The sequence below is a fragment of the Methanosarcina mazei S-6 genome (genome assembly GCF_000970205.1).
Classification (GTDB): domain Archaea; phylum Halobacteriota; class Methanosarcinia; order Methanosarcinales; family Methanosarcinaceae; genus Methanosarcina; species Methanosarcina mazei.
This window is the reverse complement of sequence record NZ_CP009512.1, coordinates 2,477,407-2,535,077: the sequence shown is the minus strand read 5'-3', so window position 1 is coordinate 2,535,077 and position 57,671 is coordinate 2,477,407. Positions and strand designations below refer to the sequence as shown.

Sequence of the window (57,671 nt, the reverse complement as noted above, 5' to 3'; positions counted from 1 at the left end):
GCCTTAATAAGAATCCATTTATCGACAAAGAATATTTCGAACAATGGAAATTCATGGAGTACCACCGGAAGAAACGCATCACTAACCCCAATTCTGTTCTAAACTGACACCCGAAAGGGTAGTAGTGGCTCGAGCCGGATGAATTGAAAAATTCTTGTCCGGTTCCTAGAAGACGGGGCAGGGAGAAATCCCACCCTGTTATTCGACAAACAGGTTGTTATCAAAAGAGCCTTAAAATCATCTGATTCTGAATGGAACTCACAGTTTGAGGATTTTTTCAAATGCTTTGGTTTTATTCCCAGGTTATGCAGGCCTTACAGGCCTCAGACAAAAGGCAAGATTGAAAATACGGTAGGGTATGTCAAGAGGGACTTCTTCCTTGGAAGACAATTTACCTCTCTCGAAGATCTGAACGGCCAAGTTAACAGGTGGTTAGAAAGGGTAAATTCAACTGTCCACGGAACAACCTATCAAATCCCTCTTGAACGCTTTAAGGAGGAGAACCTGAGCCCTCTGGGCCAGGTTCCTCCTTACAAAGTTGCCCATAAGGAGGCCAGAAAGGTCTCCAGAGACTGTTATATTTCATTTCTTGGAAATAAGTATTCTGTTCCTTACAGGTTTGCAGGAAGAACTACAGAACTTCGAATCTTTGAAGGAAAATTCGAAGTCCACGTTGATTGTGAGAAAATCTGTGAACATGAAATTCTTCCAGGTAACTGCAGAGTTTCAAGGAAAAAGGAACATTTCCAGGGTCTTCTGAGCGAGATTCTTAAAGAGAATTCAAAATGCAAGAAAGCTTCACAGATTCCGTTGAAATTCTCAGATCCTGAAGTTGAAAAAAGGTCTCTTGACGTCTATGAAACATTCATTGAGGGTGGTTTTGAATGAACAACTTCACTTATGAGAAGCTTCACAATAACCTTCAGTACCTGAAACTGAATACAATTGAAGAGCTCCTTGATAACTGCCTTGAAATTGCTGCAAGAGACAACAAGACAACAATGGAAGTTCTTGATTACTTGTTTGAACAGGAAAAAAACACAAGGAAGCTGCTGCAATTGAGAGACGGATGAAAAATGAAGGTTTTCCTGTGAAAAAGACGCTTGAAGAATTCGATTTTGAGTTTCAGTTATCTATTGATAAAAAAGTCATAGAAGACCTTGCAACCTTGAGATTTGTTCATAATGCAGAAAACGTTGTTTTGCTCGGTCCTCCTGGCGTTGGAAAGTCGCATCTTGCAATTGCTCTTGGAATTGAAGCGGTAAAAGCAGGAATTTCGGTTTACTTTACCAATACAGGAAACCTTATTGAAAGATTGAAATTAGCAAATAGAGAAGGAATGCTTGAAAAGAAACTCAGAGACTTGATGAAGTATAAAGTGCTGATGATCGATGAAATAGGATATCTCCCATTTGACGAAGAAGGAGCTCACTGCTTATTTCAGCTAATCTCCAGACGTTATGAAAAGTGTTCAACAATCCTGACATCGAATAAGTCATATGGAGAATGGGGAGAGATATTCAAGGACCATGTAATAGCGGCTGCCTTGCTTGATCGGATACTCCATCATTGTACTACTATTAACATCAAAGGGGAAAGTTACAGGCTGAAAGAAAGGAAAAAACAGGGTATAAAAACGGTAAATATCTATCAGTAATTTTGAGTGAGTTTATGATAAATTGAGTAAAATTTATATCTGAAGGTGGGGAAATTTAAACCGACCAAAGTGGAGAAAATTAAACCGCCATTGACAATCCAGAATATCAGAGAGAATTTCCTCTCTGTTACGTCCTAAAAGTTCAAGAGTTCTGTAAAGAACTCTTTCATGAAACCTTTCAAGATTTAAGATATCAAGAACCTCTTCCTGATTTAACCATTTGCCAGCTTCTTTGATACTGAAATTCTCAGTCAATTTGTAGCTTAACAAACCAATTAGTAAACTATTGAGATCAAGACCTTTGCTTTTATATTTGCCAAAAATGTCACAGAAGTTAAGCTTTTCATAAAAAAGTTGGACAGCAAGGATCGAGCCAATAGGAACACTTATATTCTTGTTAGGAATTGTAGGAAATGCTCTCTGCTTTGTGATGTTCATTTGACCAAAGAACATAAAACAGAGAGCACTTATTTTTATCTAACTGTCAAAGTCAGGTTAAATCAGGTTTTGAGAGGAGCACAATATCTAAAAATGAACTATATAAAAATATGATATAGTCAGACAAAGCTAAACATTATCTTAAACTTCTTATTACTGTCTTTTTTGGACTTTTTCCGTGATTTAAAGCGATGATCTTTTGTATTGTGATAGAAAATAGATAGGTAGCTAGTGTCAAGAACGTTTAGTTATTGATCACCTATTAAGCTCAGAATCCTTATGCACTGATGGTGTGCTGCCAAAGACTATGTGCAAGAATTAAATTTCCATGACACTAGTCCTATTTTATAGGACTTTCTGTAAACTTCCAAATAGATAGATTTATATTTAAGTTAGTTTCACTTTCCTCCCATGGATATGGTTTTAAAATTTGTTTTCTTAGATTTTTATCCCTTGATAATTCATAGGTATATTTCTTGAAGATACTTAGCGCTTCAATCTCTGCTCTAGCTAAATATGTCAAATACATCGCTAGATGGCCATTTTGTTCATTAGCTATTTTCATAGCATCCTTACCATAACTCATTGCAATATTAGTAATAGTATCTATGTCATAGACATCGCTTTTAACTATATTCTGAAGAGGATTATAAGATTTTGACTCATAATCATCCTCAAAATCAACGATACTATCAATTAACATGTCCATTAGAGAATAATATTTGAAAAAAGATGCTATATACTCTCGTTTATCCATTCTTATCAATTGCAATGTTAAATCAATATACAGCAAAAAGTCGCTATTTGTTAACTTTAAATAATTAGGCATATCATAATTTACATAAAATTTATTAAAATCTCTTTTTAATGCCAATTCTTTTCCAAGTAAATTAAATAAATTATTGACATCTTGTAATAGTTTTGATATTTCTATATTCAATTCTAGATTATCAAGATATTTAATAGTATTGAGAAACTTTTCCATGAAAATGCAAATATCGGAAATTAGAATTAATTCGTCTACACAATCTTCTTTTTTATCAATTGAATTATCTATTATCGATATTGAATACACTAATTCTGCTATTTTTTTAGGAAATTCAGTTATTATATTTTCATTCTGTTTCAAATCTTCGATAATTAAGTTATCACGATAAGCATTATCTAAAATATCTTGGACAAGAACACTAAACTTAGGTATTTGCGTTTCTCCAATGTGTCTTTTAAGCTTTTCATCGGAATCTTTTTTATTACAATAAGTGTTGAAAAATGAATGAAACATATAGTTGTTCACCTCCTTTATTTTGTTTTGAGTTTGTTATAGTTTTAAGTCAGTTTTGTTAGCATTGTATATTTTTTTGGTTTTCTGATTTGGAATTTTTATCCACTAGCTTTTTTAGATTTGTTTTTTTCAGAATTTTTGGTATAATGCTCCTTAGTCAAAAGTTCCCATCAAATAATCAGTTAATTTATGCCACATCTCAAAACTTAAGTTTGAATTCGTAAATGATGGATTTAGGGACAGCTTTTTCTCTAATGAATTTGCTCGAGAGTAGAGATTCTCTTTATAAAATTCTTCTACATTTTGTTCCCATTCTTCAGTAGTCCATTTTTTATGCTTTATGACTGCATGATTAAAATCATAATTTGCCCAATCGTAATCAATGATTTTTTTGTTCAAATCTAGATTTTCAAAAAGGGGAGTACCTGGAAAAGGAGTTAAAAAATCGTAGTGAAATATGTCAACTTCTGCTTTATTTAGGAAAATGGATAATTCTTTTAAAGTTGCTTCATCGTCATTTGGAAATGATATAAAACCAGGATAAGCTAAGATTCCATAGTCGTTCAAGGTTTTTATGCAATTAGTATATTCTTCAATATGATTTTTTTTCTGAACTGAACTTAATTTATTAGAATCCAATGTCTCAAAACCAACATTTATACAAATGCAGCCTGTTTCAGAAAAAAGTTTCAATAACTTTTCATCTTTATAAACACCTAAACTAGCTACGCCTCCCCAATTTTTATAACCAATATCATCCTTTATTTTTGTGAATATTTTTTTAGAATAACTGGGATTGCCATATAAATTATCATCTAAGAAAATAATTGTTTTTGAAGCTTTTTGAATTTCGCTGAGTGTAAGGTCTATGTTCTTAATTTTAAATTCTCCATATGTTTTATTTACTGCACAAAAACTACAGTTAAATGGACATCCTACAGAAGATTGAACAGGATAAGTGAAATACTTATCATTATTTACATCCCAAATAGGTTCAGGAGATTTCAATTCATCAACAAAAGAACCAACATAGTATTTCTGTAAGTTTGAAGAATTCATATCCTGAATTAGCTGATCAATTATATTCTCAAGAGGTCCAAAAATAACACTAGTAGAAGCTCCATTCAATTCTTCCTTAAATCGAGTGTTTATTATAGAGGTTGCATGCACACCTCCAATAATTGTTTGTATTCCTTTGTCTAGATAAGTTTTCGATATACTGTACGCTCTTGTTATAGTTGATGTCGTCCCAGTTATCATTGCGTAATCACATTTGTATTCGGGCACAGCTCCTATTTGTTCATCTATTATCTTTACTTCTATGCCCCTTTCCATGAGAAGAGTTCCAATATAAGCTAAACCGTATGGTGGGCTATATTGTCCAAACTTGTTCAATAACTTTGGTGCCGGGTTGATTAACTCTATTTTCAAGGTATAGACTTCCTTTTACCTCAATTATTCATACCTAATATTGCCTAAAAATCATTCGTTAGATAAAGATTTTAGAAAAATTCATTAAATATATAAACATATTATGCAATTATTTCTTAATATAGAACTAATATGCAATATTCTTTTTATTTACAATCTCTATATAATCTTTGTTAATTTCTTCGTTTTTATATATTATAGTTATATAGCAAAAATTATCAAAAACTCTTAGTAGAGGAATTATGATCTAAATATACAAAACAAGTGCTGAATATTCGAAATTATTTGATTTTTAGATATATATAGTAATAAATCTTTGTTAATTTTTCTAATTAATAGCTACAACTATTGATTATTGTTAAATCCACATAACGAACTATGAATTCTTACTGCCAAATAAGAATTTTCTCAAAAAAACAGAGAAGTAATTAAAGTTTAAAAATAAACAAAAAAAGTTGAAGTCTATACCATATTGGATTTTTTTAGTGATATCTGATTATTGACTTCGATGACTATCTCAGAAAAATAAGACGCTTAGTTTTTGATCGATGGCACTATCTTCGTTTGTTTTTATACAAAGAAATGTTTTACTGAATATTATATACAAAAATTATATGTAGTTACTTAAGTATAATCTTTACGAAAGATTAATAAACATGTATTTTTTCTTACTTTGTATTATCTTAATTTATTTGTTTAACTGTTATTAATAACAATATATTCTTACCCAACGCCTGTTAAATAATGAATAATGTCTCTAAGAAAGTATTCTACATTCGAAACAATATTGATTAATATAGATCAAACTAAAAGATCAAAGAGGAATATGAATATGGTGAAAATTTCCACAGATGTAAAAGAAGTACTTGCAAATCAACAAATTGCTTCCTTGGTAACTGCAGATAAAAACGGTGTTCCAAATATTGTTTTTATGGGTTTTGTGAAAGTAAGAGATGATGAAACAATTGTTATGGCTAATATATTCTGGAAGAAAACCGAAGCTAATCTGAAGGAAAATCCCAAAGCCGCTATCAGCGCTTATATGCCTCCCATGAAAGCTTACCAAATTAAAGGTAATGTAGAGTTAATCGATAAAGGTCCTCTAATGGATGAAGTTGCTGATTGGGTTGCCACCGAGATGACCGATCTCAAGCCCAAAGGAGCAGCTCTTCTTCATATTGAAGAAGTTTATGATTTAAGCCCTGGACCCAACGCAGGATCCAGAATCCAATAAAAAATTTAAAATTTTTTCTTTTTTCTTCTAATTTGTGCCTTTCATAGTGGTTGTTTTTAAAGAATGAGCCTTATAAAAACAATGAGTCATTCAAAAACCGATTTTATTCCCTAATAAATAAAGCCTCAGAACAATTATGTATGATTTTTTAAAGTTCAATGATAAAGCCGTCTATTCTCAAAGATTTTATTAACTTGATTATAGAATAAGCAGCTCTTGTTATCCCCATACTACGGTCATCTACATCTGTACCAACTAGATATAGATTTCTTACTGGAGTAACTGTATCTGCAATGAAGCCATTTATTGACACCGAAGCTTTTTCTGGAATAGTTATTTGATAATGAATCATCTCAATATAGTTATTTATCCCCGGATAAACTCGCAAAATAGTATTATATGCCTCTAATTTTTCAGATTCTAAAGAATTTCCTTCATTTATGGAAAACATAAAGCCCACAAGCTTTTTACCTTTTGGAGCAAAGTTCTTATTGTAATTGCTTATTGGCATTGCCCAGAATGGTTTATCCTTAAACCACACTTCTCCTCCTGTGTAATTAAACTCTTCAAATGTTTCATCCAGACCAAGCCATATTGTTAAAGCTTTCGATTGTTTGATTCTACTTAAATCCGAAATATAAGATTCTGGCAAATCAGTAATGTATTTAGGGAGATCTTTTGCAAAAGCTGAGTAAATAATTGTATCTGCAAAATATGACTCTTCTTTCGTTAAGACCCCTTTTGCAATGTTATTTTCTGTGATTATCTGTTCTACGGCGGTGCCAGTTTTAATCTCAACCGTTTCTGGTAAAGAGTAAAGAATAGCATTTAATATAGCTTTCAAACCATTTCTTGGATAATACTGATTATAATCTACTTTATTATTATTTAACAATCTGCTGACATAAGATAATCTCTTAAATCTATCATTATATTTATGTTCACTATTTTCACTAGTAATATCCTTCTCTATATCCTCTCCTATAAACCCACTTCCAACAAACATTCTCTGAACCGATGTCTCTTTTGCCTGTTTTCCAGATAAAAAATAACTAAATGTATCCATAAATTCTTGTGTATCAGACGAAAGCGCGTTCCATGGCAGGCATTGATAAACTGAGATATTGGAGAGATCATTCCCAAATTGCCATGAAAGTAGCAGTTTAGTTAATGATTGAGCAATTATTAAACGATCTTTTCTCGGCAACATATCCATCGTGAGATAACCCTTAAGAGTGGTAGGTACTTCCTTTAAACCATCTTCATCGCGTATAAAATAATCACCGTAATCAACAAAAGCAGGCACATAATCAAAATAATTTTCCATTAAATATCTTAGGGGTCCACCATCATGAAGTTGAGTAATAGCATGTGGTCCAGTATCAACTTGATAACCATTAACAAGGTAACTATTACAGTTATTTCCAAGATTTCTATTTTTTTCTAAAAGAAGAACATTCTTCCCGGATTTGGACAGCACTAGCGCAGATAACAATCCGCTGATACCTCCGCCTACTATGATCGAGTCATAATTCTTCATGAATTTAATTAATTTGGTTTGACTTTATATATTTTTGGGTTTTGTGATTATTCATCTAAACTCCGTAAAAATATAGAAAATATATGTAATATTTATACAATTGAAGCATTCTTAGTTGAGTTTTAGCTTATTTAGAATTAATTTTTGTTCTTATGTTAAGAACCGATCCCAAACCTCAAAAATTACTTTTTGGATCTCTTATTTAATGACCAATCGAGCTTCTGATGAGGAAAGCAATCCTGAATAATTCTGATAATTGAGATTAAAACTGGGTTTTTGGATAAGTTTTAATACAAATTTCAGAACTTATATTAAGAATTAAAAACTAGATTGATTGTTTTGGATATAAAGTTCACGAAAATAATTTTGATTATTATATACTTTTTATCAAAGTCACTTTTTAAATACTTAATGTATTGGAAATGATTTCTGATGTGATTGTATTCAGTTAAGAATATTTTCAACTATTTTTTACTTAAATTTCACCGTTTCGAATAGGAATCTTTATAATATAGTTTGAAAATAAGATTTCGTATGAGTAATTGCGAAAAAGATAATACAATTAATTTCTATGTGGTGTGTTTCAATGATCTCAAAAGAGTACGCTAAGTTAATGGTATTAAATCGAGTAAGAGAAATTAAGAATCAAGGCCTAGCAACATATGACACTAATACAAGTCAAATTGTTAGAGACGCATTAGAAAGGATGGTAATCCCCAAACCAATAATTGGATTAAACACGAAAGGCTGCAGTTATGCTAATAATCAAGAGGGGTGCTTTATTTGTGGTTACTTAAAGGGCCATTATGTGCCGGAAAAAATGTATCAACAATTTTTACAAGATGCAAAACAATATGTTAATAGTAATGAGTTAGTTTTATCTTCAAATGGATCTTTTTTTGATCCAAAAGAGATTCCTCGCGATGTTCAAAAAAAAATGCTTGAACATTTAATTTCTCTAGGAGTAAAACAGATAAAAATTGAGACTAGGCCTGAGTATATAAATCGAGCTGCCTTAAAAAAATTATTAAACTCAGTGTCTGCAAAAAATATAATAGTAGGCTTAGGATTCGATACATATACCGATGATATAAGAGATCTATGCTTAAATAAAGGTTATACAAGAAAACAATATGACAATGCAACTAAAGTTCTTAATGAGATGAACATCTCTTTTGAATCTAGAATCATTGTGAAACCTCCATTTTTAACAGAAAGTGAAGCAATTGATGAAGCTTTAATTTCTGTAAATCATGCTTTCAGTAGTGGTTCATCAGTAGTTTCACTAGAACCAATTGCAGTTCAGGATTTTACACTACAAGATTTTTTGACTAAAAATGGATTTTATAGAGTGCCTTGGTTATGGAGTGCTGTACATATAGTAAAACAAACTCACCAAAGAGGAAAGATAATAATTGGAGGAGACGCTTTTATTCCTCTTCCTAAAGAAACATCACATAATTGTAATAACTGCACTTGTTATGTAAGAAAAGAAATTGACAAATTCAATGAAACACAAGATATCGAATTGTTAGACAACCTTGATTGCGATTGTATAAGAGAATGGAAAAAAGACTTAGAAAAAAAAGAAATTTCGCTTTATGATAGAATTGCCTTTCAGATGAGAGAATGTGAAAGTTGAAAAATACTTTTACCTTTTCCTCTTCAAATTGTAAGTATAAAAGTGAGTTCCATGTACTTACGAAAAAATTAATGATCACATCAAGCCTCAAAAATAGAATCATATAAAGTATTTGACATTAGAACTATATGATAAAATGTTATATATTCCCAACTAATTCTTCCTTGAATTGGAGAAAACATCTTTTTGTATAGAACCTATCTAAAACAGCTTCAAGAGGCTGAAAATAAATAAGTGAATATGAATCAGGTCATCTTTTTCAAACTCTACTTTTTATTACACATTCTATAAATTTCACATTATTTGTCTTAATAGTTCTTAATAGAAGCAATTAAGAAAATGAAGAAATTTTTGATGAAAAAGTTAAATTTAAGTTTTTTTGAAGGAAGAAAGGATGGAATTTATCTTTTTTTAAGATGCATGGGTTTTGACTAAACCTATGTATTTTTCATGATTTGACATAATTATGCGGTCATTTTGGCTCAAAAACATCAGAAATATGCAGGTTAAAATAAAAACTGTTTAGGCATTACTTTGATAATTTTTTGGTAAAATATCCAAAATCAGGTTAAGGAAAAGATTCTGAAGTTTTACATTTTTATGTGAAAGATGTAAGAACCTTACTCCCAAAGAATATGAAGCATTAAAGGCCGCTATTCCAAAAGATCAGCACAAAACAATTTTAGATATTCTTTTAATTACTGGCATACGCTACGCGGAGCTTTTGAGGCTCTATGATAATCCTGCCTAGTGCTTCGATTCCAAAGTAAGTTCCTTATTTAGTTGGAAAATCAACGATCATTGGACAGATTAAAACATCAAGTTTTATGAACATACTTCGGAATCACAGTACTAGTATAATGAGAAAAGAAACATAATCCATCTTCCAGAAGAAGCCCAGAAGAAACACAAAAGAAGGCAATTAGAAAGAACTATTCACCCTCTTCCTTCCATGTTCCATTATCTTCTAAAAGACTTCTGGCAGGCCCGTAAATCTCCCTTTGTCAAGGCCGGTGAATAATTCCTCATTTTGGCCAGATTAAAATTCCCCAATTTCCAATCCTTGAGAAAAGCTCGAGGATCATAAATAATGCTGAAAACGGAGGAATGGCTATTGATACGAGATTTGTATTCACAAGGCTTTAGCATCAGTGAAATCGCCAAACAAACAGGCTTTGACAGGAAAACTGTGAGGAAATATCTCCGACTGAAAACCTTGCCCGAACCCCAGAAACGTTCTGGAAGAAAGAGCAAGCTTGATCCTTTCAAACCTTACATACAAGAAAAACTCAAAGAAGGTCCCTATACTGCTGCTCGCCTCTATCGGGAAATCAAAGAAATGGGTTTTGATGGAGGAAAAACCATAGTCAAGGACTTCGTACAAAAAATCCGACCCGAGCAGGGAATCCCTGCCGTACTCCGCTATGAAACAAAACCAGGTGTCCAGGCTCAGGTTGACTGGGGAGAGTTAGGAACAGTTGAGGTTGATGGAAAGGTAAAGAAACTCTTTTGCTTCAACATGATTCTTGGATATTCCAGAATGAGATATGTTGAATTTACACTGAGTATAGACACTCCAACTCTTATCCAGTGTCATCTGAATGCTTTTGAGTACTTTGGAGGATTTACACAGGAGATTCTATACGATAACATGGTGCGACGAGAAGTTATGCTATGGATTGCGGAACAACCCGCCATTCTATCCATTCAGAATGTCCCTATTCTGATGTGCATTTCTGGCAACGGATCTGTGCAAAGCTCAGAGGACAATGAGGTGTAAAACTGAACCTGACAGTTCCAAACCGCTAGGGAAAAGGATATATGGAGAACCGAAAGGTGAAGATCTGTTTGAGAGATCGTAACGTATAACATGCGAAAGCAGGTTAATACGCATGAGCCAAAATGGCATAGGAGCCTGGTTATGACATTCCATGTTGTGTCATGACGAATGGACATATGGCTTCCGGTCTATAGGATCCTCCTAAGTATCCAACAACTATCTATGACATAGAACTCGGTAAACCATTTGTGGTCCTTAATAAGGTAGGAATTCCGCAAGGAAAACCGACGCCACAGGTGGCAGAGGAATTGGCAAAAAGCAAACGGTTTCCTGTAATGGGGAATATAGAGGAAAAAAAATGCCTCAATGCGAAAGCATGCCCACTTGCCATTAGTCACGAAAGCAACAGGGATTGTTTAATTATGAATGTAAGAGAACCAGAGATAACTTCGGTTACGGACCTTACAGACAAAGAACTCACTCTACGATGGAAAAGTATTGATTGGAAAAGAGTGAAAGAAGCCGTTAATAACCTACAGTCTCGAATTGCAAGTGCAGCTAAGAACGGAAATTGGAAAACTGTGAACAAACTCTCCCGTCTTCTGACCCGGTCCTTTTATGCCAAACTTCTTTCGGTACGTAAAGTAACCACTAACAAGGGAAGTCGAACTCCCGGAATAGATGGCGTCATTTGGTCATCATCGGCAGATAAGATGCGTGCCGCTCTACAACTAACGAACAAAGGCTATCGTGCAAAACCATTAACACGGAAGTACATTCGAAAGAAGAGCGGTAAACTACGACCTCTTAGCATACCAACTATGTTTGACAGAGCAATGCAAACTTTGCACTCTCTGGTGTTGGGCGCAATCGAATCTGCAGCAGGTGACAAAACTTCGTTTGGGTTTAAACCTTATCGTTCTACAAAAGATGCTTATGCCTACCTTCACCTCTGTTTAAGCAAGAAAGTTTCTCCTGAATGGATCGTTGAAGGTGACATTAAAGCTTGCTTTGATGAAATCAGCCATAATTGGATACTTGATAACATCCCTCTGGATAAACGAATCCTTAAAGAGTTCCTAAAAGCCGGATATATCGAGAATTAGGCATTGTTAATCAAATATAGCTAATTCTTTATTTCTGTGTTTCATCAATAGAAGAACAGAGTACTTTAGCATTTCAAGACTCTTCGTATAACACTTTGTCTTTCGTCTCAACCTTGCTAGAAAGTGCCTGAATATGCTGTTATATCCTTCAACTGTATACGTTTCTGCTTTTGATTGAGTATGAATAGTTTCTGGAATAAACTCTGCATATGGTTTCCAGTGATCAGTCATTACTTCTTCAATCTTTTTCGTCTTTAATTTTTCCCAGATCAGTTGTCCAGTTTCTGTTCCTCTGCTGCCAAAAGAGCAGTTGATGAATTTTTTCCCAACTCTATCAACAGCAATCCATATCCAGCAATATTTTTTTTGTTACCGATGTAAGTGTGCATCTCATCCATTTCAACAATAGATATCTCATTTTCGCTTTTCAGGTCCTCTAGCTCCCGACCAAATTTCTTTATCCATTTTTGAACAGAAACATGACTTACACCTAAAAATCGCCCTATTGAGCGAAATCCTAATCCTTCAAGATAGAGTTGCAAAGCTTGTCTCTTAACAGAAGTGGGGCTAGCAGTTGATTTCAGCTCTACGGAATAGTTATATCCACAATCATGGCATTTGTACCGTTGACGTCCATCAACTATACCGTTCTTTTTGTGAGTGGAACTATTACATCTTGGGCAGTCCATACAGAACTATAGGCTCTCATAATAGATAACTATGTTTAATTACCAAAGCCCGAGAATTATTATCTGTTTCCTACCGAAAAAGGTACACCTCAAGGAGGGCCTATATCTCCAATAATTGGAAATATGTCCTTAAACGGCTTAGAAAACGCCTTAGCGATGAGATTTTACTCCAGATCAGATGGAACAATTGACAAATCTCATCAAAACAGACACAAGGTTAATTATGTTCGTTTTGCTGATGACCTTGTGGTAACTGCCAATTCCCCGGAAACGGCTCTTGAAATAGTCGATGTCATCCAAGCATTTTTAGATCCTCGTGGACTTAAGCTCAGCGAAGAAAAGACTCTTGTGACCAATATTAGTGAAGGGTTCAATTTCCTAGGATGGAACTTCAGGAAATATAAAGGAAAACTTCTTCCGAAGCCATCTAAAGATTCTCAAAAGGAAGTTATTAAGAAAATCCGTGACGTACTTCACAAAGCAAAAGCATGGGATCAAGACCGATTGATACAAACACTCAACCCAATCATTAGGGGATGGGCACAGTATCATAATCACGCAGTTTCTTCTGCTATCTTCAACAAACTTGATGAAATAGTCTATAACATGCTTATCTCCTGGGCGAAAAGAAGACACTCAAATAAAGGTTTCACCTGGATAACGACCAAATACTGGCATAAATCCGGTAAAAGAAAATACGTATTCTGCACAGAACTACATACGTTGGAGAGATTCTCCAATGCCAAAATTGTTAGGCAAAGACTAGCAAGCCTTAATAAGAATCCATTTATCGACAAAGAATATTTCGAACAATGGAAATTCATGGAATACCACCGGAAGAAACGCATCACTAACCCCAATTTTGTTCTAAACTGACACCCGAAAGGGTAGTAGTGGCTCGAGCCGGATGAATCGAAAGGTTCAAGTCCGGTTCCTAGAAGACGGGGTAGGGAGAAATCCCACCCTGTTATTCGACAAACAGGTTGTTATCAAAAGAGCCTTAAAATCATCAGATTCTGAATGGAACTCACAGTTTGAGGATTTCTTCAAATGCTTTGGTTTTACTCCCCGGTTATGCAGGCCTTACAGGCCTCAGACAAAAGGTAAAATTGAAAATACTGTCGGCTATGTCAAGAGGGATTTCGTCCTTGGAAGACAGTTTACCTCTCTCGAAGACCTGAACGGCCAAGTTCACAGGTGGTTGGAAAGGGTAAACTCAACTGTCCATGGAACAACCTATCAAATCCCTCTTGAACGCTTTAAGGAGGAGAACCTGAGCCCTCTGGATCAGGTTCCTCCTTACAAAGTTGTCCATAAGGAGACCAGAAAGATCTCCAGAGACTGTTATATTTCGTTTCTTGGAAATAAGTATTCTGTTCCTTACAGGTTTGCAGGAAGAACTGCAGAACTTCATATTTTGGAAGGAAAATTAGAGATTTATGTTGATCATGAAAAGGTCTGTGAACATGAAATTCTTCCAGGTAATTGTAGAGTTTCCAAGAAAAAGGAACATTTCCAGGGTCTCCTGAGTGAGATTCTTAAAGAGAATTCAAAATGCAAGAAAAATTCACAGATTCCGTTGAAGTTCTCAGGTCCAGAAGTTGAAAAAAGGTCTCTTGATGTCTATGAAACATTCAGTCAGGGAGGTTTTGAATGAACAACTTCACTTATGAGAAGCTTCACAATAACCTTCAGTACCTGAAACTGAATACAATTGAAGAGCTCCTTGATAACTGCCTTGAAATTGCTGCAAGGGACAGCAAGACAACAATGGAAGTCCTTGATTATCTGTTTGAACAGGAAAAGAAACACAGAGAAGCTGCTGCAATTGAGAGAAGGATGAAAAGTGCAGGTTTTCCTGTGAAAAAGATGCTTGAAGAATTCGATTTTGAGTTTCAGTCATCTATTAATAAAAAAGTCATAGAAGACCTTGCAACATTGAGATTTGTTCATAATGCAGAGAATATTGTTTTACTCGGTCCTCCAGGCGTTGGAAAGTCTCATCTTGCAATTGCTCTTGGGATTGAAGCAGTAAAAGCAGGAATTTCTGTTCACTTTACCAATACAGGAAACCTTATTGAGAGGTTGAAAATAGCAAATAGAGAAGGAATACTTGAAAAGAAGATCAGAGACTTGATGAAATTTAAAGTGCTAATAATTGATGAAATTGGATATCTCCCATTTGATGATGAAGGAGCTCACTGCCTATTTCAGCTAATCTCCAGACGTTATGAAAAGAGTTCAACAATCCTGACATCGAATAAGTCATATGGAGAATGGGGAGAGATATTCAAGGACCATGTAATAGCGGCTGCCTTGCTTGATAGGATACTCCATCATTGTACAACGATTAATATCAAAGGGGAAAGTTACAGACTGAAAGAAAGGAAAAAACAGGGTATAAAAACAGGACTTATACGTCATAATTCTACAGAAATTTTAGAAAATTGAGTAAACTTTATATAAAAAGGTTGGAAAATTCTAGACTGCCCAAAATGGAAAAAAGTTAACCGCCCTTGACACCGTACAACATTATTCACTGTACTGAGCCATTCTTGTCACGCTCGATGCAGGAGAGCGGCCTTCTCGGAAAGCCGAAAAAGAAGATAAAAGGAAAACTGAAAAAGACTCTTCGCTTTTTGTGTGGATTGAAAATAATTTCTCAGTTAGTAAGTAGCCAGATCAAAAAGAGAAACATTGGAATTTAGGGTTTTCAAAATACCAGATAGAGTATCATAATAGGATAATCCTCTCAAGACAGCAGTTAATGATATTTATAAAAAAGTTGTTTTAAGCAGGCGGAAAATGCAAAAAAAGAAAATTGCAGAAGCAAACACACCAATCGTAAAGTAAAATAAATTTCTTATTTTTCCGGGCAGATTTTCAGTATTAAGATTATCCAGTATGAATTCCAGAAGAGAAGGGCCAGCAGGATACATCCTTATTTTGAAATGCTCCCAATGAATTTAACATTTTGTGTTAAATCCTTAACACCGACGAATTAAGGGATAAATAATGAACATGAACGTGAAATACATATTCGGAGCAATAGCCGGCTTGCATCTCATTCAGCTCGTAATAGTGTATCCCTGTTAGGGAACATAAAAAACAAAAAAGAAAGAGATTGAATTCAAAAAGTAGCAAAAGAATTATCGTTTCTTCCCACCCTTCCCCCTCTCCTCCTTTATCCTCTCAAGCAAAATCTCCGCCGTCTCATAATCCCTGCCTTCCCTTCTTGCAATCTCAGCCTCTGTCTCTACAAGTTCCCCTGAAAATGCCTTTGCAAGAATAGATTGCCTTAGTTTTTCTGTTTTTTCTCTTGCTGCTGCGATATTTGATTCAATTGATTGCTCCGTATGACCTTCTGTATGTGGCACCTAAGTTCATCAATGCTGCAATTCTGTCGTTTTTATCTGGATGACTACTCATAAGATTTGCAAAAAGACCTTTAGTAGACGATTCTGTAGAAGAATCCAGTAGTTCACACAAAGCATTCCCATAACTCAGGTTAAAAGCAAATTTATCAGCTTCAAATTCATTATCACGATTTGACTTCATAACCAGCAAAATGCCAATTTTTGTCCAGGCCCACATAAGTGCAATAATTATTGCATCAGTAATATATGATTGCACCATTCCAGCCACTTTTACACCTCCATCCGTCAGATTGTCCGAACTTGGCAATAATTCAAAGAAAGTCGACATCATCTTACCGAATACGCGAACAATTATATATACGAATGTTACAATAAAATTCCCTACACTAATAACCAAGATCCAGTCAGTGTCCCTATGTGCTATGTGTCCTATTTCATAAGCAATAGTTGCTTTTATTTGTTCTACTGGAGCTTTTAATAGTCCGTCTGTAATACAAATGGTTTTTCTTCCTATAGCAAATGCATTAACATCCTGAGTATTTCTTATATATAATTTAACATCTTCAGAGATATGAGGATCAAGTTCTCGTGCCTGTTTTAACACTTCCTTAAAAATAGGTTCTATATAATCAATTTGATCTTTGCGTTTAATCTTTCTACATCCACTATGCAATCTTAGTATCCATTCTCCAAATGGTGATATTGCGATAACGAGAGATACCACATATATGCCTAAACTAAAAAGAAACACTATAATAAAATTTGATGTACTAAACGCTAAACCGAAAAGAATATAAATAACAAATATATTTAAAATTAAATAAATATATATTGGGATATTGTTTTTCCTTATCAAATTATTTTTGTTTCTTCTCATGAAGTTATTTACGAAATCTACAAAGTAAGTCATTTATTTCCTCCTTGTGTTCTTAACGAATTAAATGTTACGTTATGTAAATATATGTCACTTAATTTGATTATGTATGTATTATTTATGCTTTTTTAATTGAATCTCCCTCAAAGGCATAATAATCTAAAAATGGCATTTGTAATGCTGAAAGGTCGCGATTTTAAATTTTAATGTTACCTAAAAAACTTATAAAAATAGCACTTTTTTCACAATAAGTATGTTAAAAAAACGTAAATAAACTTCTATATATAAAAATTTTAAATTCTTGAGTTTTTGTTACAAATAGAATAATTTTTTAATTTAAACTATAAAAATGGGTTTTTGAAAATCTAAAAAACTTAGAGTCGCCTCTCCAAAGCTTATGCTCTAAATAGTCAATTATTTATAATTATGAGAAATATTCTTAAATTTCCAAATTTAAGAATAAACTGAGTTTGAGATAAACTGAAAAATAAAAAAGATTGAACCTCAAGAGAGGTTAAGTTTCATCGTTTCTTCCACCCTTCCCCCTCTCTTCCTTTATCCTCTCAATCAAAACCTCCGCCGACTCATAATCCCTTCCTTCCCTTCTTGCAATCTCAGCCTCTATCTCAACAAGTTCTCCTGAAAATGCCTTTGCAAGAATGGACTGCTTTAGTTTTTCTGTTTTTTCTCTTGCCACTGTAACTTTTGCTTCAATCGAGTCAGCAAAGGCAAAGAGGGCATCAACACGCCTAACTATTTCTTGCTGTTCGGGAAGAGTGGGCAGAGGGATCAAAAGTTTTCTGATTCGAATCAACGCTAATTTACCTTGTGATGCAGAAAATATTTTATTTTGGATTTGATCTTGAATTATTTTTGACCGAAAAACAAGAGCAAGATATTGATTGAAGACTCCATGGAGATCGCACACCTTTGCAGCGTTTTCAGTTAGATTAGCTCCGTCATATTCTTCAGGGACAATTCCTGAATCACCAATACAAGCTCCAACGATAGTGATATAAACATCAGAAGAACTTATTGTATATTTTGAAATCTGATTATAATCATTCTGTTGAAGGTACAATATTTCTCCTTCTACAGTTCCATTTTTAAGATTCCCTGCACGGAGATAAGGATAAGATGTATCATAATTAACGAGGTTGGAACCTTTTTGAAGTCTTTTTCCACCTTTAACATGTCCAATAGAATCGACAGTTGTCCATTTCCATGTGTCAGGAAGGTTAAATTCATCGATTATTACTTCTGAATCTACGGATGAACCTAAATCAATGGAATCTAAAATATCAACCTTAAATTCTATCCCTTGATTTTCTTCCCTCCATACTTCAGTTAGTCTACCCTCACAAGCAGCCGCAAGCACCGATTCTCTGAATTTTTTCAAAATCTCCTGCACCCTGTCAAGCTTTTCATTTGTTGCATCCAGACGGGCGAAAAGTGCTTCAATAGCTGAAACGATGCGGTGCTGTTCGGAGAGTGGGGGGAGAGGGACAGTGTAACTGGATAATTTTTGAAAATTAATTCTTGGTAATTGGACTCCAGAGGAATTGTTGCTTGCGTAGTCTACTACGTTAGGGGTAGATAAAAATCTCATTAAATAATAATTGTTAAGATTCGAAGTTGCATTAAATACTAAAATATCAGTTGAGCAAACACCATCAAAGTTAGGGACACAAACTTTGTTTAAATATGGCCTCAGTTTTCCATAGAGAACGTCTCCTCTGTGGAACATCGTTTTTGTGCTCTTTATATCTACTGAAAAACCGTAACCTTTTATTTGACATTTATGTGATTCGATATGTTCAAGACCAACATATTTTAGATTGGGATTCTCCGAGGGTTCTATTTTTTCTTTTGAGGGTTGAACCAGTTCTCCAAGTGAAACTGACTTCCACCCTTCCGGCAATTCACTCTTCTGCTGCATACCCATTCCCCATCAAATCAAGAATAGCATTCAACTCACCCAGCGCCGCTTCAAGTTCATCAATAGCCTCCGCGGCAAGCTCTTCAGGATCTGGCAGGTCGTCGGTATCGCTTAAAGAATCGTCCCTGAGCCACTTCAGAGAATCAATCTTGTAGTCGCGGGCTTTGAGTTCGGAGATATGGAAACTGCGCCAGCGGTCTTCCTGAGAATCCTTTTCCTCGCGTTTTGCCCTGCCGTTGGGGTCGGAGCCAAAGCACTTTTCAAACTCCGCAAAATGCTCTTTTGTAAGCGGGCGGTCTTTTTTCGTGATCTTCGGCACATTGGTCCGGCAGTCGTAGACCCAGGTCCGGTCTGTGGGGATGCCTTTCGTGAAAAAAATCACATTGGTTTTCGTGCCCGGGGAATAGGGCGTAAATGTGCCGTCCGGAAGCCGGAGGACCGTGTGCAGGTCGCAGTCTTCGCAGAGCACCTTGAAAACCTCTCCTGCCTGGTCGGCAAAAAGCACATTGTCAGGGACCACGATTGCAGCTCTGCCACCGGGTTTCAAGATTGTCATTACGTGCTGGATGAAATTTAGCTGCTTGTTTGAGGTTTCGATAACGAAATCTTCACGGACAGGGGCCTGGTTTGCGCCTTTTGTCCCGAAGGGTGGGTTGGTGAGTACCACATCGAACTTTTTTGATTCCGGGATTTCATAGATGGAATCTCCGAGCTTGATTTCAGGCTCGATACCGTGAAGGTAGAGGTTCATAAGGGCAAGCCTGCGCGGGCGTTCCACAAGTTCCTGCCCGAAATAGGTGCTGTAGCGGATTTTTTTTGCAAGGTCGCGCTCAAGGGCTCCGCCTCCGGTTACAGCTTTCAGCCATTCATAGGCGCAGACCAGAAAACCGCCGGTCCCACATGCAGGGTCCATAATTGAAAAATCACGGTGGTTTCGGGGGTCGGGTTTTGTGCATCTTACAATTGTCTGGATCACAATCCTTGGAGTGAAATACTGACCTGCACCTTTCTTTCCTTCGCTTGCCGCTTTTTCAAGGAGGCCCTCAAAAGCCATTGCTTTGACATCGATATCAAGGCCTGTCCATTCGGTTTCATCGATAAGGGAAATAATCTTCTTAAGGCTCACAGGGTTGTGAAAACGAGAAAGAGCGCCTGCAAATATATCACCAAGGAGCTCTTCCTGCTTACCAAGTGTCCGAAGTGCATCGTTATAATGCTCTGTGAGTTCGGTTCCTGATTTTTCTTTCAGGGACTGCCAGTCGCAGGCTTCAGGAAGTTTAATTTCCCGCTCGTCAGCCATTTTTAAAAAAAGCAGGTATGTAATTTGTTCGATATAATCGCCGTAATCGATACCTTCATGCCGTAAAGTGTGGCAAAAACCCCATAATTTCTGTACAATATCACTCATGCTGCAACTGCCCTGTTAAATTCTGAAATCAAAGTAGAAAGCTTGCCTTCAAAAACACGGTTAGCTTTATTCCAGCCGCCGTAATCGGAAAACACGGGAATATATTCAAAGTCCTCTTTGTCAATGGAGAGGTTTGCAATCAAATGCGATCTGATGCGGTCAAGCCATAAACGCTGATCAGATGTAAAATCTTTTCCCACGGTTACCCGGTCAAAAGCCAGGCTGACCCGTTCTTCCGCTGTCAGGAGAGACTCTTCTTCGCGGGCAGCGTGCTTGATCATCGAAATAATGTCCACAAGAGCTTTATTATATTTCTCTTTGTGTGCCCTCTGCAAATTTTCGATAGTGAACCGCTGCTGGGAAGACTCAAGTTTCTCTTTTAACTCTCCAAGTGCATCCGTGTTCCATTCCTGCGGGCGGTCAAGAAGAATGCCGATTGCAGCAATCTTTTCGAAATTCTCTTTTACAAAATCAGAAAAAATACTCAGATAATCATCCGGTTTATATTCTTTGCCAGCCGCATCCCTGACTATCCATGTGGATGAAACCACGTCCCTTATTGCATAATCCACAAGGAAAGTCTTTGGTGGTCTGGGGTAATTCTCAAGGAGGTTCAAAAAGTCAGGATTTCTCAGGATTCCCATCGTCCCTGTAAAGTCCTCTGAAAGCCGCCTTTCAAGAGAGATAGCAAATCGGTTCAGATCACCTTTTTCTACAAAAGCGCTGAACATATCCCGGGATTCTCCGCTCATCTCCTTATCGATTCTGTTGAGCCTTTTTGTCAGGACACGCACATTATAAGCCCTGTCCCGGTTATTCCATATATCTTCAATAACCTTTTTTATCGGTTTTACTTCCTTTCTGGGCGGTTCGGCTGTTACACCCGTAACCCCTTTGAAATAATCAATGAGGGTCCCGCCAAAGCAGTCAAAAACGACAAAATGAGACTTATCGGGATAATGTTCCCCTTTGCGCGTACCACGCCCGATCATCTGTTCAAACAGGATTCGGGATTTCATGGATCTTAAAAACACAATATACTCGATATCCGGGACATCAACCCCTGTTGAAAGAAGGTCAACCGTTACTGCTATTCCAGGCTCTTTCCTATTCCGGAACTCCCTTATCCTCTGCAAAGGTCGGTCAACTTTGCCTGTAATCTTCTGGACGAACGAATCCCCTCTACCAAAAATATCCCTTGCCTGATCAACTATCTGGTCAGCATGGGAAGAAGAATTTGCCAGGTCCTGTACGGCAAAGATCAGGGTCTTTGGAAAGCGTCCATATCTTTCTTCATGCTCATCGGCATACCGTTTGATCTCCTGAAGGATTTTTTTATTAGAATCAATATTAGTAATCTCCTTCTCGATCTTCTCAGCCGAGAACTCACGTTCGTCTTCAAGAGTGTCTATTTTACTTTGCCCTGTTTCGGAATCTATAACTCCGACCATTTCTCCTTCACGAAGGAATATCCCACTCATGCGGACGCCTGATTCCAGTGCAACAATATCATAGTCAACTAGATATCCGTCTCTGACAGCCTGTTCATAACCGTATTTATAAACGACATCTTTAAAGTATGCAAGTGTATGAGCAGCAGGCGTAGCCGTAAGCCCTACTTTTATAGCATCAAAATGGTCAAGTGTGTCTCTCCAAACCGAAACCTCCTGTGCGGAATAACCCCTGTGACATTCGTCAGCTATGATCAGGTCAAAAGCATGAATTGGAATATCAAGCTGCCCTGCATCTTCATCCTCGGGCTCGTCACTGCATGAATAATCAGAAGCCTTTCCGAACAGGTTAATGGTCATCCGCTGAATTGTGGATACATATACAAAACTGTGCTCTGGCTTCGGGTCTGTAAGGTAGGCTTCAGGGATCAAATTTGAATCAAAAGCTTCGTTTTCATCCAAATCGCCTCTTTGAAAATGCTGGCTGTAAACCTCATAGGTTTTATCAAATTTCAGTCCCTGCTCAGTTTCAAAGGACGAAAAAGCCCTGACCGCCTGCGCAGCAAGTGCTCTTCTGTCAACAAGAAACAGGACTCTTTTTGCAACCCCTGCCTTAATCAAGCGGTAAATAAGATTGACAATCGTAAATGTCTTCCCGGTTCCGGTAGCCATTGCGACCAGCATTGTCCGTTTCCGATCAACAATAGCCCTCCCTATAGCATCACAGGCTTCACGCTGATATGGTCTCATTCTTGTATTATCAGGGATCTCAAAAAATGTGGTACTTCTATCTTCAGAGTCATAATTTAACTTCTCAACCAGCGCCTCAGGTGTGTGAAATCCGAATATTGGTCTCGAACGGCTAAGAGCAGGGCGTACATCGTGGTGCCGGATATCTTTTCCGTTAGTGGAATATAAAAAAGGAACTCTGTATCCGTTAAAATTGAAAGGGTTATTTGAAAGCCCACGTGAATACCTTTCAGCCTGAGTTAAAACACTTTGTGTACCAGACTCTTCTTTCTTTGCCTCAATAATTCCGAGGATTTTTCCTCCTACGCAAAGCGCATAATCTGCAGGTCCGTAATCAGTTGGATACTCTCTTATCGCACAATTATTGTAATTATCTTGTCTTTTTGTCTTATCATAGAAAACGATATTCCACCCTGCAGCAGCAAGCATCGGATCTATCAGTCTTTTCCGTGTCTCAGCTTCATTGAGTTTAGCCATTGTAAATCATCATAATTATTGGGGATTTGTTATGGGAATTTAAACTTCATCACAGATTATATTTATTTGTATAAATAAGTTGGAGTTTTTTTATTGATATTTATAATACAATAGTAATTTATTAAAAAAGGCACTCTGAAAAAGATACATTATATACAATGCACAGACTTACAGAAAGTGAGACTATGGCATGAAAAGCTGTAAATCTTCTAATTTTTCCCTGCCTGTAGTTACCTTCCTGTATTTCGGAATCGTGAGCCCTGGGAAGAGGTAACTTTTTTCTTGAAGTACCGAATAATATAACTCCAGTGATTATAATTATGGCATAGGTGATATGGTGGCGTATTTATTCCTATTTAATATATTTTACTAATATCTCCATTAAAATGGAATAAAGAACAGGAAGGTTGCTGAATATTCACCATAGGGAAAACTTCAAACAACTTTTGAACTTCTTTACAGGTTTTTTCAACTTATTCTTATCGAATCAAAAACCATTGACGGATAGCCGATATAAAGAGTAAAAAATTTACCATTATATTTGAAGGACAAAACTTAAATTGCAGAAATAGATTTCCACTGTTAAAACATGGACACTCTTCTAATGATAAAAGTGTTTTTAATACATTACAACCTTTTAATACATTATCAGTTTTTAATACTTCACATATTATTTCTAATTAATTACATTCAGTTTAATAATCAGGGATGCGTGTTTATACATGAAAGAATCCGTCAGAAAACTTGGGCTCATAGGGGCTGGCCTGTGGGCAATGACAGAAGATAGAGTAAATGAACTTGTGAAAGACCTTGTCGACAGAGGGGATATCAGCAAAGAGGAAGGCAAGAGAACTGTTCAGGACCTGGTGGAGGAGAGCAGGAAACAGAGGATTGACCTCGAAAAGAAAATATCTGATAAAATGCAGGATGCCATTGCAAAGGCAGATGTTTTCACAAGAAAAGACATGAATGAGCTTGAAGCAAGGTTAGAAACCCTGGAAGACGAAGTCCGGAAAATGAAAAATAAAGAAAAGATGTTCTTCAAATGAGATCATCTTTTTCTATTCTTAAATATCTTTTTTAATCTATTCTTAAATATCTTTTTTAAAGTTCTTCAATAACTATTTCTTCGTCAAGGCTTGAATTATTTAGCAGGTCCTCAAGGTCTGTAACATTTTCCTCAAACTCCTTAAGATCTGCTTCGGTTAGCTCCTGTTTTGCTGAGGTATTTTCACCATCCTCTGCACCCGGAATCTCCTGGGATATACCTGCTTCTCCCACGTCTGTATTGTCTTCAACGCAGCCTGATGCTGCAAGCCAGAAAATTAATATTGAGATTACAAATATATGTGTAAATTTTACCATTTTTTTGCCCCCTTAACTCTCCAGTTCTTCCTCAGTGGAATTTTCTGATTCATTTTCCGTTCCATTTTTGGCATCATCGAACTCTGGTTCTGGATTATTTCTGGCTCTGTTTCTGTTGGTCTCTTCAGATCTATACTGCTCCAATTCCTCGAAGATTTCTTTCAGGACATGATTTGCTTCTTTTATTTCTCCAAGTGCATTTTGAAGATAACCGTTTGCTTTTGAAAGTTCTTCCTCGGTAGCGTTTTCTTTATTGTAAATCTCTTTTGCAGCCTCGCTATTCTTCCTTGCTGAAGCCATCAGGGCATTATAATTTTCAAGCTTTGACTCAAGTTCAGATGTATTTACTCCGGTTTCATTCAGTTTTTCCAGTTCTTTTTCAAGCTTTCTGGAAATTGACTCTGATTTGTTAGCAAAATCATCTATTTTCTCGCCTGCAGTCTGTCCAGTCTCTACAGCAGTCCTGTTTTTCACATTGTTCCAGACGCCGCGCACAGATTCAGTTGCTTTTGTAAAGTCTTCAAGGTCTTCGGCTTTTTCAATAGCTTTCTTCTCTTCCTGTAGCTGGCTTATTCTTTCCTCAATAGCATTAATTCTCGCTTCCGTGCCGCTCCCGTTCGACTGTTCAAGGTTGTACTGAACTTTTTCAAGGTGGGCTATCATATAGTCAATACTTGCATTCAGGTATTCCCTTGTAGTTTCCAGGTCTTTTTCATTGTAATTTCCTGCTCTTAACCTGCTCCTAATTATAAGGAAGTTTTTCCTCGAATTCTGGTAATTATTTTTCTGAGTATTTAGCTTTTCTTTTAACTGTTTTCTTTCCTGCACTTCTTCATGAGGCTGTTTCTGTCCCCGGGTTAAATTCTCATTTTGATTTTTTTCCTGATTTTTCTCCTGAAGCAATTCAGTTTTCTGAAAAGTTTCAAAAGACTTTCCATTCCTGTCAGCATTACCTGCCCCAGCCCCATTTCCGGCAAGAGCTGACGGTGATAGTACACTAAAAAGTATGAATATTAAGGTTAGATAAGAAGCATAATGGATAATTTCCCCTGGCTTAGTCGTATGACTTCCTCCATTGAAATTTTTGATTGTTATATTATTGAGGAGGGATAATATATAAGCATATTTTTTCATAAAGAGGGTTATAAGTAGATAAATGTTTAATTTAAAGCCCAACATTGATTCTATTAATCACATAAGACTTCAAAGGCATTTGTGCTCAGTAAATTACTGCTAATTAAAGTAAGCTTTTTATACTTCAATTCGACATCTGTGTAAAAATAATTAGTGATTGTACGGACTTTTATATTTTTGATTTTTCTCTTTCGAATATAGATCTTCAGCATCACATAAATAAAATAATTAAATAGTAGCGTTTTGCCTGTAAAAGCTGGATTTTACTGAGGATAATCCGATTCATTCCTGGTATTACCTGAAAAATAATGGCTGGATTAAAAATCAAAACTCCAGACTCTGGCCTGCAATAAGCATAAACCATTAACCGAATTAAACAGGTTAATATCGGATTAACAGAGACAGAGAACAAAATCGAATAGAAAACTGGAACAAAAAACTTCAGTGCTTGAAAAGGAGATTTTGAGAAGACAGAGTATGAAGGATATTTTTTAATTAAATATTTCATTTGAATATTTCATTTGAATATTTCATTTGAATATTTCATTTGAATATTTCATTTGAAATTATCTTTTCATTTCATTTACGTTTTTCACTTCTTACTATTTTTATCTCTTCACTTTTTACTCCTGTTTTTATTTACCTTTTGTCTTCTTCTCGTCTCACTTTCAGCTATTCCGGCTTTTTTGTTTTACACCCGGGAGTTCTTCAAGTACTATTTCGTCTTCAATACTTGCATTTTCCAGCAGTTGCTGAAGCTCAATCATGTCATTGTCAATTTCCTGAATTTCAGCCTGAGTAAGTTCTATTTCTGAATAATCCGATATCCCATTCTCTGCTCCGGCGTCAGGATTAATTCTTTCATCATCCATATCAGATTCACTATTTCCAACACAACCGGATCCTGCAAGCCAGACTATTAAGGCTAACAGTAAAAGCAGATGAGTGAGTTTAGCCATTTTAATGTCTCCTAATTCTAAATCTATAATCAGAGAAGTTCTCAGCCTTTTCTTCTGGGGGATGTTTTTTATTCTGCTTCTGAATAATTAATTCGTTTACAGGAGTACCGTTTTTACAGATTAATTATCAATTCATATAGATAATTATTAATCTGTACCTTTTGTATTATTAAGTTCTGTTTTTATATCATTTTCTGTTATAACTTTTCCGATTTCATTAAAGCCATGTCCCTTCAATTCATCGAAAATTACTTTAAGTATCTGATTCGCCTTATTCACATTATTTAGAGATTCACGCAGATAATTGTTTGCCACTTTCAGATCGTTCTGGGTAGCAGTGTCGTCTTCATAAATAGAATCAGCAGTTGCTTTCTTCTCACGGGCAGCTTTTATATATTGATTATAACTGGCAAGCCTTGTCTGAAGATCAGCAGTATTGACACCGGTTTCGTTCAGGCTTTGAATCTGAACCTCAAGCCCGCCAGAGAGATTTTCTGATTTCTCAAGGAACTCCCCTACTTTCTGGCTAACGATTTGCCCTGCACCTGCCAGGCTGGCTTTCTGTGCATTGGTCCATATCCCGCGCACGGAACTGACTGAAGTAATGAGTTCAGCCTGGCTGGATGCATCTTTAACTGCTGCCTGTTCAGCCTCAAGCCTTTTAATGCTTTCATCTATAGCAGCTATCTTTTCTTCTGCTCCACTGCCGTTTGAATGCTGCATATTGGTTTTTACATTTTTCAGGTGGGCTATCATATAGCTGATACTTGAATTAAGGTAGACTTTAGTGGCATCTATAGCTTCTTCAGAACCCGGATTAATTTTTCCTGTCTGAATTTTATTTCTTACTTTCAGGAAATCCCCTTTTGCTTCCCTGTATTCACTTTTCTGTAACTGAAGCTCTTCCTGGGTATGTTTTCTTTCCAGTTTATAAGCTGTATATTTATCCCTGTCCTGCGTCTGGATTCTTTCCTCTTCCTTCACGCTTTCGGAACCTGAACTTTCAGTACCTCTATTCTTTTCTGAACTGTTTTCATAATTTTCTGTATCGATAGTATTTTCATCTGCATACTGATTTCGATTTCCATTCTCCGGTGAAGATTTGGCAGCAAATGCTTCTCCAGACAGTATGCTGAGTATGATTAATATAAATGTGATATAAGCCAGATATCTAACAACCACTAATTTTTTCATCTGACTGCCTCCTTTGGCAAGTTATAATACTGTGATAATGGAATAGTGACATATAAGCATACTTTTCAGAATAAAACTGATAAATTATATTATATTTGCTTGCAAGCTTGATTGGATCTCTATTTTCTTGATAAAACTTTAATGCGCCTCCAGCTTATTTTAACCTCTGATAATGAAAAGTAAAAGATTTATGCTAAAAACCCATTTAAAGCTTCGTGAATTTTAGAAAGCTCTGCAAGATCGCCTGTGTATTTATTTTCCTGCTGTTTGTTCAGGGAAACGCAGTTGCGGCGACGATTCACGGGTCTGTATACGAGTGGTATACTTTTAAGCCCCTCGAGAACTCAATAGTCGAGATTAACTCTACTCCGGAGCAGTATCTTGTTGCAACGGATGCTGAATACTCTTTTAACCTTACTCAGGGAACATATCTGATAACTGCCAGTTATCTCGAAGATAACACCATAGTATATCAGACTGAAGAAGAAGTTATAATTACCTCCGATGATGGTGATTATGTTCACGACCTTCTCCTCTTCCCAACCTATCAGCAGGATCTTCTTTACCAGGAGGACTTTGAAAATGTTGATCTGGATCTGGAAGAAGAAACTCAACCTGAGACAAATTCACAGAATACGATCCTTATATTTGCAGCAGTCGCACTCTGTATTCTGCTTCTGGCAGGTTATTTTATAAAAAAGGGCAAAAAAAATCCTCCTGGAAAGGCAGCATATCCCCCGGAAGAAACTCGATCTCTTACTGGATCAGAACCGGCTGTGTCAGAATTAATTTCATCAAATCCGGCTTCATCAGAATCAATTTCATCAAAACCATCCTCATCAGAATTAATTCCATCACACTCAGCTTCATCTGAATCAAATTCACCGGAATCTGAAAATCTCAAAGCAGAGTCACAAATGCCTGAATATGCAGAGCCGGGTGAAGGTATCTCACTCGAAAAGGTTTCCGGAACAAATTATGAACTTTCTGGATCTCATATTGGAGATGTCTCTGAGATAGTGATCCCTGCTCAGGAAACAGAGATACCTGTTCAGGAGACAGAGTTATCTGTTCAGAAAAGAGAAAAGTTGCCAGCTGACTCTAAAACGTCTATTAGTTCACTCTCTGAAGAGAAACCTGATTTGTTAAGTCCGGAAGTTCCGAAAAGCCGGGAAGCAAGCCTGCCGGATGATCTGAAAGAAATTATGGATCTGATACGAGCCAGTGGAAACCGGATCACTCAGAGAGAGCTCAGGAAAAAGTCACCTTATTCAGAGTCCAAAGTCAGCCTTATGCTTTCGGATCTCGAAGAACGCGGATTGATTGAAAAGTTCAAAAAGGGCAGAGGGAACATTATCAGAATTCCAGATTCAGAGATTCTCAAACAGGGAGAGTTTCTGGAAAAGAAGGAGTAAGCGAATGTATAGGAGTAAGTGGGATGTATAAAAGTAAGTGAGATGTTAGAAGTAAGTGAGATGTTAGAAGTAAGTGAGATGTTAGAAGTAAGTGAGATGCTAGAAGTAAGTGAGATGTTAGAAGTAAGTAAAATGTATAGAAGTAAGTTGGTACAGGATAAGTGGGATGTATAAACAAAATAGTAATTTGAATGAAGTATTAAACTCTTACCTAAACTCTTACCTCTTTTGAAAAACCATAAATAGCAAACTATATAACTGAATTAATCTACTAAGCAGCAGGAAAAGTAATAAAAATTTCAAAGACTTGGCATATGATATTTCCGGTTCGCATCCTGATTCGTTATGCAGGAACTGCCTTTTATAATCTGGCAAAATCAGTTACTTTATATAAATATCGTATGTTCATTAAAATTAATCTATTATTATTTGACGTACTTGAATATTATAAATTGCACGAGGGACACTATGCGAGTTTCCATGGACATTGAATTAAAAGATGTGCCCGGGCAGATGCTTTTAGCCCTCCAGCCTCTTTCGGAATTCAAAGCTAACCTGATAACGGTTTTGCATCATCATCAGAAAAGGACCCCCAGAAAGACGGTACCCGTACAGCTCGTACTTGAGATGAAACCTGAAAGTATAGAAGCAATAAAGGCAAAACTTGAGGAAAATGGGATAAGAGTTGTAAGGGTTGGAGAACATCGTTTCAGAGAAAGCATAAATGTGGTTCTTATAGGGCACGTGGTCCATACAGGGATACAGGACACTATTGACGAGATTGATAAGACCGGGTTTGCGGAAGTCGTGGATCTTTCACTATCCATGCCAGGCATTAATTTGCTTTCTTCAGCCCTGATCAGAGTCGATGCTGTGGGCAAAGAAGACCTGCAAAAGGCGCTTGATATTCTGAAAAAAGTCTCGGCAAAGAAAGATTTGCTGATGGTGCTTCCAATAGACATCCAGGCCTGATAGAGAAGGAGATTTGAAAATATGAAAACAGTGCGCTGTTCTATTTTAGGATTTGGTGCAATCGGACAGGGTGTAGCCGAGGTACTCCTTATGAAAAAAGAGTATCTGGAAAGTATCGGGCTGGAAATTATAGTGGTCGCTGTAGTGGACTCAAGAGGAGCTACTATAAATCCCGAAGGTGTTGACCTTGCAGACTGCCTTGCACGCAAAAGAACCACGGGCACGGTTGCTATAGAAAAAATTACAGGCGTTGAGGTTATAAAGTCCATAGACCACGACCTTGTTATAGAGACCACTCCCACAAATATCGTCACCGGAGGAGCGGGGCTTCAGAATATGTTTGCAGCCTTCGAAATCGGTAAAGATGTCATTACCTCCAATAAAGGTCCACTTACCCTGAAATACAGAGAACTGATGGAAGCCGCAAAAGTTGCGGGGTCCAGTTTCAGGTTCGAAGCTACGGTTGGCGGTTCCATGCCCATCATTAACCTGGCAAATGAGGTTCTTGCAGGAAACAGGCTTAAAAGCATCAAAGGGATTTTGAACGGGACATGCAATTATATCCTTACCAGGATGCTTGAAGAAAGGGCAAGTTATAAAGACATTCTCGCCGAGTCCATGGAACTCGGAATCGCCGAAACCGACCCCACATACGATGTGGACGGGATTGATACTGCCTGCAAGCTTGTAATCCTTGCCAATGCGATTTTCGGCCTCAATGCAACGTATAAGGATGTTGAGGTTACAGGGATCACGAAAATTACTCCCGAAGCTCTGGAAATGGCTTATGAAAGGGGGCACGTGATCAAGCTCATAGGAGAGGTCAGCAGGGAAAGAATCCATGTTGCTCCGAGGCTTGTGCCCATCAATCACCCTCTTGACGTGAGGGGCACTCTTAATGTGGCTTCCATAGATACCGAGCTTGCAGGAGAAATTACAGTTACGGGTAAGGGTGCAGGACCTGTAGAAACGGCAAGTGCAATTCTCAGTGACCTGATTGCAATTTACGGAAATCAGTAAATACTTGAAGATACAGGCTTCCATTGACCGGAATCTGAAAAACAAAAATAAAAGAGGCTGTGTGGGTAATGACAAGTTTCAGGGAATTTGCAGAAACGTGCCAGGCAATTGAAAAAATATCAAGCACTATAGAGACCACAAATAAGGTTGCCGACCTTCTCAAAAAGGTTGATGTTGAAGAGCTTCCTGTTGCCACTCATTTTATTATGAGTGAGGTTTTTCCTGCCTGGAGTGGGGAACAGCTCGGGATTGGCACAAGCCTGCTTTACGTTTCTCTTTCCAAAGCCTCAGGCATGTCCATACACAGTATAGAATCTCTTGTCCGGACGACCGGAGATATAGGGGATACAGCACTCCTTATCCTTAAAGAAAAAAGAAAAAATCAGGTGACATTCTCTTCTTTCTTTGAGGAAAAGCCAGAGCTATCAATAACAGAGGTTTACAGGCGTTTCAAGATCGCATCAGAAGCTTCTGGAAAAGGTTCACAGGATATTAAGGTCAAAAACCTCCAGTTTCTGTTCACTTCATCAAGTCCTAGGGAAGCAAAATACATCTCAAGGCTTGCGCTTGAAGAACTCAGGATAGGCGTGGGAGAAGGAGTTGTCAGGGACGCTATTGCAAAAGCTTTTTCTGTTCCTGCAGAGATTGTGGAACATTCCTTCATGGTTACAAATGACCTCGGAATAGTGGCTGCAGCGGCTAAAAAAGGAGGGGTTGAAGCTCTCGAGAGACTCGGGATAGAAATTAACCGCCCTATCAAGATGATGCTTTCTCAGATCAGCCCTGACATAGATGCTGATATAAGAGCCATGAAGGAGGTTGCAATTGAATGGAAATTTGATGGGGCCAGGGTCCAGATCCACAAGGACGGAAATTCCGTAACTCTTTTTTCGCGTAAACTTGAAAATGTTACCAGTTCCCTCCCTGACCTCGTTGAAATAGTCCGAAAACATGTAAAAGCTGAGTCAGCGATCCTTGACGGAGAAGCCGTAGCTGTGGACGAAAATGGGGTTCCAAGGGCTTTTCAGGAAATTCTCAAGCGTTTCAGGCGAAAGTACGATGTCAGGGAAAAGGCACTCGGAATTCCTATCCAGCTCAACTTTTTTGACATTATGTACATCAACGGCAAAACTTTGATAGATCTCCCGCTTCTCGAGAGGAGGAAAGCTCTTGAGTCCTGTGTTGAGAGTTCTGTCGAGGACTCAAAGTCCATTTCCGTGGCTGAGCAGGTCATAACCGGAGACCTTGAGCTTGTGGAGAAGATCTACAGGGAAGCCTTAAAAGCCGGGCATGAAGGAGTTATGGTTAAAAACCCGAATTCCGTTTATTCTCCTGGAAAACGCGGAAAAAACTGGCTCAAGAAAAAACCTCTCATGGACACTCTTGACCTTGTAATTGTCGGAGCTGAATGGGGTTTCGGGCGCAGGGCAAACCTGATCGGCTCTTATACCGTTGCCTGTTACGACCCCGATACTACTCGCTTCCTGCAGGTAGGCAAGGTCGGCACGGGGCTTACGGACGATCAGCTAAAAGAGCTTACGGAAATACTCTCAGGGCTAATGGAAGGCGGAGAAGCCGGAGGAGTATTTGCTATCAGGCCAAAGGTTGTCCTTGAAATCGCTTTTGAGGAAATCCAGAAAAGCCCCAACTACGACTCGGGTTTTGCACTTCGTTTTCCCCGTTTCATCCGCATCCGTGACGATAAAGACCCGGAAGAAGCGGATACTATCCAGCGGATAGGGCGCGTATACAGTCAGCAGCTGAAAAGACTGTAAATTTCCTGTTTTTGAAAAGAGCTGAAGAGTGAAATAAAATAACCTGTTTGAGCTGATTCATAAAAGGAATCAAATATACTTGAACAGGTCGTCCCTTTTCATTTCGTGCAGCCTGTCCCTTAGAAGTCCCTTTAATGTTTTGAGGTCTCCTTTTTTGGCACTTATGGGAGCAATAATATGCTTCCAGTTCTGCCAGGGGGGTTCAAGTCCCAGACGGATGGCGACCTCGTTGAGGAGAGGGTCAGATTCGTTTTCTTTGACTTTGTCCATCTTGTTTGCAGCAACAATGGTATCAATCCCGATTTCTCTCAGGAAATCAAACATCTCAACATCGATTGGAATCTGGTCTCTTGAATCCCACCGGTCAACTATTTCTGGAAATGCCGGCCCGTCGATTACCAGAACAGCTATTTTAATCCTCCCGGCATTATCTTCAATGTAGTGTACGGTTTTGTCCTTTACTATGTCCTGCTTCCTCTCCTTCACCCCGCTCATGAAGCCGAAACCCGGCATATCTGTGATTAGCAGATCCGAGACCTGGGCATGTGTGGGGCGCAATGTGACTCCTGGACGTTTTCCTACCCTGACCTTTGCCCCGAAAAGTTCTTTCAGGAGAGAAGATTTGCCTACATTTGAACGTCCTGCAAAAATAATCTCAAGGTTTATACCACTTTCAGATGCAGTCTTACTTGTCTTCATTTTTGTTTAACCTCTTTTGCTTCTCCGATCTTTTTATCGAAAGCCCGGAGAAAACTTTCCAGAGAACCTTCCGGTATTCGTGCTCCTGCCGCAACAGGGTGCCCGCCTCCGCTCCCTCCAAAACTGGGAGCAACTGAGCGGAGGATTCGGTTCAGGTCTACTTCTCCGCGGGAACGTATACTCAGGTCATACGCTCCCTTTTTCTCCCTGTATTCCGCTGCAATTCCAACCTCCCTCCGGCCGTAGGAAGCTGCATAGATTGCTGCTTTTGAAATGGAGTTATTCGTATTTACAACATACGCGCTGTTTTTGAGGGCTTTAACACTTTTTTTTACGCAGAACCGGATTTTTTCTTCGTTAATTGCAGCTTCTCTTGCGAGTTCGAGCAGATCCGGGATATTTGAAGGGATTATATTTTTTGAAAGGGGTTCAAGCAGAGTCCTTTTGAATTCATAATCTTTTCCCTTATGGAGTATTGCCTGGATCAGGGTCCCTGCCTGGAAATAGAGGCTTCTTTTGTCCCAGTCTTTCACCCAGTCCTTTACACAGGGGGTGTTATCACTGAAGTCCCCTATAGCCCCGTAAATTGCAACTCTTTTCATCTCTGAGCTCAGAAGGTCTTCAAAAACTCTATAAGTCAGCTCTGAAGCGCATACTTCTGTTTCATGGTAAAACCATTCTTCTTTACTGCACCTTTCCGGAAGTGGGTGGTGGTCAATGTAATAAAGGTTACATTCTTCCGCAAACTTCCCAAGTGCAGATTGGAGTTCAGTGCAGTACCTTTCATCAATAGCAATATCGCAGATAATGAGAGTTTCAACATATTCTATAAGATTTAATTTTTCAAGAAGGCTCACAGGGCTTGTAAAGTATACATATGCATCAGGAAAAGCGCTTTTTGCAAGTGCTCCCGAACATATCCCGTCAGAGTCCCCATGAGTAAGGATCAGGGTTTTTGCTTTGAGCTGGTTCTGAGCGTCTGTCATGATTTGATTCCTTTTTTTCCTGCTAATTTTTTAATGTATTATTCTAATTGTTTTGTGTTCCTTATTAATCAGTTTATAGTATTTACTGATACTACTGATACTCAAAAAACTTAAACCATTTTTTTCATGCTTAAAGGAACCCTAACTATTTTTCAAAAAAATTAGCCCTCTTGATCGAAGCGAAAAAGGCTGCTTACTGTTGCGACTACGTCGCAAGTACAGGGAAAGCCATGATTTTTCTGTCCCTGGGCGCAATTCGGACTAAGCGTAATTCTACTGGCTCGATAAGAGGCCTCCTGAAATCATGATGCAGATGAGACAGGATATCCATTTAGAAAAGATATCCATTTAGAAAAGATATCCATTTAGAAAAGATATCCATTTAGAAAAGATATCCATTTAGAAAAGATATCCATTTAGAAAAAACGGCCGATAATTTAACAAAATAAATCACCTTCCCGGTACAAGGGGAAGTGTGAAGGTCATAAAAACGGATTATCCGGAAGGTCGGAATAATCCTGACTATATTTAATTCTTGCTTTTCATGCTTTCTTTTTCATAATGAACCCTGTTCCCATTAAAATCCCTGCTACAGCCAGGAAGAATCCAAACCCGGGTGTATCTTCATAATCTTCTTCCGTGCCGCCAGTGCTCGGATCCGAAGTTTCGTCTTTTTCTTCATTGGAGCTGGTTGACCCTTCAGGTTGTGGGCTGCTGCCTTCAAGGGTAATTATTTTTCCCACATTAACTACAGGAGACTCCGAATATACTTCTCCCGAGTACTTGTCAAGGTCCAGGAAATTTGCTTTGCAGGCGGGTATTTTGATTTCCCCTTCTTTATTCATTTGCATAATATACGTGATGGTTTTCGAGCCACCGTTGCTTTCAAGAACCTGCTTAAAACTCGTTTCCCCGCTAATAAGTTTAGCTTCTGAGGGCACGGTATCGGTCACTGTTACACTGGCATCAACATTTCCGGTGTTCTTTGCAGTGACCGTTACAGTAAGTTTGTCTCCGGGATTTAGCTGCTGTCTGTCAACGGTTTTCGTAATTTCAATATAGGGGCCGTAAATGGTTATCTTTTCCGAATTATCTGATTCCACCTGTTCACTCTGCCCGTTTGAAAGGGTAAAAGCAGCTACAGTTTTTGGGAAAGTATATTCTCCGGGTCTTTCCGGAACAAGAGTATACTTGAAGACGTCTTCAGCTGTTTCTCCAGCCTTCAGAGAAAATGTCTTATCAAGTGTGGCATCTTTTTGGAGATGCATGTTTGAAACAATCGAATCTTTAAGTACGATATTATTTATGTCACAGAGCCCTCTGTTCCTGACTGTAACCGATACGGGCACATTTTCTCCCATATGCCGTTCTTTTATAAAGTTCTTTGAGACGATAAGGTCCCATTTTTTCTCTATTTTTATGATTTTGTATCCGGTATGCTCGTATTTCTTGCCTCTTATATCTTCACAGGTTGTTTTTACACTTATGTTATAATCAGTATCTTCCCACGGGGTGGAGGCTTTGAGCGTCAGGCTTATGGGCTCAACGGCTTCACCTTTAAGAATTTTAGTATATGTATACTTTGTTTTTCCATTGAGCACTTCCAGACCGGCGGTGTCAACAGTCAGCACTACATTTTGAGCCTTTGCTTCTCCATCGTTTTTAACATTTATAGTTACATCTATTCTGCTGTCACCTGTTAATTTTGAGTCATAGGTATCCTTTTTAGTTTCAACATCTATGTCAAAACCCGGTTTTCCCCTTAAAAGAATATCCAGTTCAGCATATGGATTCCATTTCCCTGTCTTGAATTCTTTTCCGTCCTTTGTGATGACTTCATAGTTGGGGTCCACTTTCTGGGCATAAACCTTTATTTCGTCATTATATTCAAATTCCAGGCCTGCTGTAAGAGGAGAAGTCTTCAGTTTTTCCCCATCTTTCGATATGGATACAAAAACCATCCCATCTTCATTAAAATCTTCTGCTTTTACATCATAACCATCTACGTTTATCGTCTCCCCCCAGTAAAGTTTTGCTCCATCTTTTTTCTCCACCCATTCAATGTTATCTGCCGCAGAAGCAGTCATTGAAAGAATGGAAAAAATACAAACGGCAAGTAACCCAATCAGTACAATCTTTTTATCCATGGTTTCCTTCCTTGATTTTGATACTGAATCTCTCGGATTCGGGCACCGGAAACGTATATTTTGCGCTTCTGTAAAATTTGCGGCTTTTTAATATTATAATTATGTTATGAACAATATTTTACAAAAGTTGTTTGATTACAGCCGTATTATATTTATGCGCAGTACATTCCCCGCCCCAGAATACCCCGCATGAATCAATTATTTTCAGACCCATATTTCCAGTTTATTTTTTTATAATGCAAATTTTATTACTTTCTTTGAGTGATTTGATTTTTATTCATTTTATTTCAGAGAACCCGAACTTTTCTTTCGATAAATCTCTATAAGAAATTTCGTTAAAATCTCTATAAAATATCTTCATATATCCTATTTTAATTTTTGCTAATGTTGGCAGTTACACTTAACATTTTACACTTAACATTACTATCCTGTTTGACCCTATCAATCCAGGGCTGGAATTAAATGCCATAAACACTTAACCTGAATTCTGATCGAAAAAAACTGGTAATTTTAATTTCCCAGCTTCGGAGACATTTCCATGAAACTTTCTAAAATAGTGCAGGTGCTTGAAGAAATAGCTCCACCTGAGCTTGCAGACGACTTTGATAAAGGCAGGATTGGTTTGATCCTTGGGCTTAAAGACGAAGTAAGCAAAATTGCAGTTGCTCTGGATGCGAACTCCTGCGTGCTACAAAAAGCTGCAGAAATTGGGGCAGACATGCTGATTACCCATCATACCCTTATCTTCCATCCTGTAAACGTGATTTCAAAGACTCTGGCTGCTTCTCTTAAAATTGCCCTTGAAAACGAGATATCCCTTTACAGCATGCACACAAACTATGACAGGGCTGAGGGAGGAATTAATGATGTTCTTGCAGCCAGTCTGGGCCTCAAAAATATCACGACACTGGAGCTTGGTAGAATAGGAGAGATTGAAACCTGTTCTCCCTCCGAACTGGCAGCCCATGTTTCGGATTGCCTGCAGACTCCTGTCATGTACGCCGGGGATAGGCAGGAGATCAGCAGGGTTATGGTTGCTGGAGGAAGCTGTTTCAGGAAAGAATTTCTCGAAATAGCCAGGGAAAACGGAGTTGACGCTTTTATTTCGTCAGAACTTAAACATGATGTTCTCAGAGAGTATGAAGACCTCTGCCTGATTGACGCAACCCACTATGCTACTGAAAACCCGGGTATGAAAGCCCTGTGCCCCAGATTATGTGAGCTTCCTGGAATTGAGGTTGAATTTATTGACCAGCCTTCAGGGCTCAGAGCTGTTGACTTTGGATCCGACATGGATGGAACTGTGCCTGATACAAATGAAGAAACGAATGACTGTAAACAAAAAGAGAATGAGAAGGACTCACTTGAGTTTATGCTCGAAGAACAGTCAAGAAACCAGATTCGTTCGGATTACAGGCGCAGCCTGGGCAGTGAGAATCGAAGAAGATACCTCGAATAAGTTCTTAACCGGTGATACTTTATCAGTAGCATCTCAACTTCATAATTTCAATCAATTTTAACTTCATGAATTTATAGAACTCAGGTAGTTCTCAAAATGCCTTCTCAAAAGGCTCGTTTCTTTTATTTCGGGCAGAGAGGACATTATTGTCTCAAGATAGCCATATTCTCTGAGAAGGGAATAAGTTGCAGGGAAATTTATGTCAAAAACCCAGCTCAGGCGGAGTAATTTTACGTCATTTCTGTTTTTCATATCCGCAATTTTTGCCATCCTGTTATTAAGAATTTCTGATACTATGGGTTCTGAATATCCCCCCGTATCCGGCAAATATAATTCTAGTGCCGGATTCAGAGACCTGTTTTCTTCCGAATATTCTTCACTGGCAAGCCGCAGGATATCTATTTTATCGGCATCCCTTATCAACCTGCAGAAAAAATAAAGTTTACTGTGCTTTTCTATACTCTGCGGGATTTCCATCATGTTGTGACATTCTATAGATTTGAGAATGAGACCCTTTTCTTCTTTTGAAAGGCGGGAGAGGACTTTTTCTTTGTTTAGAATTTTCACGCTCAGAAATGCATGATTTTCGGATTCTGAATCTTTAAACGTTTTATATTTCATGAACTGCTCAAAACGGCCCAGGTCATGAAATAGAGCTATTGTTTCGGCAAGCATGCAATCATTTTCGCTTATTTTCTCAGATTTTGCAAGTAAAAGAATATTTCCACAAACCCTGCCGGTATGTTCAATTTTCAGTTCAATGTTTTCCTGAATGAAAAGGTCAGGAGAAGAAAATTGAGTTACGTATTCAAAAAACCATTTCCGGAAAAAATCAAGGTCTTCTTTTTGCATGTTTTTGCAATAGGTAATTTTGAAGTATATACTTTGTGTATATCTTGTTAATTTTATACTGAAAAGCTTTTTGCTGTCTTAATAACAATACTACTTGCTCCGGGCAAGAAAGAGGGATTATAGTCTCCTTTAAGATAAAAACCCTGTAATTATATCGTAAGTTATCTATTAAATTTAAAGATCACAACTCGACCATTGATATGCAAACTTTGCGAAACTGTCTGTTATGAAACCGGTATTTTTATGTATATTTAATATTCAATTGATAATCGAACACATTTAAAAATTAAGCAGTTACATGAGATTTGATTTAACTATCATACAAATCTAATCTGACAAATTACAAATCTAATCTGACAAATTACAAATCTAATCTGACAAATTACAAATCTAATCTGACAAATTTAACCATTACATTAAATATAAGTTAATAATTAAATGAGGTATAAAATCAACTCCCATATCAGATTTAACTCTCATATCAGAAGCAGTCGTGTCACAAAGTAAAACCCTGAATGTTATGGAAACCCTGTATATTCTTTCATAAACTGCATAAATTATATATTGGAGAAACCCCTCAAATTAAGTAGATAATACTGAAAAATTGAAGAAAGAAATCCCGTTTGTACGGGGCAGATTATCCTGGGGGAGCATAAGAAATTTGATTCGTTACTTATTTGTATAGCCATTTATATCTCCGGATGATCCGCGTGCATCAGGTACTTTAGTACATATCAGAGTGATACATATTAGATATCTTAGTCCATATCAGAATGATACATATCAGATATCTTAGTACACATAATAGTGATACATATAGGATACCTTAATGATACTGACAAACAACTATAATAAATTTCCAAAGGAACTCATTATTATAAATCGGGGTATTTAATGAGCTCAATTAAAAAAATCTGCTTAATCGTATGTTTTCTAAGTATTCTGGCTTTTGTTTTATCCTTTACTTCAGGTTTTTTACCTGCAGCAGGAGCAGCTGAAGCCCAGAAGAATCTAGAAGGAGAAGAGGTGCCTGCCGCTTCCACCCGTGATGAAGTACTTTCTCAGCGACCGTCTTCTGTAGAAGGCCTGTTAACTAAAGGTAATGATCTTTATTCCCTTAAAGAATATGAGCTTTCTATAGGATGCTTTGAAAAAGCACTTGAAATTGAACCTAACTCATCAATGGCATGGTATGGGAAAGGCTGTTCCCTATCTGCTCTTGAAAAGTACGAAGAATCAATTGCCTGCTATGACATGGCTATAGAAACCTTCCCGGTTTCTTCCGAAAGCTGGTATAAAAAAGGTGACGAGTACCTCCAGACAAAAAATTATATAGAGGCAATTAACTGTTACGAGAAAAGCCTGGCAACAGACAATTATCTCTCGAGGGTATGGTTCCAGAAAGCAACTGCTTCTGAGAAGCTCGGCCTTGACCAGGAAGCTTTAACCTCTTATGATACTTCGATTCAATTTGGGACTAACTCTTCAAAAGCTTTACAAATGCAGGGTAAAGCATACGCCCAGCTTGAGAACTATGAAGAAGCGATGAATTGTTTTAACAGAGCTCTTAATGTTACTCCTGAAGATTTCGAACTCTGGAATCAGAAAGGAATAATGTACGATTTTTCCGGAGATTATGAATCTGCAATAGAATGTTACGATCAGGCTATTTCTCTTAACCCTGACCTTGTAGAGGCGTGGTATAATAAAGGCATGGACCTTGAAAGGATGGAAATGTATCAGGATGCCCTGACCTGCTACGAATTTGTCCTCCTTTCAGAGCCTGAAAATCTCAGTGCCCTTCAGAAAAAAGGGCTCTGTCTTGAGCAGCTTGGCAGAAATGAAGAGGCTCTGCAGTGCTATGATGAGATCCTTGTTTACAGTCCTGATAATACAGAAGCATGGTACAGCAAGGGTTCCGTACTTAATGCAATGGGGCAGTATGATGCTGCAATAATCTGCTATGATAGGGCTCTTAATCCTGATGCGGGAATTGAAATCCAGGAAGCTGGGGACAGCCTCCTCGAAAGTCTCAAAGCTTATGACTCTTCATTACCTGTTTATTCTGAAGTCCCCGAGTTTAAATCTCCTGCAGTCAAAATCTGGTACGATAAAGGCCTGGCTTTTGACAAGCTTGGAAACTACGAATCTGCCCTTGAGTGTTATAATAAGGTTCTTGAGACAGAATCCGATCATGCAATTATCTGGTATCAGAAGGGACTGAACCTTGACAGGCTTAACAAGTCTGCAGAAGCAGTTGAATGCTATGATAAAGCCCTTAAACTGGATTCCGGATATGCTAAAGTCTGGTATAAAAAAGGATATGATTCTTCAAAGCTTGGGAAATACAAAGATGCCGTAAAAAGCTATGATGAAGCTATTGACCTTGATGAGAATTACACACTTGCATGGTACGGCAAGGCTTTTGCTCTGGCAAAGATAGGAAGATACGAAGACTCCATTGTTTGCTATGATAGGGTTCTTGAAGTCGCACCTGATAGTGCGGAAATATGGTACAATAAAGGTCTTCTTCTTGATGAGCTCGGAAGATATCAGGAAGCTTCAGACTGTTACAGCCAGGCTCTCCAGATAAACTCCAATTATTCCGTTGCTCGTTTCAGATTGAATAAGGATATAGAAATGCTGTCCGGGAACTTGACTTCCATATCGGCTAACAATAAAAATACAAATATCAATCCTCAGAAGGCAATTACAGGAGGCTTCTGGTCTTACCTTTTAAGCTATAAATATGCAAGCCCTGATGATAACACGGAGATTTCAGGGAGCATTAAAGACCTGAGCCCGGAATTCGGTTACGATGAAGCATGGTATGGCAAAGCTTCAACATACAGCAAGCTTGAGATGTATGAAGATGCGCTTCATTCTTATGATATGGCTCTTGCAATCAATCCAGTACGTACTGAGGCATGGTATGAGAAAGGCTCTGCCCTTGACAAACTGGGAAGAAGTGAGGAAGCTCTTGAGTGTTACCAGAAAGCCCTGGATATTGATCCTCAGTCGAGTAATGCCTGGTATGGGATGGCTTCCACATCGAGTGATCTTGGGAGGGCTGAAGAAGCAATTGCTTACTATGACCAGTTGCTCAAGCTCAATTCAACTGACTCGGAAGCTCTCCAGGGGAAATCTCTTGCTCTTGCAAGCCTTGGAAGATATGATGAAGCAGTTGCATGCTTCAATCCTCTCCTGGAACTTGAGCCTGAGAACGTGGAGGCTCTGGAAGGACGAGCTTTTGCTCTGGCAAGGTCCGGAAGACCGGAAGCCGCGCTGGAAGACTATGATGTTATTATGAAGCTTGACCCCACCAACTCTAAGGCGCTGTCTGAGAAAGCTTCTCTGCTTGAAGAGCTTGGCAGATATGACGAAGCTGCTTCAACATATGGAGAGATTCTTGAAATTACGCCTGAGAATAGAGAAATAATGTACAGGCAGGGTAAAGCTCTGGAAGCGATGGGAGATTTCGAGGCTGCAATTGCCTGCTATGATAAGATCCTTGCCCTTGACCCAAAAAATATTGATGCTATTAATAACAAGGGCTTTGCTCTCTCTAAAATGGAGAAATATCAGGAAGCGCTTGCAACCTATGATAAAGCTCTTGAATATGATCCGGATAATCCGGCGGCCTGGTATTTCAAAGGGTGCGCCAATTTCGCAATAAGCAGTAATAATGCTGCCCTTGAATGCTTTAACAAAACAGTGCAATTAAAGCCAGACTGCATAACTGCATGGTATAATAAAGGATATCTGGCTAATGTATTGGGAGACGTTAACGAGTCAATAAACTCCTATGAAAGTGCCCTTGAAATTGATCCAGATTCACCTTCTGCACTTTACAATAAGCGCTTTTCCCACTACCGCATAAAGGAATACGATGAAGCTTCGGTATGTAAAGCAAAACTTGATTCGCTGGATCCTGACTTTGAGGCGGCTCTGCAAAATAGGGGAACCCGCATCTTCATTCCGCAAACCTATAGAGGTAACCTTGATTATCCGTTGCCTATGAGATGGTACGGCGGTGAGGATAACGTTTCTCTAAATACCAGCACAAACATGACTCAGGTTTCTCCGGAATTAAACAATACTTCCTCTGAACCTGAAGAGGAATATGAAGAAGCTTATGAAAGCTATACTGAGCCCGATGAAGAAGGGTACTGGTATATTCCTGAGCCTGACGAAGATCAGAATAACGAGAGTCCTGGAAATGAGGGCCAGAAAAAAGAAAATGATACTGATAACTGGTATGTCCCTGAACCTGATGAGATTTAAAGTACTTAACTGAAAATTAACTGAAAATTAACTGAAAATTAACTGAAAACAAAAATTTTCGGTATGCATGAAACTTACAAGCATACCGAGAAACATTTTTAATAGGTCAGATAAATTATTTATGTCAATAAATTTTTAATGTTTTTATCTGCTGTCCTGAGAGGGCCATTACAGGCCGTAAAATAAGTAATGTTTTTCGAAGTTCAGTGTCCTGCTTTTTCCCAGTATTTCTCAGCTTCTTCTTCCATTTCTTCGAGCCTGTCGTAATAGTCAGGAAACTCGTTGAGATGGGCCAGAGCAATCTTTCCTGTCATTATGGGGTCATCGTTCGTGACATTTGTTGCGGGATCTCTGGTTCCGTGTTCCAGCTCCACGTCCATGCCTCTGCGGAACTGGTCAACATCGAATTTGTCCCAGGTTATTCCAAGTTTTTCCCCAACGGTCTTTGCTTCTTCAGCAGTGAAACTTTTAGTTGTCAACATTATCACTCCGAATTATGGTTTGATATGTTTTGATACTTAAGTTTTGTTCTCTAAACTGTTTTTTTCAGCTTTTATTTCAAAAAAAGGTTCTGATTTTCGCCTGAAAAACCGACTCCTGCCGCTAAAGGGCATATTCTGTCATCATATTTATCTTATCCAGGAAGATAGAGATGAAAGATAGCATGTCAGAAAAAGATCTTTTACTCATAAGACGAGCCATTGAACTTTCTCTTGAAAGTGTGAAGAGAGGAGGGGGCCCTTTTGGTGCCGTAATAGTGAAAAACGGAAAAATAGTTTCGGAAAGTTACAATCAGGTCACTTTGCATAACGATCCTACCGCCCATGCAGAAATTGGTGCTATAAGAGAGGCAGCCCGAAAATTGAATACCTTTGACCTGAGCGGGTGCAGCATTTATGTTTCCTGCGAGCCCTGCCCCATGTGCCTTGGTGCCATTTACTGGGCAAGGATAGATAAAGTCTTCTTTGCCAGTACAAGGTCAGATGCTGAAAATATAGGTTTTGACGATTCCTTCATATACGAGGAAATTTCGCGCCCTATGAATGAAAGAAAAATAGATTTCAAACAGCTTCTCAGGGAAGAAGCCCTTGAAGCTTTCAGGGCCTGGGAAGAATCTGAAAATAAAATCGAGTACTGAACCTCTCTGTACATAAATTTAACTTAATTTTTCTATGCAGGAAAACTGATTTCTTTGATAAGGACCATAATTACTATTGGGGTATCACATTCAATCACGGAAGATTTCTGTTCCGGGTCAATAATGCGCGTTTCTGGATAACTTCTTAACAACATCACTTAACTTTAAATGTGATGCAGTCCTTACTTAGTTCAGACAATATTGAGAGGGGATTAGGGGAATATGCCTGAAGATAAAAACAAATACATCCGCTGGTTTGAGGAGACAACTATCGAGGACATCCCGACGGTTGGCGGAAAGAATGCTTCCATAGGGGAAATGTACAGGGAGCTTACTTCAAAAGGGGTCAGAATACCTAACGGTTTTTCAGTTACTGCCAGTGCTTACTGGCATATGCTGGAGACAGGTGGAATTCTGGAGAAGCTTAAAAAAACAATGGAAGGGCTTGACACTTCTGATGTATCTGACCTCGCAAAGAGGGGAAAGGCTGCAAGAGACCTGATTCTTGATGCAGGAATTCCGGATGACATCTGGCAGGAGATCAAAGGGGCTTATGACCGCCTCTGCGAACAGTATGGAGAGTATACGGATGTAGCTGTAAGGAGTTCGGCAACGGCTGAAGACCTTCCAACCGCTTCTTTTGCGGGGCAGCAGGAGACTTATCTGAATATACGAGGCTATCCCGGGCTCAAAGACGCCTGTATACGCTGTTTCGCTTCCCTTTTTACGGACAGGGCTATTTCCTATCGTGTAACCCATGGATTTGACCACTTCAAAGTGGCCCTTTCCATAGGAATAATGAAAATGGTCAGGTCTGACCTGGCATCAAGCGGCGTAATTTTTACTCTTGATACGGAGACCGGTTTCAGGGATGTTGTTTTCATCACGGGGGCTTATGGGCTTGGAGAAAATATTGTTCAGGGACAGGTCAATCCTGATGAGTTCTATGTATTCAAGCCAACTTTCCGCGAAGGATATAAACCGATTATCCAGAAAAAACTTGGAAGCAAGGAAATTAAAATGATCTACGGCAGGGGAGATTCAAAAGTCCTTACCCGGAACGTGGAGGTCCCAGAAGCTGACAGGCAGCGCTTCTGTATCAATGATGAAGAGGTGCTCAAGCTCGCCGAATATGCAATCGATATTGAAGACCATTACTCCAACAAATACGATGAATCCAGGCCAATGGATATCGAATGGGCAAAGGACGGAATAACAGGAGAACTCTTCATAGTTCAGGCAAGGCCAGAAACCGTTCAGTCCCAGAGAGAAAAAGATGTGCTTGAAACGTATGTCATCGAAGAAAAATCTGAAGTCCTTGTAAAAGGCAGGAGTGTCGGAGACAGGATTGCTTCCGGAAAAGCCCGTGTAATCACTGATGTTTCTGACCTTCCCTCTTTCAGGCCCGGAGAGATCCTTATCGCGGACACTACCACTCCTGACTGGGAACCGGTTATGAAAACCGCAGCCGCTATTGTCACAAACAAAGGAGGCAGGACATGCCATGCTGCAATTGTCAGCCGGGAACTGGGGATCCCTGCGGTTGTAGGGGCTGAAAACGCCACCGAAGTCCTCAATACAGGGAGGGAAATTACTGTAAGCTGTGCTGAAGGAGAAGACGGGCTTGTATACGCGGGTCTCCTACCTTTCCGGAAAAATACCGTCAGCCTGAAAGACCTGGAACGCCCGCAAACAGAGATCATGATGAACCTTGGAAACCCTGAAAGCGCTTTTTCCTTTTCCATGATTCCCAATGATGGGATTGGGCTTGCAAGGCTCGAGTTCATTATCACGAGCTATATTAAAGTCCACCCTATGGCGCTTGTGCATCCTGAGCAGGTTAAAGACCCGCGAGAACTCAGGGAAATAGAAAGACTGACCCGGGGCTATGAGAAAAAAGAAGATTATTTTATCAAGCAGCTTGCCAGAGGAGTGGGGATGATTACAGCTGCTTTTTACCCGAAGCCTGTTGTGGTCAGGATGAGCGATTTCAAGACAAACGAATATGCAAGCCTTTTAGGGGGCAGGTATTTTGAAATGGAAGAAAACAACCCCATGATAGGGTTCAGAGGAGCTTCCCGCTACTTTGATGAGCGCTACAGGGAAGGTTTTGCTCTTGAGTGCAGGGCTATGAAAAAGGTCAGGGATGAAATGGGCCTTAAGAACCTTATTCTTATGGTGCCCTTCTGCAGAACTGTTGAAGAAGCGAAAAAAGTCATTGCCGAGATGGAGAAGAACGGGCTCAGGCGCGGAGAAAACGGGCTTCAGATATATGTTATGTGCGAGATCCCCAATAATGTCCTGCTTGTAGATGAGTTCAGCGAGTATTTTGACGGCTTTTCCATAGGCTCAAATGACCTTACTCAGCTGACCCTCGGGGTTGACCGCGATTCAGAAATGCTTGCTGCAGAATTCGATGAGAGGGACCCGGGAGTTTTGAAAATTATGTCAATGGCGGTTCAGGGAGCAAAACGGAATGAAAGACACAGCGGGATCTGCGGACAGGCGCCCAGTGATTTCCCTGAGATTGCAGAATTCCTGGTAAAAGAGGGGATAGATTCTATTTCCCTTAATCCTGACTCTGTTATGAAAATTACTCTTAAGGTCCTTGAAACTGAAAAGGAGTTAGGAAAACGCTGAAGCTTTCCAGGGCACAGGATAGCCTGTTTTCAGGGTTGTCGGGGTTTTGACCATTGTTATCTGCTGAGGCTTGTCGACTGCCCCCGAATGTCTGTATGCTCTAAAAAAACATATATTAACTGTGATTCGTGCAACGCTGGATAATAAATATTCAAGATAATAAATATTCAAGATAATAAATATTCAAGATAATAATCATTTAAGTAAAAAAATACTGAGGGAGTATTGGCTATGAAGGAAACAAGTAGAAAACAAATTACCGGAACTAAAAAAGAGCCAGGACATAATCTATTTTTGAAAAGATGTCCTGAATGTCATTCTAAACTTGAAAACGACCTTTTCAGCGAATTTCAATACTGTACCGTTTGCGGGTACTGGACAAGAAAGGAAACTGCAAGACTTGAACCGCTGATGATTCTGGAGTGAGCAAGGATATGTTTGAACTTCCTTCAAAATGTGCCAGATGTGGCACACCCCTTAAAAAACAGGTAATCGGCTCGAACAACTTTTACTACTGCAGAAAATGTGGATGCACATTGTCAGTTACATCTTTCAGTATTTCCGCCCAGTCTTCTTCTGCCCAGGAAATAGTCAACATTCAATAAATATTAAACAAATGTGCAAGAAGAAGGAAATATCAGGAAAAAATGTACTGGTTAATAATTGGTTTCTGGATACGGTCACACTGTCCAAACTTTTTATGATTCGGGCCTTGTACCTGTTTTTTAATTCCTTACTCTCCTTTTTAAATTACTTTCTTTCAGTCGAATACCCCGCTAGCTTGCTGCGGGGATGAAAAACTTCCCCGGTAACCGTTGTTAAATAACTGATTTTATATCCTTAATCACCTTTGTACTGTTGATGGAATTACGACATGTAAACCATTGTGTATATAAAATAAGATATCACATGGTTTTTTGTGTGAAGTATCGTAAAAAACTTCTTTTAGATATAGAGCTTGTAAACTTTTTGAAAAATATATGCTTTGAAATTAGTGAAAGATACTGTTTTGAGTTTGATGCAATTGGTAGTGATGGTGATCACGTGCATCTTTTTGTTGGAGCTGAACCTAAGTATTCTCCTTCAAAGGTTATGCAAACTATAAAGAGTATTATAGCAAGACAGATCTTTAAAAAGTATCCTGAGATAAAAAACAGCTTTGGGGTGGTGAATTCTGGAGTGATGGAGGTTACATTGGAACAGTAGGAGACGGAACAACTTCCGATGTTATTAAAAACTATGTTCAAAACCAGGGAAACCAGGAAGAAAAAGAAGCATATCAACAAATGAAAATATTCGATTTTTGATAAACATTAAAACCAGAGCGCTGGCGCGGAACATACCCCGTTGCTTGCAGCGGGGTGCGCCAGTGCAAATTTGATTATAAGAAAAAGTTCTGCTTGAGTAATTAAGTGTAACGGGGATAATTATGCTTATCAGAAAAGAGACTAAAACGCGAACATTGGAAGACACAACATATTATTGTAAATGCGATATTTGCGGGAAAGAATTTCAAACCAGGTGGGGCGCTTCCTCATGCTGTAGTAATGACTGCTATAAGGTCATGAGTGAACAGAACAGGAAGGAAGCTATCAAGCGCAGTACACAGCGTAGGAAAGAACGCAGGGACGCAGTATGGGCACAATTGTCAGTTCAATATGTACTCACTGTCAGAAGCCTTTCAGGCCTCTTAGAAAGGATGCTTATTTTTGTTCCGATAAATGCAGGCAGGCAGCTTATAGAGAAAGAAAAAAAGATAACTAACTGTATAAACTTGAATATTCTTGTTTCCTTCTAATCCTCTGGACCAATTAACAGACTTCACAGAAGGATAGAGAGGCTTCTTATCCGGGTCGCAGTCGCACTTTCTCTTTTAGTATGGTAATCCCTTTCAGGCCGCCAAGAAAAACGACTCAAAAGGGCTTAGAATGATGGGTTATTTTCAGCAAAAAAGAAGAGAGTAAAGAAAATAATTATTCGGGGTTATGCACAATAACAGTAAGTTCCTGTCCATTGAACTTTTTAATTGATTACACTAATATAGTCAGGATTAGAAAATCTATAGACAAGGAATTCCTTGTCTATAAAGGGCTGACTTAAATAAGATCTATATGCATCGAATTTAATATTTTTTCTTTTATATGCGTTTTTGAATATGAGTCAAGGCATATACTCGATTAAATAACTTATGACCGGATCATTAAACAGTAACAATATTTGTAGGCAATTTATACTCTAAATTCACTTGAAAACTGTATTGCTAGAAAATCTGGACATAAAAGTTATAAAGGTATTAACAAAAAGGAATTTATGGAGTTTTAAAGTATTTTCCAGAATCACACGAACTCCATAAATACGCCCTAAGAGGCAGTTGTTATGTTTAGCTGTGCGAATATTTAAGCTTGCCTGCTTCTGCCTCCTGGGTGCTAAACAGGAGAAAAAATATGATTAAGAACAAACTAACAATAGGAGTAATTCTTTTGACGATGCTGGTTGGTATGGCATTTATACCAGCCGTAAGTGCACAGACAGAGGATAATTATTCTGTAACTGCTGATGAAGCCTTTGAGCATGCAAATACGCGTATTATTGCGCTTATAGTGACCGAAAACAACTCCGAAAAATGGGAAGGAACATCTATTGATCCCAAACCATTGGAGCTCTATGATATAAGCGGTCAAAAATTATACTATGAATTCTCAGTATATAATAAAAATACTTTAATTAGTAGAATCGACATTGGTGCTAATAAAACGCTGGGAAGTACACTCCGACGCATCGAAATTAATCCTAAACCCTATAACGTGGCTGAAGTCATGGAGAAGTCAATAGAAACCGCCAAAGCAAAATACCCAACTGGAAAAATCGTGTCGACGAATATGGTTGTATATGACTATCCTAACGTAGGGGCAATGACCACAGTAAAAGATAAGACTACTGGAGTTGAACATCGGATATTTGTAGATGCATACACACTTGAAGAGGTGCAAGACAAACCTGCAACTAAAACCGAACTTGGAGTCTGGTCGATGTATGAACAGGTATCAAAGGATAAAGTAGATGAAAATTTGAAAGATTGGCAAAAGAGTGAACAGTTTACTAAAAAATTAGAACAAGAAATAAATGATATCGGAATTGATATCGGTGAGCCAATTACTGAAGAAAATATCAAAAAACTAGGTAACAAACTAAATACCAGTTCAAAAGTGATACCATCACCATATAACTCAACAGTAATGCCCACAACAACAGATTCCTCAACAAAGGCACTACTCAGCGATTCAACACAAGTACTACTTGATGTTCCCTTATATGGTCAAGAAAAAAACTTTTATTGTGTTCCAGCAACTGCTAAAATGATTGCTGCATGGCATGGTTATTCCTATACTCAAGACTACATATACCAAAAAATGGGTGGGACAAATGGTGACGTTATCGGAATTGGTCCCACTAAGGCAGAAGAGTGGTATAAGTTATCTAGAAGTGAGGGAGGATTAGGGGCGACGAGGTCGTACAAAACTACTACTTTATCTTTTACTAAAGCGATGAGTGAAATTGACTATTATAGACCCTTCAATAGTATTACTTCGAGTCATTGTCGAGCTTGTGCTGGGTATTGGGTTTTCTATGATAGTGCAGATGACTGTTTACTTATTAATGACCCATGGAATGGTGGCACAGATTACTGGGAAGCTGTATCAGGTAGTCCAGAAGGTATGCGCATATATGTGATTTTCTGAGCTTGGAAAATACCGTCGAAGACCGAAATTGATAGCATGCGTATGAGGAATTTAACTCCTCATTTTTTTGAAACAGATATGGGTAATATTTACAAGGAAATTGTTATTTCTATTGTTTTTTTGAGAAAATTCTAATTTTAATGCAACAATTTACTACTTATCAAATGTCTAAAAAATATTTTTTATTGAACGTATTATCCGCAATTATAGTATGAGATAATATGTGTAAATCAATTCATAACATCTAATAATCACGGCACCCTTATGAAAGACAAACATTACTTGGGGATAAAAGATGAATAGTAAAATTATATCAACAATAGAGATTGTCATTTTTTCAAGTCTACTCTCATCTGTGGCTACATCCAATAAGGTACACAGGCAATATGATGTCATGAAAGTTTTGGGAATAATAGCACTTATGAATTTAATACTTGTAGGATGTGCAGGTGCTGCTCCCTTTGCCTACATTACTAACTACGACAGCAATAATATTTCTGTAATTGACATTGCAATAAATAAGGTTACATCCACAGTAGATGTAGGTGATCATCCTGCTGGAGTTGCAGTCAGTCCAGATGGGAAAAAGGTATATGTGGTGAATTCAGGCAGTAACACTGTATCTGTAATTGACACTTCCAAAAATAAAGTTATAGATACAGTGAAAATAGGAACCTATCCTCAAGAAATTGTGGTCAATCCAGATGGGAAAAAGGCATATGTGACGAGTTTCAGCAACAACATTGTTTCTGTAATTGACACAGAAACAGACAGGGTTATATCCACAGTAAACGTAGGAAACTTTCCTTCTGGGGTTGCAGTCAGTCCGGATGGGAAAAAGGTATATGTGGCAAATTCCGGTGGTGACTCAACTAACTTTACAGGCACGGTCTCTGTGATTGACACAGCCACAAACGCTGTTACAGCCACGATACATACAGGAAACAACTCAATTGGGGTTGTATTCAGTCCAGACGGAACAAGGGCATATGTGATGAACTCCAATATTTATCGTGACTCCACAGCTACTATTTCTGTCATTGACACAACAACAAACGAGGTTACAGCCACTGTGCCTGTAGGAAGTTATCCTCGTGGAGTTGCGGTCAGCCCAGATGGGAAAAAGGTATATGTATCGATACAGTTCCCTGGCGCCGATTCACTTACAGGTGCTGTTGATATAATTGACACAACAACAAACGAGGTTACAGCCACTGTGCCTGTAGGAAAGGCACCTGGTGGAATTGAAGTCACTCCAGATGGAACAAAGGTACTTGTGGTGAATTATGCGAGTGACACTGTCTCTGTAATTGATACAGCTACAAACAAGGTTATAGACGCAATGAACGTAGGAAAATATCCTGTTGAAATTGCCTTAGCGTATTTTATTGATTCTAATATGACTGACCAAAGCAAAAGGGCAACCTCCTATGCAACTGAAGGTACAGGAGCTGAAGAAATTAACTTGTCATCATCTGGAGAAAAAAACGCTAGCATATTCAATAATTTAAACAATAATAATTCTGATAATGGTAGTAACTCAAATGAAAACAAATCGAGTGAAATTAGCTCTGCTCCAGGTTTTGGGTTATTGGGAAGCTTGACCTGTCTTTATGGGGGATGGAAACTAAGGAAAAAATAATATGTAGATGAATAATCCCTCACCTGCAAGAAAAAGAGCGAAAAAAATGGCATTTTTCTTGCAGAGCCACGTTTTATAAAAAGGATAAATTAAGGCCTAGTACTTCAACCCACTTTCCGCAGGAAAATTTCAGATTTCATAATTTTTCCTGCTATCGATTTTGAATCTAACGTCGATTTATTGGACTTTTATGCATGGGGTAAAAGTAACTATGTGAGGTATTTAGAGACCAAAAAACGATATCAATCGATTTTTACCAAATTACGTTAATAGTCAAAATTCCTTAAATCTGTTCCAAAAACGCTATCAGGAAAAATGTTAAATTTCGAAAAAATACTGCGGAATGTAGGTTCAACCTGCACAGTAATTCTATTATCACAGCAGGGACATGTTGGTGAACTCTCGGGCTGGCTTACCTGTGAACCTGCCCGGGTTGCTGAAGTTTTGAAAATTCCATGAAGTCGAGCTCATTCACAGACTCAGTATGAAGCTTTTATGGAGTGCTAGTATCAACGATTTAAAAAAGTTTGTTAGGGAGGCTTAGAAGCCGTCAATAACCCAACACTTTAGTTATAGGCACAAAAAGGCAAAATTCGAAATAGCGGTAAACTGTCGAAACACTAATCTTATTTTTCGCGTCTTCTGTGAGTATTTGCGAAATCTCTTAGAGAGTTCGACCTTCGCTTTTGAGGTCTTTTGCTCTTGTTTCCAGGTCGTATTTAACGATATTGTTAATTCGCATGAGTTCCCCCGTTTTCCGAAAGATCAATTTAAGTATATGTTCGGGTTTCCATATCGGTTAAGCCTGTTTTGATGATGTTGTCTTCCCGCAAATATTCCGGAATTTTTTACAGTCGAATACCCCGCTAGCTTGCTGCGGGGATGAAAAACTTCCCCGGTAACCGTTGTTAAATAACTGATTTTATATCCTTAATTACCTTTATACTGTTGATGGAATTACGACATGCAAACCATTGTGTATATAAAATAAGATACCACATGGTTTTTTGCGTGAATTATCGTAAAAAACTTCTTTTAGATATAGAGCTTGTAAACTTTTTGAAAAATGTATGCTTTGAAATTAGTGAAAGATACTGTTTTGAGTTTGATGCAATTGGTAGTGATGGTGATCACGTGCATCTTTTTGTTGGAGCTGAACCTAAGTATTCTCCTTCAAAGGTTATGCAAACTATAAAGAGTATTATAGCAAGACAGATCTATAGCAAGACAGATCTTTAAAGAGTATCCTGAGATAAAAAACAGCTTTGGGGTGGTGAATTCTGGAGTGATGGAGGTTACATTGGAACAGTAGGAGACGGAACAACTTCCGATGTTATTAAAAACTATGTTCAAAACCAGGGAAACCAGGAAGAAAAAGAAGCATATCAGCAAATGAAAATATTCGATTTTTAATAGCCATAAAACCAAAGCGGTGGCGCGAAAATACCCCGTTGCTTGTAGCGGGGTGCGCCACCGCAACATTGATTCTTAAATTCATTTTTTCTTTTCCGGATTTTTACATTTATAGGAAGAAGCGTAAAACCTCGAAGTCTTTAGCTTCGTGAGATATAAGCGTCAACTTCCAAACTGTTACCCGTTATAGATTCTGTAAGTTATTAAGTATCTTCAAAACGTTTTTAATATTAGATTTTGCTGTCACCACAACCTCACAGTTCCTAAGAACGTTGCCGAATTTCAAAGCGAAAACCAAGCGAGGTAACGTTTGAACATCGGGGAGTTGGATAACAGGGCAAGAATCATCCTGAAGGGATCGGGATTAAGCCGCGGAAAGACGGTAGCTATAAGCATCTCAAGTACAACCTCACGCTCATATCTATTTCACCTTCGGAACGAGGGGCTAGAGCCTGCACGACTTGCCTCCAATGGGAGAAAGAATGACTCAGGAAGCCATTCAGTCTTTAGCTGAGTGGTAGTTCACCTGTGCTCAAATATTCTGGACTGGCTTTATTCAGGAAAATGTGTTTCAAGCAAGTTGAATAGAAAAAATATATGAGTTTTGGAACTCTATATGCAGTATCAATTTTAATAATTGCATATACCTGAAAGTAACATCAGCAGCAGAAATCCCTATATTAGCCCAGAAAACCCTATGTCTGATCCTCATGGTTGAAAAAGAAATAGACTACTTATGCAGTCAGTATGGCCTGAAACCGACAAATCTTTCCAAATTTACTTTAAAGCTCAATTTCCCTGACCCTGACCTGAAATATGGCTTTTCCGGAGAAGACAATTCTCTATACCTTCCTCTTTACCATGAATTAAATGTATCCAGTTCCCTACCCGGCGAAATGTTTTGCATGGTTTATATTCAGCTTATTCTGGATCCCGATAAAGTGAATTCCGAGTACCTTGCAGACTTTTTCAATAATCCTCTCGGTCTGAAAATCCGGAAAGGCTGGGAAGCCAGAGGCTTTGTTCTGAGACCTGAAACCCGGAACTCTGAAGAAGTTCAGGAATCTCAACAAACTTCTGCACTGAATAACCCTGCTCTGCTTTCTGGAAAGTCCGGCTTTTCAGGTATTTCATATCCTGTAACAGGTGAGACCTCATCTGAAAACGGGGATTCGATTTATAGTATCTGTCAGGGATCGGACGGAATGACTTATGTTCTTCCAGACTCCGCTTCTCCTGTTCCTGAGATTTTGTCATTTCCAGATCTGGACCTGGAATCACTTATGCACAGCAAACTCTATCTTCCTGACCTGCAGGTTCAGCTCGAAATCCTCAAAATCAAAGCTCTCACAAAAGAACTCATTTCCCAGTTAAATATTTTCGAGTGCAGGCTTTCGACATATCCAAAGAGCATGTCCCATATCCGCAGAAAGCTTGAACTCATACGTGAAGCAGTGAAGCTCGCAAACGATTCCGATTACATCCTTGAACTCATAAGGCGTGGAGAGAGTAAGAGGCTCGAGTTCAAGTCCACACTGCGTATGAACCTTATGACCGGAAAGCCTGACTGGAACATTCAACACGCAGTCCTGAAGACAATAGTTGCTTACCTGAACACAGACGGCGGTATCCTTCTGGTAGGCGTCTCCAATGACGGTGAGATCCTGGGAATTAAAAACGACGGTTTTCCTAACGAAGACAGGTTCCTCCTACATTTCAAGCAGCTTATAAAACAGCATATAGGCCTTAACTACTCTCCCATGATAGAGTACACTCTTGTGCCGGTGAATGGCAAAGAAGTCCTGGAAATTGCCTGCAAAAAAAGCGATGAGGCTGTTTTCCTGAAAACGGACAAAAACGATGAAGAGTTTTATATTCGTACAGGTCCTTCGAGCGAAAGGCTAACAGGAAGCAAGTTGATAGAATACGTTAACAGGCGGTATAACGGAAAATCTGATTGATTCGTCTTAAATTCCTGCCTGCAGGTTTTGTTAATTAATCCTTACCTGTTTATTCTATCTTATATCTCTGTTTGATTTTATCTTATATCTCTGTTTGATTTTATCTGATAACCCTGTCTGTTCAGCCTGTATCATGCATGTAGTGGAGTTTATAAAGTTCGAGAGTCCTGGTTCTCAAACCTGGATTACTGGGTGCAGTACATGTTGCTGTTTATAAGACACATTTTCAAATCAAACTCCTCAATTTAAATTGTGAGCCCAAATATATTTATTATTCCCGCAGCGGTCAGGTCAACTGCAAGAGCCGCAAGCAAAAGCCCCATAAGCCTTGTGAAGACCAGCATTCCATTGTATCCTATGAATTTGTGCAGCCTCCTTGAGAAAAGGAAGATAAACAGGCAAATAATGAATGTCAGTATTATTGAGGCAACTACTATTGCTTTTTGTTGAACACCTTCTGCCATGCCCATAATGACAATTACTGTGCTGATCGTACCGGGTCCTGTCAGAAGTGGAAGGCCTATAGGGAAGACCCAGATATCTTCCCTTTCCTGGGACTGAGTAATTTCTTCTTCTGTAATGCTCTCACGTGAGACCTTTGCGTGCATCATGTCAAACGCTATGCTGAAAAGCAAAAGACCTCCGGCAACCCTGAGGGAGTCCACACTGATGCTGAATAATTTAAGTATCATACTTCCAGTAATCGCAAAAAACAGGGCAATTACACATGCTAGTATGACTGCTTTTTTTGCGATATCGTTTTTTTCTTTGCGGGTCATCTTGCTTGTCATGGAGATAAAAGTTACAACTCCACTGATAGGGCTTACAACCACAAAGATGGATGAGAATACATAAATAAAAAATCCGAGATTTTCGGTTACCATTTTTTTCTCCTGTCCTTTTACGGACTCGAGATTTTATTCTTTATTTTATATAATTCTGTGTTTAGCTTTTGAATGTTACCGGAGTTTTATTGCTTGTCTTTCAGGATTGGAATATAAACCTTCTCTGGATTGGGATATACACCTTTTTCAGGCTGGAATATAAAAGTTAAACAATATTTTATGAGTTTTAGAATTTAAACTTTGCCAGACCGTGTTATTTAAGGCCATCCCGTCAAGGGTGACCAGAAAAGTTTCTCATTTTGAATAAGGTTAATGGATAGATACCGTAATTTATCCACTTTTCCCGATTTTTTTCTTTTAGGATCCAAAAAAAGTCGAAAGTTTTGCCTGCACAATTTTCTGTACTGGTTCTTCCTGTATGGTTTTTTGCAGCGGTTCTTGCCGCCGTTTAAGTTCTTGCAGCTTTTTAAGTTCATTTTCTTGTTGCAGACTATTTTTAAAAAAATCAGATATAAAACAGCCCTGGCTCTCCGGTTCTGGTAATTTCCTTTCTGAGATCAGCGAATTTCTGTAGTATTGCGTTGTCTTTTCCTGCCAGCCTCCCGGGAGAAGAAGGAACTTCATGCCTCTTTTCTTCCTGTTCCACTCCCATACTTCAGAGCGGTAAAAAATGGCTGCTAACTGGCTTGAGAGCTGGGCATACGGAACCTCTGGCCTGAGACTGTACATGAATTTGCCTATGCCGTTTTTTTCAGTCCCCATATACAGTTTTGCGGCATTATTTGCAAGGTCTTTCCATTCCCTGTCCTGCATGAATCCCTGGAGCCTGTCGAGGTTGTTGCAGCTAATTTTATCAATCCTGGAAAAGATGTCTTTCCTGAATTTTCTTTTTATGAAGATATTCCCCCGGCTGTCTATCCGCCAGTAAAAAGTTTTCTCTTTCTCTCCCAGGGTAT

Annotated in this window: 42 protein-coding genes and 7 pseudogenes (2 of these 49 only partly in view); 28 read left to right on the top strand and 21 right to left on the bottom strand. The window is 38.5% G+C overall.

Annotation, left to right across the window (positions count from 1 at the left end):
* The 3 genes and pseudogenes from ltrA to istB (MSMAS_RS10810) all read left to right on the top strand — a co-directional run.
* Positions 1-107, top strand: the 3' portion of a protein-coding gene (gene ltrA / locus MSMAS_RS10820) for a group II intron reverse transcriptase/maturase (RefSeq protein WP_011034594.1). 1,393 nt of this gene lie to the left of the window's left edge; 107 of the gene's 1,500 nt are visible here — the last part of the coding sequence; the start codon falls outside the window, past its left edge; it ends in the stop codon at positions 105-107.
* 97 nt (positions 108-204) lie between these two features.
* Positions 205-888: pseudogene (locus MSMAS_RS18330) on the top strand (Mu transposase domain-containing protein); the annotation flags it as partial.
* Positions 885-1,657: pseudogene (istB, locus tag MSMAS_RS10810) on the top strand (IS21-like element helper ATPase IstB). The pseudogenes MSMAS_RS18330 and istB (MSMAS_RS10810), both read left to right, overlap by 4 nt.
* A 96-nt stretch (positions 1,658-1,753) precedes the next feature.
* On the opposite strand, the pseudogene MSMAS_RS10805 reads toward istB (MSMAS_RS10810), so the two are convergent.
* The 3 genes and pseudogenes from MSMAS_RS10805 to MSMAS_RS10795 all read right to left on the bottom strand — a co-directional run.
* Positions 1,754-2,095, bottom strand: a pseudogene (locus MSMAS_RS10805) (IS1634 family transposase); the annotation flags it as partial.
* A 340-nt stretch (positions 2,096-2,435) separates the two neighbouring features.
* A complete protein-coding gene (locus tag MSMAS_RS10800) occupies positions 2,436-3,377 on the bottom strand; it encodes a hypothetical protein (protein WP_011034598.1) in 942 nt (313 codons plus the stop codon).
* Positions 3,378-3,530: 153 nt separating this feature from the next.
* On the bottom strand, positions 3,531-4,808 hold the full coding sequence (locus MSMAS_RS10795; protein ID WP_011034599.1) for a B12-binding domain-containing radical SAM protein: 1,278 nt from the start codon (positions 4,806-4,808) through the stop codon (positions 3,531-3,533).
* A gap of 826 nt (positions 4,809-5,634) precedes the next feature.
* On the opposite strand from MSMAS_RS10795, the gene MSMAS_RS10790 reads away from it, so the two are divergent.
* Positions 5,635-6,042 carry a pyridoxamine 5'-phosphate oxidase family protein gene (locus MSMAS_RS10790; protein WP_230633240.1) on the top strand — a complete coding sequence of 136 codons (408 nt, stop codon included), beginning with the start codon at positions 5,635-5,637 and terminating at the stop codon, positions 6,040-6,042.
* 148 nt (positions 6,043-6,190) lie between these two features.
* Here MSMAS_RS10790 and MSMAS_RS10785 read toward each other — a convergent pair whose 3' ends face one another.
* Complete coding sequence (locus MSMAS_RS10785; protein ID WP_011034601.1) at positions 6,191-7,582, bottom strand: phytoene desaturase family protein; 1,392 nt, start codon at positions 7,580-7,582, stop codon at positions 6,191-6,193.
* A 586-nt stretch (positions 7,583-8,168) separates the two neighbouring features.
* On the opposite strand from MSMAS_RS10785, the gene MSMAS_RS10780 reads away from it, so the two are divergent.
* The 3 genes and pseudogenes from MSMAS_RS10780 (at position 8,169) to MSMAS_RS10770 (ending at position 12,110) form a co-directional block, all read left to right on the top strand.
* The gene (locus MSMAS_RS10780) at positions 8,169-9,224 is read left to right on the top strand and encodes an archaeosine biosynthesis radical SAM protein RaSEA (protein ID WP_011034602.1); all 1,056 of its coding nucleotides are present in this window, start codon (positions 8,169-8,171) and stop codon (positions 9,222-9,224) included.
* 1,090 nt (positions 9,225-10,314) lie between these two features.
* Positions 10,315-10,878: pseudogene (gene istA / locus MSMAS_RS10775) on the top strand (IS21 family transposase); the annotation flags it as partial.
* Between the two features lie 374 nt (positions 10,879-11,252).
* Entirely contained in the window at positions 11,253-12,110 is an 858-nt protein-coding gene (locus tag MSMAS_RS10770; protein WP_230633238.1) for a reverse transcriptase N-terminal domain-containing protein, read from the top strand.
* Positions 12,111-12,116: 6 nt separating this feature from the next.
* On the opposite strand, the gene MSMAS_RS18325 is transcribed toward MSMAS_RS10770, so the two are convergent.
* Positions 12,117-12,799 (bottom strand): IS1 family transposase gene (locus MSMAS_RS18325; RefSeq protein WP_230633226.1). Its coding sequence is split into 2 segments (ribosomal slippage): positions 12,117-12,476 and positions 12,479-12,799, totalling 681 coding nucleotides; the frame shifts between segments, so codons are not numbered across the junction.
* 63 nt (positions 12,800-12,862) lie between these two features.
* On the opposite strand from MSMAS_RS18325, the gene MSMAS_RS10755 reads away from it, so the two are divergent.
* The 3 genes and pseudogenes from MSMAS_RS10755 (at position 12,863) to istB (MSMAS_RS10745) (ending at position 15,250) form a co-directional block, all read left to right on the top strand.
* Positions 12,863-13,675 (top strand): group II intron maturase-specific domain-containing protein, encoded by an 813-nt coding sequence (locus tag MSMAS_RS10755; RefSeq protein WP_226987756.1) that lies wholly within the window; start codon positions 12,863-12,865, stop codon positions 13,673-13,675.
* Between the two features lie 97 nt (positions 13,676-13,772).
* A pseudogene (locus tag MSMAS_RS10750) lies at positions 13,773-14,456 on the top strand (Mu transposase domain-containing protein); the annotation flags it as partial.
* Positions 14,453-15,250, top strand: coding sequence for an IS21-like element helper ATPase IstB (istB, locus tag MSMAS_RS10745; protein WP_011034609.1), 798 nt, complete (start codon positions 14,453-14,455; stop codon positions 15,248-15,250). The pseudogene MSMAS_RS10750 and the gene istB (MSMAS_RS10745), both read left to right, overlap by 4 nt.
* Before the next feature lie 698 nt (positions 15,251-15,948).
* Here the strand turns inward: istB (MSMAS_RS10745) and MSMAS_RS10740 are convergent.
* From MSMAS_RS10740 to MSMAS_RS10720, 5 genes are all read right to left on the bottom strand, one after another.
* Entirely contained in the window at positions 15,949-16,176 is a 228-nt protein-coding gene (locus tag MSMAS_RS10740; RefSeq protein ID WP_048041028.1) for a hypothetical protein, read from the bottom strand.
* Positions 16,139-17,086, bottom strand: a complete 948-nt coding sequence (locus tag MSMAS_RS10735) for a zinc metalloprotease HtpX (RefSeq protein ID WP_048046554.1) — start codon at positions 17,084-17,086, stop codon at positions 16,139-16,141. Before MSMAS_RS10735 ends, MSMAS_RS10740 begins: the two co-directional genes overlap by 38 nt.
* A gap of 478 nt (positions 17,087-17,564) precedes the next feature.
* Positions 17,565-18,989, bottom strand: coding sequence for a restriction endonuclease subunit S (locus MSMAS_RS10730; RefSeq protein ID WP_048046553.1), 1,425 nt, complete (start codon positions 18,987-18,989; stop codon positions 17,565-17,567).
* Positions 18,973-20,397: a type I restriction-modification system subunit M gene (locus tag MSMAS_RS10725; RefSeq protein ID WP_011034613.1), complete on the bottom strand. Its 1,425-nt coding sequence runs from the start codon at positions 20,395-20,397 to the stop codon at positions 18,973-18,975. The genes MSMAS_RS10730 and MSMAS_RS10725 overlap by 17 nt, the downstream gene beginning before the upstream one ends.
* Complete coding sequence (locus tag MSMAS_RS10720; RefSeq protein WP_011034614.1) at positions 20,394-23,075, bottom strand: type I restriction endonuclease subunit R; 2,682 nt, start codon at positions 23,073-23,075, stop codon at positions 20,394-20,396. Before MSMAS_RS10720 ends, MSMAS_RS10725 begins: the two co-directional genes overlap by 4 nt.
* A gap of 722 nt (positions 23,076-23,797) precedes the next feature.
* Between MSMAS_RS10720 and MSMAS_RS10715 the strand changes: the two genes are divergently transcribed.
* Positions 23,798-24,124 carry a phasin family protein gene (locus tag MSMAS_RS10715; RefSeq protein WP_011034615.1) on the top strand — a complete coding sequence of 109 codons (327 nt, stop codon included), beginning with the start codon at positions 23,798-23,800 and terminating at the stop codon, positions 24,122-24,124.
* A 55-nt stretch (positions 24,125-24,179) separates the two neighbouring features.
* Here MSMAS_RS10715 and MSMAS_RS10710 read toward each other — a convergent pair whose 3' ends face one another.
* The 4 genes from MSMAS_RS10710 to MSMAS_RS10695 all read right to left on the bottom strand — a co-directional run bounded on the left by MSMAS_RS10710 (position 24,180) and on the right by MSMAS_RS10695 (position 27,727).
* A complete protein-coding gene (locus tag MSMAS_RS10710; RefSeq protein WP_011034616.1) occupies positions 24,180-24,440 on the bottom strand; it encodes a hypothetical protein in 261 nt (86 codons plus the stop codon).
* A gap of 12 nt (positions 24,441-24,452) precedes the next feature.
* Positions 24,453-25,268: a hypothetical protein gene (locus tag MSMAS_RS10705; RefSeq protein ID WP_011034617.1), complete on the bottom strand. Its 816-nt coding sequence runs from the start codon at positions 25,266-25,268 to the stop codon at positions 24,453-24,455.
* 974 nt (positions 25,269-26,242) lie between these two features.
* Positions 26,243-26,533: a hypothetical protein gene (locus MSMAS_RS10700; RefSeq protein WP_011034618.1), complete on the bottom strand. Its 291-nt coding sequence runs from the start codon at positions 26,531-26,533 to the stop codon at positions 26,243-26,245.
* Positions 26,534-26,680: 147 nt separating this feature from the next.
* Positions 26,681-27,727, bottom strand: coding sequence for a hypothetical protein (locus tag MSMAS_RS10695; RefSeq protein ID WP_011034619.1), 1,047 nt, complete (start codon positions 27,725-27,727; stop codon positions 26,681-26,683).
* A 215-nt stretch (positions 27,728-27,942) separates the two neighbouring features.
* On the opposite strand from MSMAS_RS10695, the gene MSMAS_RS10690 reads away from it, so the two are divergent.
* The 4 genes from MSMAS_RS10690 (at position 27,943) to MSMAS_RS10675 (ending at position 32,909) form a co-directional block, all read left to right on the top strand.
* Entirely contained in the window at positions 27,943-29,142 is a 1,200-nt protein-coding gene (locus tag MSMAS_RS10690; protein WP_011034620.1) for a helix-turn-helix transcriptional regulator, read from the top strand.
* A 468-nt stretch (positions 29,143-29,610) separates the two neighbouring features.
* A complete protein-coding gene (locus MSMAS_RS10685; protein WP_048038009.1) occupies positions 29,611-30,114 on the top strand; it encodes an amino acid-binding protein in 504 nt (167 codons plus the stop codon).
* A gap of 21 nt (positions 30,115-30,135) precedes the next feature.
* A complete protein-coding gene (locus MSMAS_RS10680; protein ID WP_011034622.1) occupies positions 30,136-31,134 on the top strand; it encodes a homoserine dehydrogenase in 999 nt (332 codons plus the stop codon).
* A 68-nt stretch (positions 31,135-31,202) separates the two neighbouring features.
* A complete protein-coding gene (locus tag MSMAS_RS10675; protein WP_011034623.1) occupies positions 31,203-32,909 on the top strand; it encodes an ATP-dependent DNA ligase in 1,707 nt (568 codons plus the stop codon).
* A gap of 69 nt (positions 32,910-32,978) precedes the next feature.
* Here MSMAS_RS10675 and engB read toward each other — a convergent pair whose 3' ends face one another.
* From engB to MSMAS_RS10660, 3 genes are all read right to left on the bottom strand, one after another.
* Positions 32,979-33,608 carry a GTP-binding protein EngB gene (gene engB, locus MSMAS_RS10670; RefSeq protein ID WP_011034624.1) on the bottom strand — a complete coding sequence of 210 codons (630 nt, stop codon included), beginning with the start codon at positions 33,606-33,608 and terminating at the stop codon, positions 32,979-32,981.
* Positions 33,605-34,594 carry a DHHA1 domain-containing protein gene (locus MSMAS_RS10665; RefSeq protein ID WP_048046552.1) on the bottom strand — a complete coding sequence of 330 codons (990 nt, stop codon included), beginning with the start codon at positions 34,592-34,594 and terminating at the stop codon, positions 33,605-33,607. Before MSMAS_RS10665 ends, engB begins: the two co-directional genes overlap by 4 nt.
* A 542-nt stretch (positions 34,595-35,136) precedes the next feature.
* Positions 35,137-36,741, bottom strand: a complete 1,605-nt coding sequence (locus MSMAS_RS10660; protein WP_048046551.1) for a BatD family protein — start codon at positions 36,739-36,741, stop codon at positions 35,137-35,139.
* A 538-nt stretch (positions 36,742-37,279) separates the two neighbouring features.
* On the opposite strand from MSMAS_RS10660, the gene MSMAS_RS10655 reads away from it, so the two are divergent.
* Positions 37,280-38,200, top strand: a complete 921-nt coding sequence (locus tag MSMAS_RS10655; RefSeq protein ID WP_048046550.1) for a Nif3-like dinuclear metal center hexameric protein — start codon at positions 37,280-37,282, stop codon at positions 38,198-38,200.
* 63 nt (positions 38,201-38,263) lie between these two features.
* On the opposite strand, the gene MSMAS_RS10650 is transcribed toward MSMAS_RS10655, so the two are convergent.
* A complete protein-coding gene (locus MSMAS_RS10650; RefSeq protein ID WP_048046549.1) occupies positions 38,264-39,052 on the bottom strand; it encodes an HD domain-containing protein in 789 nt (262 codons plus the stop codon).
* Between the two features lie 894 nt (positions 39,053-39,946).
* Between MSMAS_RS10650 and MSMAS_RS10645 the strand changes: the two genes are divergently transcribed.
* Positions 39,947-43,336 (top strand): tetratricopeptide repeat protein, encoded by a 3,390-nt coding sequence (locus MSMAS_RS10645; RefSeq protein WP_048046548.1) that lies wholly within the window; start codon positions 39,947-39,949, stop codon positions 43,334-43,336.
* 203 nt (positions 43,337-43,539) lie between these two features.
* Here the strand turns inward: MSMAS_RS10645 and MSMAS_RS10640 are convergent, their stop codons facing one another.
* A complete protein-coding gene (locus tag MSMAS_RS10640) occupies positions 43,540-43,818 on the bottom strand; it encodes a DUF5661 family protein (protein WP_048038016.1) in 279 nt (92 codons plus the stop codon).
* Positions 43,819-43,988: 170 nt separating this feature from the next.
* Between MSMAS_RS10640 and MSMAS_RS10635 the strand changes: the two genes are divergently transcribed.
* The 11 genes and pseudogenes from MSMAS_RS10635 (at position 43,989) to MSMAS_RS10595 (ending at position 55,870) form a co-directional block, all read left to right on the top strand.
* Positions 43,989-44,474, top strand: a complete 486-nt coding sequence (locus MSMAS_RS10635; RefSeq protein ID WP_015412753.1) for a nucleoside deaminase — start codon at positions 43,989-43,991, stop codon at positions 44,472-44,474.
* 222 nt (positions 44,475-44,696) lie between these two features.
* Entirely contained in the window at positions 44,697-47,114 is a 2,418-nt protein-coding gene (gene ppsA, locus MSMAS_RS10630) for a phosphoenolpyruvate synthase (protein WP_015412755.1), read from the top strand.
* Between the two features lie 231 nt (positions 47,115-47,345).
* Positions 47,346-47,540: a hypothetical protein gene (locus MSMAS_RS10625; protein ID WP_048038018.1), complete on the top strand. Its 195-nt coding sequence runs from the start codon at positions 47,346-47,348 to the stop codon at positions 47,538-47,540.
* Between the two features lie 8 nt (positions 47,541-47,548).
* A complete protein-coding gene (locus MSMAS_RS19955; protein ID WP_015412756.1) occupies positions 47,549-47,719 on the top strand; it encodes a zinc finger domain-containing protein in 171 nt (56 codons plus the stop codon).
* A 256-nt stretch (positions 47,720-47,975) separates the two neighbouring features.
* Positions 47,976-48,421: pseudogene (gene tnpA / locus MSMAS_RS10620) on the top strand (IS200/IS605 family transposase).
* A gap of 122 nt (positions 48,422-48,543) precedes the next feature.
* Positions 48,544-48,912, top strand: coding sequence for a hypothetical protein (locus MSMAS_RS18885; protein WP_011034635.1), 369 nt, complete (start codon positions 48,544-48,546; stop codon positions 48,910-48,912).
* 646 nt (positions 48,913-49,558) lie between these two features.
* A complete protein-coding gene (locus MSMAS_RS10610; protein ID WP_011034636.1) occupies positions 49,559-50,854 on the top strand; it encodes a C39 family peptidase in 1,296 nt (431 codons plus the stop codon).
* Between the two features lie 295 nt (positions 50,855-51,149).
* Positions 51,150-52,496 (top strand): YVTN family beta-propeller repeat protein, encoded by a 1,347-nt coding sequence (locus tag MSMAS_RS10605; protein ID WP_011034637.1) that lies wholly within the window; start codon positions 51,150-51,152, stop codon positions 52,494-52,496.
* Between the two features lie 315 nt (positions 52,497-52,811).
* Positions 52,812-52,955 carry a hypothetical protein gene (locus tag MSMAS_RS18880; protein ID WP_155395245.1) on the top strand — a complete coding sequence of 48 codons (144 nt, stop codon included), beginning with the start codon at positions 52,812-52,814 and terminating at the stop codon, positions 52,953-52,955.
* A 492-nt stretch (positions 52,956-53,447) separates the two neighbouring features.
* A pseudogene (tnpA, locus tag MSMAS_RS10600) lies at positions 53,448-53,843 on the top strand (IS200/IS605 family transposase); the annotation flags it as partial.
* Positions 53,844-54,619: 776 nt separating this feature from the next.
* Positions 54,620-55,870 carry an AlbA family DNA-binding domain-containing protein gene (locus MSMAS_RS10595; RefSeq protein WP_011034639.1) on the top strand — a complete coding sequence of 417 codons (1,251 nt, stop codon included), beginning with the start codon at positions 54,620-54,622 and terminating at the stop codon, positions 55,868-55,870.
* Positions 55,871-56,115: 245 nt separating this feature from the next.
* Here MSMAS_RS10595 and MSMAS_RS10590 read toward each other — a convergent pair whose 3' ends face one another.
* Both MSMAS_RS10590 and MSMAS_RS10585 read right to left on the bottom strand, forming a co-directional pair.
* Positions 56,116-56,754 carry a MarC family protein gene (locus MSMAS_RS10590; RefSeq protein ID WP_011034640.1) on the bottom strand — a complete coding sequence of 213 codons (639 nt, stop codon included), beginning with the start codon at positions 56,752-56,754 and terminating at the stop codon, positions 56,116-56,118.
* 318 nt (positions 56,755-57,072) lie between these two features.
* Positions 57,073-57,671, bottom strand: the 3' portion of a protein-coding gene (locus MSMAS_RS10585; RefSeq protein ID WP_011034641.1) for a hypothetical protein. Its footprint extends 25 nt past the window's final position; 599 of the gene's 624 nt are visible here — the last part of the coding sequence; its start codon lies beyond the right edge, outside the window; it ends in the stop codon at positions 57,073-57,075.

What these genes read in the sequence shown, in the direction of transcription:
- MSMAS_RS10800 (WP_011034598.1), bottom strand. Translation starts at nt 3,377, where the DNA reads ATGTTTCATTCATTTTTCAACACTTATTGTAATAAAAAAGATTCCGAT.
- MSMAS_RS10790 (WP_230633240.1), top strand. Translation starts at nt 5,635, where the DNA reads ATGAATATGGTGAAAATTTCCACAGATGTAAAAGAAGTACTTGCAAAT.
- MSMAS_RS10785 (WP_011034601.1), bottom strand. Translation starts at nt 7,582, where the DNA reads ATGAAGAATTATGACTCGATCATAGTAGGCGGAGGTATCAGCGGATTG.
- MSMAS_RS10780 (WP_011034602.1), top strand. Translation starts at nt 8,169, where the DNA reads ATGATCTCAAAAGAGTACGCTAAGTTAATGGTATTAAATCGAGTAAGA.
- istB (WP_011034609.1), top strand. Translation starts at nt 14,453, where the DNA reads ATGAACAACTTCACTTATGAGAAGCTTCACAATAACCTTCAGTACCTG.
- MSMAS_RS10735 (WP_048046554.1), bottom strand. Translation starts at nt 17,086, where the DNA reads ATGACTTACTTTGTAGATTTCGTAAATAACTTCATGAGAAGAAACAAA.
- MSMAS_RS10730 (WP_048046553.1), bottom strand. Translation starts at nt 18,989, where the DNA reads ATGCAGCAGAAGAGTGAATTGCCGGAAGGGTGGAAGTCAGTTTCACTT.
- MSMAS_RS10725 (WP_011034613.1), bottom strand. Translation starts at nt 20,397, where the DNA reads ATGAGTGATATTGTACAGAAATTATGGGGTTTTTGCCACACTTTACGG.
- MSMAS_RS10720 (WP_011034614.1), bottom strand. Translation starts at nt 23,075, where the DNA reads ATGGCTAAACTCAATGAAGCTGAGACACGGAAAAGACTGATAGATCCG.
- MSMAS_RS10715 (WP_011034615.1), top strand. Translation starts at nt 23,798, where the DNA reads ATGAAAGAATCCGTCAGAAAACTTGGGCTCATAGGGGCTGGCCTGTGG.
- MSMAS_RS10710 (WP_011034616.1), bottom strand. Translation starts at nt 24,440, where the DNA reads ATGGTAAAATTTACACATATATTTGTAATCTCAATATTAATTTTCTGG.
- MSMAS_RS10700 (WP_011034618.1), bottom strand. Translation starts at nt 26,533, where the DNA reads ATGGCTAAACTCACTCATCTGCTTTTACTGTTAGCCTTAATAGTCTGG.
- MSMAS_RS10695 (WP_011034619.1), bottom strand. Translation starts at nt 27,727, where the DNA reads ATGAAAAAATTAGTGGTTGTTAGATATCTGGCTTATATCACATTTATA.
- MSMAS_RS10685 (WP_048038009.1), top strand. Translation starts at nt 29,611, where the DNA reads ATGCGAGTTTCCATGGACATTGAATTAAAAGATGTGCCCGGGCAGATG.
- MSMAS_RS10680 (WP_011034622.1), top strand. Translation starts at nt 30,136, where the DNA reads ATGAAAACAGTGCGCTGTTCTATTTTAGGATTTGGTGCAATCGGACAG.
- MSMAS_RS10675 (WP_011034623.1), top strand. Translation starts at nt 31,203, where the DNA reads ATGACAAGTTTCAGGGAATTTGCAGAAACGTGCCAGGCAATTGAAAAA.
- engB (WP_011034624.1), bottom strand. Translation starts at nt 33,608, where the DNA reads ATGAAGACAAGTAAGACTGCATCTGAAAGTGGTATAAACCTTGAGATT.
- MSMAS_RS10665 (WP_048046552.1), bottom strand. Translation starts at nt 34,594, where the DNA reads ATGACAGACGCTCAGAACCAGCTCAAAGCAAAAACCCTGATCCTTACT.
- MSMAS_RS10660 (WP_048046551.1), bottom strand. Translation starts at nt 36,741, where the DNA reads ATGGATAAAAAGATTGTACTGATTGGGTTACTTGCCGTTTGTATTTTT.
- MSMAS_RS10655 (WP_048046550.1), top strand. Translation starts at nt 37,280, where the DNA reads ATGAAACTTTCTAAAATAGTGCAGGTGCTTGAAGAAATAGCTCCACCT.
- MSMAS_RS10650 (WP_048046549.1), bottom strand. Translation starts at nt 39,052, where the DNA reads ATGCAAAAAGAAGACCTTGATTTTTTCCGGAAATGGTTTTTTGAATAC.
- MSMAS_RS10645 (WP_048046548.1), top strand. Translation starts at nt 39,947, where the DNA reads ATGAGCTCAATTAAAAAAATCTGCTTAATCGTATGTTTTCTAAGTATT.
- MSMAS_RS10640 (WP_048038016.1), bottom strand. Translation starts at nt 43,818, where the DNA reads ATGTTGACAACTAAAAGTTTCACTGCTGAAGAAGCAAAGACCGTTGGG.
- MSMAS_RS10635 (WP_015412753.1), top strand. Translation starts at nt 43,989, where the DNA reads ATGAAAGATAGCATGTCAGAAAAAGATCTTTTACTCATAAGACGAGCC.
- ppsA (WP_015412755.1), top strand. Translation starts at nt 44,697, where the DNA reads ATGCCTGAAGATAAAAACAAATACATCCGCTGGTTTGAGGAGACAACT.
- MSMAS_RS10625 (WP_048038018.1), top strand. Translation starts at nt 47,346, where the DNA reads ATGAAGGAAACAAGTAGAAAACAAATTACCGGAACTAAAAAAGAGCCA.
- MSMAS_RS19955 (WP_015412756.1), top strand. Translation starts at nt 47,549, where the DNA reads ATGTTTGAACTTCCTTCAAAATGTGCCAGATGTGGCACACCCCTTAAA.
- MSMAS_RS18885 (WP_011034635.1), top strand. Translation starts at nt 48,544, where the DNA reads ATGCTTATCAGAAAAGAGACTAAAACGCGAACATTGGAAGACACAACA.
- MSMAS_RS10610 (WP_011034636.1), top strand. Translation starts at nt 49,559, where the DNA reads ATGATTAAGAACAAACTAACAATAGGAGTAATTCTTTTGACGATGCTG.
- MSMAS_RS10605 (WP_011034637.1), top strand. Translation starts at nt 51,150, where the DNA reads ATGAATAGTAAAATTATATCAACAATAGAGATTGTCATTTTTTCAAGT.
- MSMAS_RS18880 (WP_155395245.1), top strand. Translation starts at nt 52,812, where the DNA reads ATGTTAAATTTCGAAAAAATACTGCGGAATGTAGGTTCAACCTGCACA.
- MSMAS_RS10595 (WP_011034639.1), top strand. Translation starts at nt 54,620, where the DNA reads ATGGTTGAAAAAGAAATAGACTACTTATGCAGTCAGTATGGCCTGAAA.
- MSMAS_RS10590 (WP_011034640.1), bottom strand. Translation starts at nt 56,754, where the DNA reads ATGGTAACCGAAAATCTCGGATTTTTTATTTATGTATTCTCATCCATC.